Annotated in this window: 48 protein-coding genes and 4 tRNA genes; 19 read left to right on the plus strand and 33 right to left on the minus strand. The window is 37.8% G+C overall.

What is annotated here, in order from left to right; translation table 11 throughout:
- Positions 1 to 34: 34 nt before the first annotated feature.
- Positions 35 to 1,147: a trypsin-like peptidase domain-containing protein gene (locus tag B3P23_RS11470; RefSeq protein WP_248754860.1), complete on the minus strand. Its 1,113-nt coding sequence runs from the start codon at positions 1,145 to 1,147 to the stop codon at positions 35 to 37.
- 25 nt (positions 1,148 to 1,172) lie between these two features.
- Complete coding sequence (locus B3P23_RS11475; RefSeq protein WP_045756072.1) at positions 1,173 to 1,742, minus strand: RNA polymerase sigma factor; 570 nt, start codon at positions 1,740 to 1,742, stop codon at positions 1,173 to 1,175.
- Positions 1,743 to 2,115: 373 nt separating this feature from the next.
- On the opposite strand from B3P23_RS11475, the gene B3P23_RS11480 reads away from it, so the two are divergent.
- Positions 2,116 to 6,123, plus strand: a complete 4,008-nt coding sequence (locus B3P23_RS11480; RefSeq protein ID WP_293926075.1) for a glycoside hydrolase family 2 TIM barrel-domain containing protein — start codon at positions 2,116 to 2,118, stop codon at positions 6,121 to 6,123.
- A gap of 351 nt (positions 6,124 to 6,474) precedes the next feature.
- Here B3P23_RS11480 and B3P23_RS11485 read toward each other — a convergent pair.
- The 9 genes from B3P23_RS11485 to B3P23_RS11525 all read right to left on the minus strand — a co-directional run bounded on the left by B3P23_RS11485 (position 6,475) and on the right by B3P23_RS11525 (position 12,193).
- Positions 6,475 to 6,548 (minus strand) — tRNA-Asp (locus tag B3P23_RS11485).
- Between the two features lie 15 nt (positions 6,549 to 6,563).
- Positions 6,564 to 6,640: transfer RNA gene (locus B3P23_RS11490), tRNA-Asp, on the minus strand.
- A 26-nt stretch (positions 6,641 to 6,666) separates the two neighbouring features.
- Positions 6,667 to 6,743, minus strand: a tRNA-Asp gene (locus B3P23_RS11495).
- A 50-nt stretch (positions 6,744 to 6,793) separates the two neighbouring features.
- Positions 6,794 to 6,867: transfer RNA gene (locus tag B3P23_RS11500), tRNA-Asp, on the minus strand.
- A gap of 73 nt (positions 6,868 to 6,940) precedes the next feature.
- Entirely contained in the window at positions 6,941 to 8,014 is a 1,074-nt protein-coding gene (gene prfA / locus B3P23_RS11505; RefSeq protein WP_045755768.1) for a peptide chain release factor 1, read from the minus strand.
- 92 nt (positions 8,015 to 8,106) lie between these two features.
- Positions 8,107 to 8,436 (minus strand): DMT family transporter, encoded by a 330-nt coding sequence (locus B3P23_RS11510; protein ID WP_045755767.1) that lies wholly within the window; start codon positions 8,434 to 8,436, stop codon positions 8,107 to 8,109.
- A 63-nt stretch (positions 8,437 to 8,499) separates the two neighbouring features.
- Entirely contained in the window at positions 8,500 to 9,078 is a 579-nt protein-coding gene (locus B3P23_RS11515; protein WP_045755766.1) for a Crp/Fnr family transcriptional regulator, read from the minus strand.
- Positions 9,066 to 9,815, minus strand: coding sequence for a UDP-2,3-diacylglucosamine diphosphatase (locus B3P23_RS11520; RefSeq protein ID WP_293926080.1), 750 nt, complete (start codon positions 9,813 to 9,815; stop codon positions 9,066 to 9,068). The genes B3P23_RS11515 and B3P23_RS11520 overlap by 13 nt, the downstream gene beginning before the upstream one ends.
- A gap of 203 nt (positions 9,816 to 10,018) precedes the next feature.
- Entirely contained in the window at positions 10,019 to 12,193 is a 2,175-nt protein-coding gene (locus tag B3P23_RS11525) for a M1 family metallopeptidase (RefSeq protein ID WP_293926083.1), read from the minus strand.
- Positions 12,194 to 12,344: 151 nt separating this feature from the next.
- Between B3P23_RS11525 and B3P23_RS11530 the strand changes: the two genes are divergently transcribed.
- Together B3P23_RS11530 and B3P23_RS11535 are read left to right on the plus strand one after the other, a co-directional pair.
- The gene (locus B3P23_RS11530) at positions 12,345 to 14,462 is read left to right on the plus strand and encodes a prolyl oligopeptidase family serine peptidase (protein WP_293926086.1); all 2,118 of its coding nucleotides are present in this window, start codon (positions 12,345 to 12,347) and stop codon (positions 14,460 to 14,462) included.
- An 80-nt stretch (positions 14,463 to 14,542) separates the two neighbouring features.
- Positions 14,543 to 15,592, plus strand: coding sequence for an NAD(P)-dependent alcohol dehydrogenase (locus tag B3P23_RS11535; protein WP_045755763.1), 1,050 nt, complete (start codon positions 14,543 to 14,545; stop codon positions 15,590 to 15,592).
- Between the two features lie 81 nt (positions 15,593 to 15,673).
- Here B3P23_RS11535 and B3P23_RS11540 read toward each other — a convergent pair whose 3' ends face one another.
- The 18 genes from B3P23_RS11540 to B3P23_RS11625 all read right to left on the minus strand — a co-directional run bounded on the left by B3P23_RS11540 (position 15,674) and on the right by B3P23_RS11625 (position 33,418).
- Positions 15,674 to 16,903 (minus strand): thioredoxin family protein, encoded by a 1,230-nt coding sequence (locus B3P23_RS11540; protein ID WP_045755762.1) that lies wholly within the window; start codon positions 16,901 to 16,903, stop codon positions 15,674 to 15,676.
- Positions 16,904 to 17,032: 129 nt separating this feature from the next.
- Positions 17,033 to 18,220 carry an aminopeptidase C gene (locus tag B3P23_RS11545; RefSeq protein WP_045755761.1) on the minus strand — a complete coding sequence of 396 codons (1,188 nt, stop codon included), beginning with the start codon at positions 18,218 to 18,220 and terminating at the stop codon, positions 17,033 to 17,035.
- 130 nt (positions 18,221 to 18,350) lie between these two features.
- Positions 18,351 to 19,409 carry a TerC/Alx family metal homeostasis membrane protein gene (locus B3P23_RS11550; protein ID WP_045755760.1) on the minus strand — a complete coding sequence of 353 codons (1,059 nt, stop codon included), beginning with the start codon at positions 19,407 to 19,409 and terminating at the stop codon, positions 18,351 to 18,353.
- Positions 19,410 to 19,412: 3 nt separating this feature from the next.
- A complete protein-coding gene (locus B3P23_RS11555) occupies positions 19,413 to 20,384 on the minus strand; it encodes a polyprenyl synthetase family protein (protein ID WP_094771731.1) in 972 nt (323 codons plus the stop codon).
- A 58-nt stretch (positions 20,385 to 20,442) separates the two neighbouring features.
- Positions 20,443 to 21,006 (minus strand): DUF3109 family protein, encoded by a 564-nt coding sequence (locus tag B3P23_RS11560; protein ID WP_045755782.1) that lies wholly within the window; start codon positions 21,004 to 21,006, stop codon positions 20,443 to 20,445.
- A gap of 8 nt (positions 21,007 to 21,014) precedes the next feature.
- Positions 21,015 to 21,800: a DUF3108 domain-containing protein gene (locus B3P23_RS11565; RefSeq protein WP_045755781.1), complete on the minus strand. Its 786-nt coding sequence runs from the start codon at positions 21,798 to 21,800 to the stop codon at positions 21,015 to 21,017.
- Positions 21,801 to 21,841: 41 nt separating this feature from the next.
- Positions 21,842 to 22,354: a DUF2480 family protein gene (locus tag B3P23_RS11570; RefSeq protein WP_045755780.1), complete on the minus strand. Its 513-nt coding sequence runs from the start codon at positions 22,352 to 22,354 to the stop codon at positions 21,842 to 21,844.
- 61 nt (positions 22,355 to 22,415) lie between these two features.
- Complete coding sequence (locus B3P23_RS11575; protein ID WP_293926097.1) at positions 22,416 to 24,521, minus strand: SurA N-terminal domain-containing protein; 2,106 nt, start codon at positions 24,519 to 24,521, stop codon at positions 22,416 to 22,418.
- 161 nt (positions 24,522 to 24,682) lie between these two features.
- On the minus strand, positions 24,683 to 25,291 hold the full coding sequence (gene lptC / locus B3P23_RS11580; protein WP_045755887.1) for an LPS export ABC transporter periplasmic protein LptC: 609 nt from the start codon (positions 25,289 to 25,291) through the stop codon (positions 24,683 to 24,685).
- 13 nt (positions 25,292 to 25,304) lie between these two features.
- The gene (locus tag B3P23_RS11585; protein ID WP_293926100.1) at positions 25,305 to 26,630 is read right to left on the minus strand and encodes a hypothetical protein; all 1,326 of its coding nucleotides are present in this window, start codon (positions 26,628 to 26,630) and stop codon (positions 25,305 to 25,307) included.
- A 221-nt stretch (positions 26,631 to 26,851) separates the two neighbouring features.
- Complete coding sequence (locus B3P23_RS11590) at positions 26,852 to 27,835, minus strand: DUF6427 family protein (protein WP_045755777.1); 984 nt, start codon at positions 27,833 to 27,835, stop codon at positions 26,852 to 26,854.
- A 124-nt stretch (positions 27,836 to 27,959) separates the two neighbouring features.
- Positions 27,960 to 28,214: a CcmD family protein gene (locus B3P23_RS11595; RefSeq protein ID WP_293926103.1), complete on the minus strand. Its 255-nt coding sequence runs from the start codon at positions 28,212 to 28,214 to the stop codon at positions 27,960 to 27,962.
- A complete protein-coding gene (gene ccsA, locus B3P23_RS11600; RefSeq protein WP_045755776.1) occupies positions 28,201 to 28,866 on the minus strand; it encodes a cytochrome c biogenesis protein CcsA in 666 nt (221 codons plus the stop codon). The genes B3P23_RS11595 and ccsA overlap by 14 nt, the downstream gene beginning before the upstream one ends.
- Positions 28,867 to 28,899: 33 nt before the next feature.
- Positions 28,900 to 29,559, minus strand: a complete 660-nt coding sequence (locus B3P23_RS11605) for a heme exporter protein CcmB (RefSeq protein WP_045755775.1) — start codon at positions 29,557 to 29,559, stop codon at positions 28,900 to 28,902.
- Positions 29,560 to 29,631: 72 nt separating this feature from the next.
- Positions 29,632 to 30,039: a hypothetical protein gene (locus B3P23_RS11610; RefSeq protein ID WP_293926107.1), complete on the minus strand. Its 408-nt coding sequence runs from the start codon at positions 30,037 to 30,039 to the stop codon at positions 29,632 to 29,634.
- A gap of 105 nt (positions 30,040 to 30,144) precedes the next feature.
- Positions 30,145 to 31,977, minus strand: coding sequence for an ABC transporter ATP-binding protein (locus B3P23_RS11615; RefSeq protein WP_248754851.1), 1,833 nt, complete (start codon positions 31,975 to 31,977; stop codon positions 30,145 to 30,147).
- A 57-nt stretch (positions 31,978 to 32,034) separates the two neighbouring features.
- The gene (locus tag B3P23_RS11620) at positions 32,035 to 32,559 is read right to left on the minus strand and encodes a hypothetical protein (protein WP_293926112.1); all 525 of its coding nucleotides are present in this window, start codon (positions 32,557 to 32,559) and stop codon (positions 32,035 to 32,037) included.
- Between the two features lie 70 nt (positions 32,560 to 32,629).
- Positions 32,630 to 33,418, minus strand: coding sequence for an SAM hydrolase/SAM-dependent halogenase family protein (locus B3P23_RS11625; RefSeq protein ID WP_045755772.1), 789 nt, complete (start codon positions 33,416 to 33,418; stop codon positions 32,630 to 32,632).
- Between the two features lie 355 nt (positions 33,419 to 33,773).
- Here B3P23_RS11625 and B3P23_RS11630 point away from each other — a divergent pair, with 355 nt between their 5' ends.
- The 11 genes from B3P23_RS11630 (at position 33,774) to B3P23_RS11680 (ending at position 43,454) form a co-directional block, all read left to right on the plus strand.
- On the plus strand, positions 33,774 to 34,739 hold the full coding sequence (locus B3P23_RS11630) for a PhoH family protein (protein WP_045755884.1): 966 nt from the start codon (positions 33,774 to 33,776) through the stop codon (positions 34,737 to 34,739).
- A gap of 46 nt (positions 34,740 to 34,785) precedes the next feature.
- Positions 34,786 to 35,736: a phosphoribosylaminoimidazolesuccinocarboxamide synthase gene (locus B3P23_RS11635; protein ID WP_293926115.1), complete on the plus strand. Its 951-nt coding sequence runs from the start codon at positions 34,786 to 34,788 to the stop codon at positions 35,734 to 35,736.
- Positions 35,737 to 35,753: 17 nt separating this feature from the next.
- Positions 35,754 to 36,134 carry an STAS domain-containing protein gene (locus tag B3P23_RS11640; protein WP_045755770.1) on the plus strand — a complete coding sequence of 127 codons (381 nt, stop codon included), beginning with the start codon at positions 35,754 to 35,756 and terminating at the stop codon, positions 36,132 to 36,134.
- Position 36,135: 1 nt separating this feature from the next.
- The gene (locus B3P23_RS11645; RefSeq protein ID WP_248754850.1) at positions 36,136 to 37,047 is read left to right on the plus strand and encodes a ribonuclease Z; all 912 of its coding nucleotides are present in this window, start codon (positions 36,136 to 36,138) and stop codon (positions 37,045 to 37,047) included.
- 184 nt (positions 37,048 to 37,231) lie between these two features.
- Positions 37,232 to 38,290, plus strand: coding sequence for a histidinol-phosphate transaminase (hisC, locus tag B3P23_RS11650; RefSeq protein WP_248754849.1), 1,059 nt, complete (start codon positions 37,232 to 37,234; stop codon positions 38,288 to 38,290).
- A 4-nt stretch (positions 38,291 to 38,294) separates the two neighbouring features.
- On the plus strand, positions 38,295 to 39,434 hold the full coding sequence (gene hisB, locus B3P23_RS11655) for a bifunctional histidinol-phosphatase/imidazoleglycerol-phosphate dehydratase HisB (RefSeq protein WP_045752636.1): 1,140 nt from the start codon (positions 38,295 to 38,297) through the stop codon (positions 39,432 to 39,434).
- A 76-nt stretch (positions 39,435 to 39,510) separates the two neighbouring features.
- Positions 39,511 to 40,104: an imidazole glycerol phosphate synthase subunit HisH gene (gene hisH / locus B3P23_RS11660; RefSeq protein WP_045752637.1), complete on the plus strand. Its 594-nt coding sequence runs from the start codon at positions 39,511 to 39,513 to the stop codon at positions 40,102 to 40,104.
- Positions 40,105 to 40,123: 19 nt separating this feature from the next.
- Positions 40,124 to 40,876, plus strand: a complete 753-nt coding sequence (locus B3P23_RS11665) for a HisA/HisF-related TIM barrel protein (protein WP_045752638.1) — start codon at positions 40,124 to 40,126, stop codon at positions 40,874 to 40,876.
- A gap of 2 nt (positions 40,877 to 40,878) precedes the next feature.
- Complete coding sequence (gene hisF / locus B3P23_RS11670) at positions 40,879 to 41,631, plus strand: imidazole glycerol phosphate synthase subunit HisF (protein ID WP_045752639.1); 753 nt, start codon at positions 40,879 to 40,881, stop codon at positions 41,629 to 41,631.
- Between the two features lie 121 nt (positions 41,632 to 41,752).
- The gene (hisIE, locus tag B3P23_RS11675) at positions 41,753 to 42,337 is read left to right on the plus strand and encodes a bifunctional phosphoribosyl-AMP cyclohydrolase/phosphoribosyl-ATP diphosphatase HisIE (RefSeq protein WP_094771737.1); all 585 of its coding nucleotides are present in this window, start codon (positions 41,753 to 41,755) and stop codon (positions 42,335 to 42,337) included.
- Positions 42,338 to 42,539: 202 nt separating this feature from the next.
- Positions 42,540 to 43,454, plus strand: coding sequence for a hypothetical protein (locus B3P23_RS11680; RefSeq protein ID WP_094771738.1), 915 nt, complete (start codon positions 42,540 to 42,542; stop codon positions 43,452 to 43,454).
- 12 nt (positions 43,455 to 43,466) lie between these two features.
- On the opposite strand, the gene B3P23_RS11685 is transcribed toward B3P23_RS11680, so the two are convergent.
- From B3P23_RS11685 to dacB, 4 genes are all read right to left on the minus strand, one after another.
- Positions 43,467 to 43,937 carry a GAF domain-containing protein gene (locus tag B3P23_RS11685; RefSeq protein ID WP_045752641.1) on the minus strand — a complete coding sequence of 157 codons (471 nt, stop codon included), beginning with the start codon at positions 43,935 to 43,937 and terminating at the stop codon, positions 43,467 to 43,469.
- 78 nt (positions 43,938 to 44,015) lie between these two features.
- Positions 44,016 to 44,597, minus strand: coding sequence for a Holliday junction branch migration protein RuvA (gene ruvA / locus B3P23_RS11690; RefSeq protein ID WP_045752642.1), 582 nt, complete (start codon positions 44,595 to 44,597; stop codon positions 44,016 to 44,018).
- Positions 44,598 to 44,615: 18 nt separating this feature from the next.
- Positions 44,616 to 46,895, minus strand: a complete 2,280-nt coding sequence (locus B3P23_RS11695) for an NADP-dependent malic enzyme (RefSeq protein ID WP_248754845.1) — start codon at positions 46,893 to 46,895, stop codon at positions 44,616 to 44,618.
- A gap of 109 nt (positions 46,896 to 47,004) precedes the next feature.
- Positions 47,005 to 48,426: a D-alanyl-D-alanine carboxypeptidase/D-alanyl-D-alanine endopeptidase gene (gene dacB, locus B3P23_RS11700; RefSeq protein ID WP_293926130.1), complete on the minus strand. Its 1,422-nt coding sequence runs from the start codon at positions 48,424 to 48,426 to the stop codon at positions 47,005 to 47,007.
- A gap of 670 nt (positions 48,427 to 49,096) precedes the next feature.
- Here dacB and B3P23_RS11705 point away from each other — a divergent pair.
- The 5 genes from B3P23_RS11705 (at position 49,097) to B3P23_RS11725 (ending at position 57,642) form a co-directional block, all read left to right on the plus strand.
- Positions 49,097 to 50,671 (plus strand): DNA/RNA non-specific endonuclease, encoded by a 1,575-nt coding sequence (locus tag B3P23_RS11705; protein ID WP_293926133.1) that lies wholly within the window; start codon positions 49,097 to 49,099, stop codon positions 50,669 to 50,671.
- A 46-nt stretch (positions 50,672 to 50,717) separates the two neighbouring features.
- Positions 50,718 to 52,130, plus strand: coding sequence for a fimbrillin family protein (locus B3P23_RS11710; RefSeq protein WP_293926136.1), 1,413 nt, complete (start codon positions 50,718 to 50,720; stop codon positions 52,128 to 52,130).
- 151 nt (positions 52,131 to 52,281) lie between these two features.
- Positions 52,282 to 53,409 carry a clostripain-related cysteine peptidase gene (locus B3P23_RS11715; RefSeq protein WP_293926139.1) on the plus strand — a complete coding sequence of 376 codons (1,128 nt, stop codon included), beginning with the start codon at positions 52,282 to 52,284 and terminating at the stop codon, positions 53,407 to 53,409.
- A gap of 84 nt (positions 53,410 to 53,493) precedes the next feature.
- Entirely contained in the window at positions 53,494 to 55,269 is a 1,776-nt protein-coding gene (locus tag B3P23_RS11720) for an aminopeptidase P family protein (protein ID WP_293926142.1), read from the plus strand.
- Between the two features lie 129 nt (positions 55,270 to 55,398).
- Positions 55,399 to 57,642, plus strand: coding sequence for a family 20 glycosylhydrolase (locus B3P23_RS11725; RefSeq protein WP_293926145.1), 2,244 nt, complete (start codon positions 55,399 to 55,401; stop codon positions 57,640 to 57,642).
- The last annotated feature ends 29 nt before the right edge of the window (positions 57,643 to 57,671 follow it).

The following is a 57,671-nucleotide window of genomic DNA, read 5'->3' on the forward strand; positions in this document are numbered from 1 at the left end:
TTGATCCCTTCTGTTTTATATGCCTGATTGTTAATTAATACACCTTTACCATGTATATATAATCTTGTATTCGCTTGATCTGTTCTGTTCGTGAAAGTCCAGAAAGCATGTTTTTCTTATTCAATTTTACCTGACCCTGTAGGGAGTCTGCCGGAATTTCATCCAATGCTTTTAAGATTGATTTTGTTTTGATCGCAAAAGCAGCTCCGTCGATACCTCTCTGTTTACCAGAGATAATTCCGATAACATTACCTTTTGTATCCATCACTGGACCGCCACTATTTCCTGGATTCACCGGAATTGAGATTTGATACGCGATGGTATCTCCTGCATATCCTGTTGCAGAACTCAAATATCCTTGGCCATATACGGCTTCATCACGAGGGAAACCGATGGTGTAAATATCTTCACCTAAATCAGATGCTCCGGTTTTAAACGTATAAGGGAGTGCCTTGCCTTTTTTAAAGCTAGCATCTTCTATCAATAGGATCGCTAAATCATTGGCTGCATCTGAATGGATCACTTGTGCTTTATACGATTCTCCCTTATTATTTTGCAAATAAATAGAATCGGCACCGCTTACTACGTGGTAATTTGTCACCACATAACCGTTATTGGAAACCATAAAACCTGTGGCTCCAAATTGGCTAGCTGAGGCTTCATTTGCTTTTGTAGATTTATTGTTGATATTTTTAAGTGCAGCATTATGTTCATTGACATCTTTCTTCACATTGTTCATATCGCGTTTTAATGCACTATAATCTGTGTTGGCTTTATCAATGTTTTTATAGTAACCTGAAATCCATAAAGTAGAAAATACGGCTACTACAGCCACAGCTGCTGCCACGAGTGAACTTGCTTTCAATTTGGCCCATAAAGAAACAATTTTTGTTTGTTTCATCGGGATCACCTGAGCTTGATGGTGGGATTTGTGATATCCTTTAGCAACTTGTGCTAGTTGCTGTTTAAAATCTACACGAGCTTGAGTTGCTTTCAAATTATTAACAAATTCACGGTGCTGGGTTAATTGCGCCGAGAAAGAAGGATTTTCTGCACAGAAAGATTCAAAAGAAGAACGTTCTTCTTTTACCATTTCATCTCTGAGATAGCGATCTGCTAATTCAAAAAATTCTTGTTGACTCATCATACTCATTGTTTGTTATGCTATTTCGTTATTGCGTGAAAAATAGTTTTTTCAATCTTTGCAGGCATTTATACTTTTGAGTTTTGGCATTATCTGTATTGGTATATCCAAACTTCTCGCAGATATCCTGCATCGAGTGGTTTTGAATATAAAAATCATGAAGGATGGTTTTGCAAGGTTCTCCTAAAAGGGACATCGCATGTTCCATTTGATCAAACTTTTTATCAAGCTCCTGATGTTGCTCGATATCATCGTTATCCGGTAGTGAATCTTCGTAACCCCGGATATCTACTGAACCAAAGCCTGCACGATTTAACTGCTTAAGCCAAAGTCTTCTGCAAATCGAATAAAGATAAGTTTTAAGCTTACTGCTTAATTCAAAATTACCTTTTGAAATCTTATCATAAAGCACGATAACGGCCTCTTGAAAGATATCTTTTGCCTCATCTTCGCTTCCGTTATTTTGAGCAATCATATGGGCAATAGACGGGTAGTACAAGTCATATATTGCATCAAGTGCAATACGACTACCCGATTGAATACCGGCTATGATTTGCTCATCATTCTCGAGCTTATTTGATTTACTGATCTTACTCACCTATTAATACCTTAATATAACTAATAGTAACCCAACGAGTTTAATATTTATGATGTTTCGTAGAAAAAACTATTCTACTTCAGGCCAAACCTACTCTTTTTTTTTGATAAGCGTAAATTTTTTAAACGAAAAAAAGAGCGTTTTGGTATGCGTGAAGATTACATTGGATAGCAAGCTCTTTTACTTTGATCCGTATATTCTAGCTTTTTTTTTGAAGTAACTGAAACAGTTTCATTTATATATGGAAATATTACGCAATCGAATGATTAATTGTCGCGACTTGTATTTCATTATATTGCTTATATTTTTGTATACAACCTCTATTTAATAATTCAATATGATCAAATCATTATCTATGCGGATAAGCTGTCTCATGGCAGTTTTATTGGCATCGACCTTCCAATCGAACGCGCAAATCGGAGATCCCGTCGCGGGCTTTCGTTACGGGGCCGAAACTGTTCCCACAGGAAAAGAATGGGAATCACCACAAGATCTAGCGCTCAATAAAGAGCAGCCACATGCTTATTTTTTCTCCTTCCAAGATGCGCATAGTGCACGTCAGGTATTACCCGAAAATAGCTCATATTGGCAATCCCTTAACGGTACTTGGAAATTTAATTGGGTAAAGACTCCAGAAGAAAGACCTAAAAATTTTTCTGATCCTAACACTGACGTTTCTTCTTGGGATAATGTCGGAGTTCCGATGAGTTGGAACATTGCCGGTATTCAAAAGAATGGTACACTCAAATACGGTGTGCCTATTTATGTGAATCAACCTGTCATATTTCAGCATCAGGTCAAAGTAGATGATTGGCGCGGCGGGGTGATGCGTACCCCTCCACAGCATTGGACAACTTATATATATCGCAATGAAGTTGGATCATACAGACGCTCATTTACCGTACCTACAAATTGGGATGGCCGTGATATCTATATCAATTTTGATGGTGTGGATTCATTTTTCTACCTCTGGATCAATGGTAAATATGTGGGCTTTTCAAAAAACTCACGCAATGTAGCTTCTTTCAATATCACGGATTACTTGAATAAAAAAGGAGAAAATGTAGTTGCTGTTGAAGTATATCGTAATTCAGATGCTTCTTTTATAGAAGCACAGGATATGTTTCGCCTACCTGGAATATTTAGAACGGTGGCATTGACATCAAAACCGAAAGTTCAAATCCGTGATTTAGTTGCTATTCCTGATCTGGACGCCCATTATCAGGATGGAACGTTGACGATCAAGTCTGAAATTCTGAATAAAGGCAAAAAGATTGCGAAAGGATTGAAAATAACCTATAGCTTGTATGCAAATGAATTGTATAGCGACGTCAATAAGGCTGTTCAATCCAATCTGGTTTCGAGTAATGTTGTCGATGTCAATCCCAATAGCTCATCTCTTGTCCATGCTACTTTGCAGATTGCAAATCCAAACAAATGGTCAGCCGAGCGTCCATACCGTTACACTTTGGTGGCCGAATTGAAGGATAGTAAAAATAAAACACTAGAAACATCTTCAACATATGTTGGATTCCGTAAGGTAGAAATCAAAGATACAAAAGCGTCGGATGATGAGTTTGGTTTAGCTGGTCGCTATTTTTATGTAAACGGTAAGACTGTAAAACTTAAAGGTGTCAACCGCCATGAGTCTAATCCGGAGAAAGGAAAAGTCGTGACCCATGAACAGATGGAAAAAGAAATCATCTTGATGAAACAAGCGAATATTAATCATGTTCGTAATTCGCACTATCCAGATGATCCATATTGGTATTATCTCTGTGATAAGTATGGTATATACTTGGAAGATGAAGCTAATATTGAAAGCCATGAATACTATTATGGTGATGCTTCTCTATCACATCCCCCAGAATGGAAGAATGCTCACGTCGCGCGCAATCTGGAGATGGTCCACGCTAATGTAAATCATCCGTCCATTGTATTATGGTCATTAGGAAATGAGGCTGGTCCCGGAAAGAATTTTGTAGCGGCATATGATGCGATTAAAAAGTTTGATACTTCGCGTCCTGTTCAATATGAACGAAATAATAGCATTGTTGATATCGGTTCTAACCAATATCCTTCCATAGAATGGGTGCGTCAGGCTGTAAAGGGTCAATTCAAAATGAAATATCCATTCCACATTTCTGAATATGCCCATTCAATGGGAAATGCATCAGGTAATCTGATCGATTATTGGGAAGCTATAGAGTCCACTAATTTCTTTATGGGAGGAGCTACGTGGGATTGGATCGATCAAGCCATGTATTATTATGATAAGCAATCTGGGGAAAAATTCCTGGCTTATGGTGGTGATTTTGGAGATAAGCCAAATGATGGCACATTTGTCAATAACGGATTGGTTTTCGCTGATATGAAACCTAAGCCGCAATATTATGAAGTGAAGAAAGTCTATCAGAATGTAGGTGTACAAGCTCTTGATATAGCACAGGGTAAAATAGAAATCTTTAATAAGAACTATTTTACTTCTTTGGCTGATTATGATATCGTCTGGTCTTTATATGAAAATGGGGTAGAAGTACAAAAACCTGTCGCAGTAGCCATAGCTGGTGCAATCGCTGCACGTGAGAAAAGGGTGATTACCTTACCTTTTGATATTCAAAAATTCAACAAACAGTCTGAATACTTTGTTAAAGTACAGTTTTTATTAGCAAAAGATCAATTGTGGGCTGCTAAAGGATATGTACAAATGGAAGAGCAGTTGTTGGTAAAAACAGCAGCACAGAGATCATCTATTGCACAGGTTCAAACAAAAGCGCTATTGAAGATCGCTGACGAGCAAAACCTAAAAGTTGTTAAAGGCACTGATTTCGTTATCAAATTTGATACTGAAAATGGAAGTATATATAGTCTGACTTATGCCGGCAAACAAGTTATCCGTGATGGGGAGGGACCTAAATTAGACGCCTATCGTGCACCTGTGGACAATGACAATTGGGCTTATCAACAGTGGTTTCAAAAAGGATTACATGATCTAAAACATAAAGCGTTATCCAATTCGATCTACACAAGAGCAGATGGAGCGATCGTCCTATCATTTATGGTAGAATCGCAAGCTCCTCATGCGTCGACTATCAAGGGTGGTACTTCAGGTACATATACAGTAGAAGAGCATAAAGATAGACCATTTGGTGCCCATGACTTTAAGTTCATAACCAATCAGGTTTGGACGGTCTATCAAGATGGTTCCCTCGAATTAGCGGCAAATGTTACTTCTAATGATGAAACACTTGCATTGGCGCGATTAGGATATAGTATGCAGTTGCCGGAGCAGTATAGCAACTACACCTATTACGGCAGAGGTCCTATCAATAACTATGCAGATCGTAAAACTGCACAGAATATTGAACTGCACAAGAGCACTGTTAAAGATCAGTTTGTGCCATGGCCCAATCCACAAAGTATGAGCAATAATGAAGAGGTGCGCTGGACTGCTTTAACAGATGCAGCAGGAAGTGGTGTGGTCTTTATTGCTAAAGACCATATGACAACTTCGGCATTACCTTGGAGTGAGATGGAATTAACGTTAGCGAGTCACCCCCATAAATTACCCAAAAGCTCGGGCACACATTTGCATATCGATGCTGCAGTTACTGGTTTAGGTGGAAATAGTTGTGGACAAGGACCTCCATTAGAGCAAGATCGTGTCAAAGCCAAATCGACATCATTTGGATTTATCATTCGCCCTATTTCCAATCAAGATTATAGTCAAAAATCTCAAGTCGCTCCAGCTGGCGATATGCCCATCTCAGTTTCGAGAAGTCGTAATGGTGATTTACATATTGCAAGTGAGCAGGCATCGGCAGCATTATACTACACAATTGGTAAAGGAAAACCACAGCTATACAAAGCTCCTGTCAACTTGCGTGAGGGCGGTATCGTAACTGCTTGGGCTCAGGGATATGAAAAATTGAAAGCTTCTTTTGAATTTCCTAAGATTGAAAGTATCCCGATGCAGGTGATTTTTGCTTCTAGTCAAGAAACAGGAGAGGGCGAAGCGTCTCATTTATTAGATGGAGATCCGAGTACCATATGGCACTCGATGTATTCGGTTACAGTGGCGCAATATCCACATTGGGTAGATTTTGATGCGAATGCCATTAAAACCATCAAAGCGTTTACCTATACGCCGCGTCAAGGTGGTGGTAATGGTGCCATCAAAGGATATAAATTGCAGGTGAGCACCGATGGTAAAAATTGGAGTGATCCTGTAGCGGAAGGAAATTTTGAGAATAATGGAAAACCGAAGACGATAACTTTAGCAAAGCCAGTTAAGGGACGTTTTATTCGTTTTACAGCCTTGAGTTCTCAAAATGGACAAGACTTTGCTGCGGCAGCAGAATTCGCTGTGAGCGCAGAATAATAGCTTGAGATATAACAGTAGAGAAGCCTTGGTATATCGCGTATACCAGGGCTTCTCTTTTATAGACAAGTATAGATACGAAAGGATCGTGATTGCTTTGATCGAAATAGTAAGAATTTATCTGGATATGGGATCATGTTGGTATTCAGCTATTGAATAAACATAAGTGGAACTGGCGACATGTGATAGGTCTGACTACGATTGATTCGAAATAAAAAAATTGGTCAGGCTGTTATCATAAGTTGAGGTGCTGGCTGTAGATCGGGTAGGGGGCCATCAGCTTGTGCGGAAGTGTAACCTGGATATAAACAAAAAAAGCCTTCAATTTGCATTGAAAGCTTTTTTTTCCAGCGGTCCGGACGGGACTCGAACCCGCGACCCCATGCGTGACAGGCATGTATTCTAACCAGCTGAACTACCGGACCGTTTTTACTATTTTTTGGCGGTCTGGACGGGACTCGAACCCGCGACCCCATGCGTGACAGGCATGTATTCTAACCAGCTGAACTACCAGACCGAAAAATGTAAAGATTTATTTAAAATTGGCGGTCCGGACGGGACTCGAACCCGCGACCCCATGCGTGACAGGCATGTATTCTAACCAGCTGAACTACCGGACCAAATTTTAAATGTTGTTAAAGAACTATTCGAGATTACTCTCTATTTTTAGCGGTCTGGACGGGACTCGAACCCGCGACCCCATGCGTGACAGGCATGTATTCTAACCAGCTGAACTACCAGACCGTTTACCTTCTCTCTTGAAGGTGTGCAAATATAGCGTTTATTTCTTTATTTGCTAATATTATTTTAAAAAAAACTACTCTACGGCTCCGTCTTTCATCTTTTCGGCATTCTCAGCAAACTGTAATGCGTCGATAATTGGCTGAATATCACCGTCCAAAATAGCTGGCAAATTATATGTTGTCATACCAATACGATGCTCTGTAAATCTTCCTTGAGGGTAGTTATAAGTACGGATTTTTGCAGAACGATCACCTGTAGAGACCAAAGTTTTTCTTTTTGCAGCAATATCACCGTTCTTTTTGTTCAATTCGATCTCGTAAAGTTTAGTACGAAGCATTTCCATAGCCAACTCACGGTTTGCCAATTGTGAACGTTCTACCTGACAAACGACAACAATACCCGAAGGCTTATGTGTCAATTGTACTTTTGTTTCTACTTTATTTACGTTTTGTCCACCTGCACCACCAGAACGTGAAGTATGCATCTCGACATCACCTGGGTTAATGTCAACATCCACTTCTTCAGCCTCAGGAAGAACAGCAACAGATGCCGCGGAAGTGTGTACACGCCCTTGCGTTTCTGTATCAGGAACACGTTGTACACGGTGTACACCAGACTCATATTTCAACTGTCCGTAAGTATCTTCCCCAATAACTTTCAAGATCACCTCTTTGTAACCGCCTGAAGTTCCTTCAGTAACATCCATTACCTCAACTCTCCAGCCTTTTGTCTCAAAGAAACGGGTATACATACGGTACAAATCTCCAGCAAATAATGCGGCTTCATCACCACCTGTACCACCACGGATCTCGATAATCGCATTCTTATCATCCTCAGGATCCTTAGGAACAAGCATCATGCGGATTTCGTCTTCCTTCTCTTCTTTTGCACCTAATAATTCATCAAGCTCTTCTTTCGCCATATCGCGAAGCTCTTGATCTTTCTCATTGCTGATGATATCTTTGTTGGTTTCGATATTGCTCACCATATTTCGGTAAATATGGTATTGATCTACAATTTTGCCTAAATCTTTGTATTCTTTATTTAATTTGGCAAAACGCTTCATATCTTTGATGGTCTCTGGATTGCCTAATTCAGCCTCCACTTCTTCCCATCTTTCTTTTATCGCCTGTAATTTTTCTAACATAATTCACATTATTCAAACTCCGCGACATGCGCATGAGCTTTTAAGCTTACAAAAGTAAAGAAATTTTGTCGTTTTTATAATAGTTCTATTGCTTAATGTGAAGAAACTGCCTTCAAACCTACAATAGATGCAATAAGAGTGAAAATGAAGAATATGCGCCAGAAATCTGCAGGTTCTTTAAAGAAAAAAATACCGATCAAAACCGTACCTACGGCGCCAATTCCTGTCCATACCGCATAAGCGGTACCCAATGGCAAGGTTTGAGTTGCCTTGATCAATAAACCCATACTTAAAAATAAAGAAACGACAAATCCAAAGTACCACAAATACATGGCAGAGCCTTCACTTTGTTTCGCTTTTCCTAAGCAAGTCGTAAATCCAATTTCGAATAGTCCGCCCAATACTAATAATATCCAATTCATAACCTTATTTTTTTGCAAAGATGGCTACAATTCATGAAATTATTTTTTACCTATGTTAAAAAATTAGCGAATGCTGGCACGAATACGACTTAATGTAACTTGAGAAATCCCTAAATAGGAAGCGATATAACCTAATTTGATGCGGTTGATATAAGTCGGGTATTTGGATAGGAGATCCATATATCTACTTTGCGCAGTATTGAAAAGTTTGGACATCGCTCTCTGTTCGATTTTGATGAATTCATATTCGGCGATTTTTCTTCCCAGATTAGCGATTCGAATATTCTCTTCATACAACTTAAATAACGCTGTAGAATTTATTTTGAATAAAGTTGCATCTTCCACTATAGCGATATTCTCATAGCCGGGTTCATTCCTTGCGTAGGTATTGATGGACATTAGCATGCATCCAGCATCATTAAAATCTAATGTTATCTCTCTATTGGGTACTTCATAGTACACACGGGCTAATCCAGATGAGAGGATGTAGATATCATGTTGTAGTTTGTCTTGTTCGATGATAATCGTATTGCGTGGGATATTTACCTCGGTGGTGATTGCTTCAATAGCAAGGATATCCTCTTCCTCCAGTGGATAATAATTCAATAAACAATCGCGTAAACTTTTTTTTAATCCGTCCATTTTTCAAGTAGGAGTTCGTGACCATTCCAGATCGCATATGTATGCTCATTCATCCATTCGCCCAGATTTACAATACGGCTTCCTTCAGAAAGTTTCCGGTCATAAGATAAATGACGGTGACCAAAGATATAAAAATCATGATGTTCTTTAGCTTCCAGTTCCTTCGCGTAACCAATCAACCATTCCTTATCTTCACCTAAAAATTGTTCATCTTCGTGATTAGCGAGTCGGCTGTGCTTTGACCAACGGGAAGCGATACCAATACCTAAATTGGGATGTAAACGGGCAAAAAGCCATTGACAGATGCTGCTGCGGAAAAATTTTTTTAAGATTTTATACTTATAGTCACCTGCTCCTAGACCGTCGCCATGATGAATATAGAATGATTTATGATCTCGTGTTATCAGGAGTTCGTCATCAATGATGGTCGCTTGTAGCTCTTCCTTAAAATAATCGAACATCCACATATCATGATTACCTTTAAAAATGGTCAATTTGACTCCTAGATCAACCAATTCGGCCAGTTTGCCAAGAAAACGTACATACCCTTTTGGAACGACGGTCTTGTATTCAAACCAAAAATCAAAAATATCGCCCACCAGATAAAGTTCTGATGCATCTGCTTTAATATGGTCGAGCCAGGATATGATCAGACGTTCTCTTTCTTTGGATTTACTTTGAGGATAAGAACCCAAATGAAAATCCGAAGCGAAATAGATATTTTTTGCTGTTGACATGTGGTCAAAACTACCTAAATCACTTCGGATTTCAAACTTAGATCTGTCTGTTTATTTACAATTGACGTGACAGGGTCTGTGAAAACACGTGCATTCGTTTTAGTTTTTTTACTCGATACCTCACAAGGCTATAGGTGCGATCCATCTATCCTGACTATGCAGATGTCGTTTGTTGTGGAAGTACCGAATTGAAACTCTTCTTTTTACGAGTTGTTTTTAAGTTTTTTAATCAAGGTAGCTAAATATGTTTTTGCTTCAGAATCGAGAGCAGCAATGGAACGGTCTAATTTTGAGGGTGCTAATCTTTTAATCGCATACAAGGAAGCACTGATGACGGCATAAGACTGTTCTTTTAACCCCTTCTCAATTATAGGTAGATTTTTTTGATCACCACTATTTCCTAAAGCAAATATTGCTGAGGCACGAACTTTTGTTTTAACATCTTGCTGAGCCATGGCTATAATTTTTGATTCCACCATTTTCTTGATGCTAGGGTCAGATAAATCCAATCCTTGAATAGCAATTGCTCGAAGCTCCTCCTCTTGATCATCTAATGCAGCCACTAAAAGTTGAGTCGTTTCCTTGTTTTTATTGTACAGGGCATAACTAACAGCTTGATTGCGGTTAGAGTAGCTAGGTGCATATTTATATTGATAGCTATAATCAGTTTGTGTTTTATTGTCCCGAACTTCTCCTACTAAGATCTTTGCAGGGTCAAAATCTATAAAATTTGGTTTCTGAGCAAAGGGAAAGCTAAATTCCTGACTACGTTGATTAATCACTATAGCCTTTGTCTCTTTACCATTTGCGGTATAAAAATCAATATTTAAAGGTAAACTGAAGGTTTGTACCGTACTATCCTGTACCTGTTTAATTACTATTTTTTGCATTCCTTGTTCATAGGTATATTGAATATCAAGGATGGGGTGCCCACCTTGATAATACCACTGATTGAAATAGGGGCTCCAATCTTTTCCTGTGATTTCCTCCATAGCTAGCCTGAGCTGATGGGTTTCTCCGGTTTTATGTGCATTGTCTGTCAGATATTTTTGTAACGATTGGTAAAAAGCAGCATCACCCATTTGATTTTTTAATGCATATAAAATTACAGAACCCTTGGAATAGGATACATTATCAAACATATCTTCTTTATCATGATAATAAAAACGCGCCAGTGTTTGACTTTTACCATTTTTAGTAGATCTTAAATAGCTTTGCAGTTTTTCAAAACGAGATTTATCTTCTTTATCCTGTCCGCCATCATGACCATGCCAGATGACTTCACCAAAGGTTGCAAAGGATTCATTCATCGTTAAATTGGACCAGGACTCAGCTGTCACAAGATCACCAAACCATTGATGAAAGAGTTCATGTGCAATGGTTCCTTCCTCATTATCATCCAATAGTTCGCGGGAAGTCTTTTGCACAGGTTCACCATGCAATGTTGCGGTTGTATTTTCCATCGCTCCAGATACATAGTCCCGAGCGACTACTTGTGCATATTTATTCCATGGGTATTCTACACCTAAAACTTGACTGTAGTAGGCCATCATCGCTGGTGTTTTTCCAAATATTTCTTTAGCATATGGAGCATACGTTGGCTCCAAATAATAGTCTACAGGAATCGATTTGTAATGATCGTGCGTGATTTTAAAATCACCAACAGCCATCATAAACAAGTATGGAGCATGAGCTTGTGTCATTTTCCACGTATCTGTTCGTGTTCCATCCGCATGCTTCTGTTGGTTTGTTAATGCACCATTGGATAATGTGGTATATTGATCTTGGACAGTAATCGAAATATCCGATGTCGTTTTTTGAGCCGGCTTATCTATTGTAGGAAACCATGCGGATGAAGCTTCTGTTTCTCCTTGTGTCCATATCTGGATCGGTTTATTTGGATCTTTTCCATCTGGATTGATAAAGTAAAGACCTTTGGCATCACTAATGGCGGCACTTCCTTTTGCTTTTAGTTCATCCGGTTTAGCTACATATGATATGTAGATCGTGTATTGATCTGTGGATTGAAATGTTTTTCCCAGATTGATCAGCATCGACTCACCATCATAGTTATATTTTAAGGCTGTTTTTTGCTGATCATGCAGTAAAGAAACTTCTTTAATATCCATTCCTTTTGCATCCAAGCGGAGAGAGTCTGTGGGATAAAAGTGAGGTTTTAGTGTTACCCATTCTTGTCCATAGAGGTAACGCTTGGCATAGTCAAACTTTACATCCAGTTTGGTGTGAATCAGATCATTTATTTTTGTTTCTGTCACTCGGTACTGCTGGATGGGTAACGCTGCATGACTTTGTGCATATGTTGTCGTGACTTGGATACTAGCCCATACGCTCAGCGTAAAAAATAATTTATGTATCATTCGGTATTTCGTTTTTGCTTCCGTAAAATCGGGTATTTTTTGCAATAAACGAATTTAGATTGTAAAAATCTTGAACAATCTAATTCTTTTTTAATCAGGCTAAACATCTGATTAATTTATTAAATTTGTTTATAACCTCATTTCAAAAAATATGAATAAAAAACTGAGTTTAATTTTAACAGTAATCGCTATGTCGTCCGCACATGTAGGAAATGCCCAAGAATTGAAATATCCAGAAACAAAGAAGGGTCAAGTAGTGGATCAGTATTTTGGAGAATCAGTTCCTGATCCCTACCGTTGGTTAGAAGATGATTTAGCGAGTGACACCAAATCTTGGGTTGTTGCACAGAATAAATTGACCTATGATTATTTAGCTCAGATTCCGTATCGTGATCAGTTGAAAAAACAATTGACAGATATCTGGAATTACGAAAAAGTGGGAACACCATTTGTAGAGGGGGATTATACCTATTTCTATAAAAATGATGGTTTACAGCAGCATGCTGTCTTATATAGAAAATCGAATAAAGGTGGACAAGAAGAAGTGTTCTTAAATCCGAATACATTTTCTAAAGATGGGTCAACATCTTTATCAGATGTGAGCTTTTCAAAAGATGGAAGCTTGATGGCCTATTCGATCTCGGAAGGTGGTTCGGATTGGAGAAAAGTCATCATCTTGAATACCGCAGATAAAAAACAGATCGGGGAGACTTTGATCGATATTAAATTTTCAGGTATCGCTTGGAAAGGAAATACCGGTTTCTATTATTCTAGTTACGATAAACCGAAAGGCTCAGAATTATCTGAAAAAACAGATCAGCATAAGGTTTACTTCCATCAACTGGGAACGGCACAGTCTACTGACAAAATGATTTTTGGAGGTACTGCAGTTCCTCGCCGTTATATTGGCGCTTATCTCACGGACGACGAGAAATTTTTGATTATTTCTGCTGCCAATACGACTACAGGCAATGAGCTGTATGTACAGGATCTGTCTAAGCCAGGTAGTAAAATTGTGAATATTTTAAGTGGTTTTGCGAGCAGTACCAATATCATCGATAATGATGGTGACACCTTTTATGTACAGACAAATTTAAATGCACCTAACAATAAATTGGTGAAAATGAATATTCGTCAACCTGAATCTAAAAATTGGGTTGATGTGATTCCGGAGACGGAGCATGTATTGAATGTGTCGACCGGAGGTGGATATTTATTTGCCAATTACCTGAAAGATGCCATTTCTGTTATTGAACAATATGACTATACAGGTAAAAAGATTCGTGAGATTCAATTACCTGGTGTTGGTAGTGCCGGAGGATTTTCAGGAAAGAAAAAAGAGAAAACGATTTATTACGGTTTTTCTAACTATATCACCCCAACTACAAGCTTCAAATTTAATGTCGACAATGGACAATCTGAGGTTTACATTAAGCCAAAAGTAAAGTTTAATTCAGATGAATTTGAATCGAAACAAGTGTTCTATACGTCAAAAGATGGCACGAAGATACCGATGATCATCACTTATAAAAAAGGTCTGAAACTGGATGGTAAAAATCCAACTATCGTCTATGGTTACGGCGGGTTTAATATCAGTTTGAGTCCTGCGTTCAGTGTGTCTACAGCCAACTGGATTCAAAATGGTGGTGTCTATGCTGTTGCTAATTTACGTGGTGGTGGTGAATATGGACAAAAATGGCATGATGGTGGCCGCCAGTTCAACAAGTTAAATGTATTCAATGATTTCATTGCAGCAGCTCAATATCTGCAAAGTAATGGTTATACATCACCAGATTATACCGCTTTATCTGGCGGATCAAATGGCGGATTGCTTGTCGGTGCTACGATAACACTCAATTCTACGATTGCAAAAGTAGCCTTACCGGCAGTAGGGGTATTGGATATGCTTCGTTACCATACTTTTACTGCAGGTGCAGGATGGGGATATGATTACGGGACTGCTCAGGATAGTAAAGAGATGTTTGATTACTTAAAAGGTTATTCGCCTGTCCACAATGTGAGAGATGGGGTTTGTTATCCTGCTACAATGGTTACTACGGGAGACCATGATGACCGTGTAGTACCTGCTCATTCTTATAAATTTGTCTCCGAACTACAGGCAAAACAAAAATGTGACCGTCCTGTGTTGATCCGGATTGAAACCAAGGCTGGACATGGTGCAGGACGTTCCACAGAGGTGGTGATTAATGAAACTGCCGATAAATATGCATTTACCCTGTGGAATATGGGTATCAAAACACTAAAATAAATATCATATCAAAGTAAATCCACTCCCAACAAGAGTGGATTTTTTATGAAAAGCTTTATTTTTACTTAAAATAGAAGAGCATGAGTACAAAAGCATATGCAGCCTTTTCAGAGGCTGAAGATTTAAAACCACATCAAATCCAACGTCGCGATCTGCAGGATAAAGATGTTTTTATTGATATTGAATATTGTGGTGTTTGCCATAGTGATATTCACACAGCAAGGGCAGAATGGGGACAACCACATTACCCAGTGGTTCCAGGACACGAGATCATAGGTCGTGTATTGGAGGTTGGTCCAAAGGTAACCAAGTATAAGGTCGGCGATCTTGTTGGTGTTGGCTGTATGGTCGAGTCTTGTAAGCATTGTCATCCATGTGATGAAGGATTGGAGCAATACTGCGAAAGTGGTATGATCGGTACCTATAATAGCTCTAAATCCAAATATGGTGGTATTACTTATGGTGGATATTCGGAGAACATTGTGGTGGAAGAAGATTTCGTCTTGCGTATTCCGACAAATATTGATGTACAAGCAGCTGCACCTCTCTTATGTGCAGGTATAACAACATGGTCACCTTTACGCCATTGGAATGTGAAAAAAGGAGATAAAGTTGGGGTTATTGGTCTTGGAGGATTGGGACACATGGGCGTTAAATTTGCTAAAGCGATAGGAGCTCATGTTGTGATGATCACGACATCACCTGAAAAAGGAGAAGATGCAAAAAAACTAGGCGCTGATGAGGTTTTGATTTCTAAAGATGCAGAACAGCTAAAAGCACATACCAATAGCTTTGACTTCTTATTAAATACCATTCCGGTTGGACATGATGTCAATCCTTATTTGAATTTATTGAAATTGGATAAAACGATGTGTATTGTCGGAGCGGTTGAACCTCTTCCTGCTGTACATGGTGGTTTATTGATCGGCAAGCGTAGAAACTTAGCGGGATCATTGATCGGTGGTATTCAAGAGACACAAGAGATGTTAGACTTCTGCGGTGAACACGGAATTGTTTCGGATGTAGAAGTGATTAATATCCAAGATATCAATACAGCATACGAACGTATGATCAAGTCTGATGTGAAATATCGATTCGTAATCGATATGAAATCTTTAAAAAATAGTTAGCCCTTATCGGCTAGTCATAAAAAAGGGTTGAAAACGCATCGTTTTCAACCCTTTTTTATGATTATTGACCATTCTCTACTATTATAATTCCCAAGTAGGAAGATCACTCTTCATTTTCGATAGCGTATCCGAGTAATTCTCTTGTTCGTCATCATTAGCAAGTGATAATGCTTGTTCTTGCCACTTGATCGCATTCGTTTTATCGCCTTTTTTATATAATAAATTGGCATAAGTATCTAAATAGGCACTTCTGGCATCTTGCTCAACAGCTTTTTTACTCCATTTTAGAGCTGCATCCAGACATGCTGCATCATTACTATTTTCAAATACCTCCCAAGCAAAGCTGTTTAATTGATTAGAGCTTAAATCTTCAGATGTCAAGTAGCTGTCGATGATATCTCTTAGCGATGTCCAATTGCGGGACTGTACATAATACTGCGCTTTCATCAGTTTGAAAATAGGTTCAAAATTGATGTTGCTATATTTTTCATTGATCTCGCTTTTTAAGGCTTCCCAATTAGGCTCGTTGTTAAAATCGATTTTAGTTCCTAAAACTTCATTGATCGCAACCGAGGCAACAACACGGTTTGCTTCACCATATTTGCCCAATAGCGAATCTATTTTTTCAGGGTTATTTCGGAGTAATTCAAAAGCTTTAGATTGTGTTGTACGTGTATTAGCGATTAAATAAGATGCACACTCTTTAGTTAGATCTTGGGATTTTGTTTGCGAAATGATCACATCCTCTGCTTTTATGGCAGTGCTTTCATCGTAAGCTGTATTTGCAGCTTTAATCATGCGATGTGCTAAAGATAGATCAGTTGGATTATTTTCAAAATCTTTTAATAAGGCATAATATTGAGTTTCTGGATGTAGAGCGTCTTTAGTACGTTCAATAAATTCATCAGCTTCTCCGCCACCGACCATACGGTGGACAAGTTCTCCCTGTGGATTGAAAATCAGAAAAGTGGGATACGCCGCTATTTTATAATCTTTAGCAAAGCGCTCAGCTTCTTCATACCAGCTTTTGACCTCTTCGTTGTCCGTATCAGTTTTATCCATTTGAATTTTAGTGCTGACGAATTTTGTATTGAAAAAATCGCCAACTTTTTTTTGAGGGAATACAGTCGATGACATGTACTTGCAAGGTCCACACCAAGTGGTAAATATATCAACGAAAATATACTTATTCTCTTTCTTTGCCTTTTCTTTAATTTGGTTCCAATTCAGTCCCCGCTCGAATGTTATCCCTTTCTCTTGCCCGATCGCGATGAAAGGTAAAATTAGGAGGAATAATAATATCTTTTTCATAACCAATTCGTAGATAGTGTTATTAATTAATTTGTAATTCTACTAAAGTTATGTAATAAAATTGTAAAAAAAATGGGTTATAGAAATTTATTTCTGTAACCCATTTTTATAATCCTTGTTTATGTAGGATTAGATCTTCATTTTAGACTTTAAATCTTTTTGAATACCGTCTTTATGAACTAAAAGTGATGTTGTTTTGTAACGAACAAATTCTTTTGTTACATATAAATAACCTTTGTAGTCATTTGTAACACCCCAAGAGTTTTTGACGATGTAGTATTCTTTACCTGTTTGATCTTTAGCCAATCCAACGATGTGCATACCATGATCATCTGTTGTTTGGTAGTTGTCAAAAGCTTTTTGTCTTTCTTCTGCTGTAATTTTTGCTTCAGGTTTAGGACCAACAAACATTTCTTGTTGTTCCTGTGGTGTCATTTGCTCGAATGGTTTTGCAGGTACGTATGCTACTCCATTTTTCCAGCTGAAGCTTTTCTCAGAAACATCCGTTGCCCAAGCTACTGTATATCCATTATTCAAGGCATTGTCAATGATATCAGTCAAATCATTGATCTGAACATTGTAAAAACTATCAAAAGACCAGTTATCTGGAATCAATAATACAAATTTGCTGTAGTAAGGTTGATCAGTAACAGATGCAATACCCACATATTCATCAGGTTTAATTCCGATCACTTGATCAGCAAATGTACGAGGGGTGTAGCTTTTACCTTTGTATTGGAAGCTTTTAGGTACCTCACCTAAATATGAATCCATTGCAGCAGTATATGCTTTTTCCCAGTTTGGCGTTAATGTTTTGCTCTTTACAAAAGTAGCTAACATCGCATCCAACATGTTGGTCATCTCGCCAAAATTATTTTTATCAGATCCATAGTGTAAACCTGTGTACTCCGTTTGTGGCAAAGCACCGTAGTGGCGGAATGCATTTAAAACATCATGAAATTGACCACCTTCACCTAAAGACAATCCACCGTGTAAGCGAACGTAATTTTTGGCTTTGCCTAAGTAGGTATTACGAGCAGAGAAAATTTGTGAAATCTCAACGGGTTCTTTTCCCATTCTGATCATTTCTGACTCTAAAAATGAGTTACCAGAGTAAGACCAACATGTACCAGAAGAACCTTGATTTTTAACAGAAGTATTTTTTAAATTAATGACCTCAGTAAAAGTAAATCCAGCTTTACTGTTATCATTTTGATTTGTTTTTAGGGCATTAATTAAATTGTCCTGAGCCTGTACTACTTGTAAAGAAGCTGCAAATAAGGATGCCGCTAATACGAGTGATTTATTCCAATTCATTTTTAAAAAGTTAATGATTTTATAATGCTAAATTAAAAATAAATTCAGTTATCAGTGTGCCAATCGTTGAAAATGATTGTAATAAAATTGTGTTGAACGAACAACGGGGCTTTTAAAGCCCCGTTGTTTTTTAGTTTTCTATTTTGAGATCTTGTTTCTTCGGAAACATTAAGGATGCAACGACGCTAATCACTAGAATGCTGACGATGATAATCAACGAATGGGACGTTGAAAATCCAATTTGTACCAGCCAGTGGTGAAGCAACATTTTTAAACCGATAAATATTAATAAAAATGCTAATCCCACCTTTAAGTAATGGAACTTGTGGATGATATTGACCAATAAGAAGAACATGGAGCGTAAACCTAATACCGCAAAGATATTAGAGAAAAACACGACATAGGCATCTTTTGTCACGGAGAAGATGGCAGGAATTGAATCTACCGCGAAGATTAAATCTGTAAATTCGATCACCAGTAAAACCAAGAATAAAGGAGTCATGTATTTGACGCCGTTTTCAACATGGAAGAAGTGTCCTCCGTCAAGTTTTGGTGTTACTTTAAAATATTTAGAGGCAAATTTTACGACAGGGTGGTTTTGTGGATCTACTTCATCTTCTTGATTTCTATTTAAGAACATTTTAACACCCGTTATCAATAAAAATCCACCGAATATATAAAGAATCCATCCAAATTTTGTAATCAAGGCAGCTCCAAGGAAAATGAAGATAAAGCGCATGAGCACAGCTCCAATAACTCCCCATACCAATACTTTATGGTAGTAACGCTCTGGAATACCGAAAGAAGAAAATAGGAGTACCATCACGAAGATATTATCAACAGAAAGGGCATATTCGACCACATAGCCTGTGATAAATTCTAAGGCAAGGTTATTATTATATAATGCGATGCTCCCCTCTAGATCGCCAGGAATGATTTTAACATCATGCAGATGGGCTTTGATGACTTGTTGTAGGTGATCTAGATCATGGATATTGTGCAATTCGTGGCCATAGTGCCGTAATACCCAGTAAAAGCCTAATGCTAAAAGTACCCATATGATACTCATGATGGCAGCACTTTTTAGGGATACAGTTTTGTCTCCTTTTGAAAACACACCTAAATCGATAGCTAACATTAAAATAATGAAGATTAAAAATCCTCCAAAAAACATGATCTCGTGACTCATTTTCTATTTTTTTCTTTCAGTTGTAAATTTGACAAGCTCTAGCAATCCTGTTTTATATTCATTATCAGGAAATTCATCTAATATTTTAAAAGCATCTTTTTGGTAAGCTAACATTTTTTCAGTTGCATACTCCAACCCGCCACTTTGTCTAACGAATGCAATGACTTCTGCTACTTTTTTGTTGTCTTCACTATGGTTTTTAACCAAATTGATGATTCTTCTTTTCTCCGACTTATCGGATTGGCTTAATGCATATATCAAAGGCAAGGTCATTTTCTTTTCTTTGATATCATTACCAAGTGGTTTGCCGACATCATCTATTCCAAAATCAAACAAATCATCTTTTATCTGAAAGGCGATGCCGATTTTTTCACCAAAAGCATGCAGTTTTTTCACTGTTAGCTCGTTGGCACCGGATGAAGAGGCGCCACATGCACAGCAAGAGGCAATCAATGAGGCGGTCTTTTTACGGATCACTTCAAAATAAATCGACTCTTCAATGTCTAGTTTGCGCGCTTTTTCAATCTGTAATAACTCGCCTTCACTCATTTGTTCCACAGCTTCAGAAACAATTTTCAGTAAATCATATTCCTGGTGTTTCACTGAAAGCAGCAATCCTTTGGAAAGTAAAAAATCACCAACCAAAACAGAGACTTTATTTTTCCAAAGTGCGTTTACCGAAAAGAAGCCCCTACGCTCATTGGCATTGTCCACGACATCATCGTGTACCAAAGAAGCTGTATGTAGCAATTCGACTAACGAAGCACCACGATAGGTTGAGTCTTTTATACCATTACATAGACCCGCCGAAAAGAAAACAAACATGGGACGCATCTGTTTTCCTTTGGTTTTAACAATATATCCTGTGATACGATCTAACAGAGGAATGGAACTTTTCATTGAAGCTTTAAATTCAGTTTCAAAAGTTGCCAATTCCTTGAGGATGGGACGTTGTATTTCTTTTAATTTCAGCATGAAAGATGGTTAAAAACCACTATTATCTCCTTAAATGTCTATAAATATAAGCAATAGATTATAATGAATCTACGGCATTCTCTAATTTTTGGTACCATTCGTCACCATACTCTCGGATCAAGGGATCTTTAAGGAACTTGTACACAGGGACCTGTAGCTCTTTGCCAAATGTACAAGCATCTTTGCAAATATGCCATCGGTCATAGTGAAGCACATCAAATTCTGGGTAGTTTGTCGTACGGATAGGGTAGAGGTGACATGAAATTGGTTTTTTCCAATTGATATCTCCTAGCTCATAGGCTTTTTCGATCGCACATTTTGTGATTCCGTTTTCCCAGGTTACATACGCACACTCTTTATTGCCATCTACACAGGGCGTCGTTAGATCACCATCCATATCGACTACATGTGTCCCTTGCTCTTCTATTGCTTCTATGCCTTTAGCTGTCATGTAAGGTTTTACTTTTGGATAGATCTCCTCTAGTATAGCCAGCTCATTTTGTTTCAATGGAGCGCCGGAATCCCCTTCTATACAGCAAATGCCTTTGCATTTGGAAAGATTGCATACGAAATCATTGTTAATCAAATCTTCGTGCACTAATACATTTCCTACTTCTATCATGATATTATTTATTTTGAATAACTCGCCCTTTGGCCAAGTTTATGTTTCAAGCCATCGGCTTGTATAAGTTCTAATGTTACAGAACCGATCAAAATGTCTACATTAGCTTTCACCGGAATACGGTTGCCATCATTGGTTACCCAAAGATAGAGCTTACTGTTTTTCTTGAAAATTCTGCCTGGCTTTATCTCCGGACTGAATTTAAGACATTCTAAAGATCCTAAATCTGTTTTTATGGTTTCTACACCAATATAAGTAATCCCTAACGTCGCAATCTCGTCATTTAGGAAATAGGTTAATTTAAACGACTCTCCAGGTTTGACTGATGAAAGATCTAAGTTTCTTGCAAAATAGTACGCTGATAATAAATCAAAAGTTTGTGAAACTGTACTTTTAAAATTGCCCTTATTTCCGCTTACTGATCTGCTTTTTTGATCAAATGTTACCTTATCATTACGCCTGTAGCCACCTTCTCTGATATTTTCGGTATAGTAATAAGGAAGGTAAGATTTACCATCAATATATGAATTGTATTCGTTTTTTACAGTATAGAGAGCAAAAGCCCCAGCAGTTTTTCCCGTCGCATACAATCTGAATGCAGAGGCACCGTTTCCATTTTTAGTATCGGTGACCGTTAATAAACCTGTGGCTGCAGATAAAAATCCGTATTTCAACTTATATTGCAATTTTTCACCGCCTTTAAATGCAGATTCTTTTAAATGAGGGAGTTCTTGAGCAAATATCTGACCGCAGAAACTGAGTATTAAGAGTGTTAACGAGACTAGCTTTTTCATATACGTAAGAATACAAAAATATTTTGAAATTACGAATACCGCTATTTACGTTTAAACACGGGAACGGTAGAACATGGTTCCCCATACATGATACTTTTAGCTACTTTGGCCAAGCTCGTCGAGAATTGTACAAAGGCAGATTCAGGAATTTTGATATCGCCGCAACCTTTCACGACCACCCGCTGGTCTGTATATGCTGCCATATCAATTTCAGCAATAGCTTTGGCATAGAGAATGCGTTCTAGCTCTGCAAGATCTCCAAATACAACAGTTGCTGCAAATGGCTCTAATTTGGTTGCCAATAGCATATAGGCCCAAGTTTGAACGATCGCATCAGAAGAACATGTAATCGCCACATGTTTGCCTGTATAGGCTGACCAGTCATGGTTTTTGATAAAGTCTCTAAAGTCCTTCTCTTTTAAGATCAAGCCATGAAAAAGATTATCCTTGATATCGTACTCCACAAGTTCACCTGTCGGTTTGAATTTAGCCAGATCTACAGTGATGATACCACTTTGAGCAACTTTATTTACAATGTCAGTTTGAATATCCATATCAAATAATAAAAAAGCCGGACGATATACTCGTCCGGCTACAAAGTTAATTAAAAATATTCTAAAAGAATTTCACGCGATTGTCAGTGATTTCTGATTTATCTTGAAGCGCTTTGAAAATAGAAGCCCATGAACGTTGAATTTTTGAAGCTAATATTTGTTTTTTCTGTGCATTTAAGTCAGGAATAGCTGCAGGATTAACAAAACCATTTACTTGAACAGCATACACACCTTGTGCTCCTTCAATTGCTTTAGAAGGTTTATTCGGCTGTAAACCAAATACGGTACCCACTACTTTATTTTCCAAAGATACACCAGGGATTACAGGATTTGCCAAAACGATATTCTCAACTGCTACTGGAGTTTTACCTAATTTTTGACCTACTTGATCAAGCGAAGCGGCACCACTTAATGCAGCATTCATTTTCTCTGTCAATAATTTTGCTTTAACAGCATTCTTAACAGCAGGCTCAATATCTTTTTTCACAGCTGTCAACGGTAAAACACCTTTAGGTTGAACATCCACAAGATGTGCTAAGATATAAGATTGTTCTGTTTCGAAAACGCGATCCGAGATCTCTCCTTTTTTAGCGTCGAAAGCCCATTTGATCAATTCTCTAGGAGCTTCATTGCCATCCAATGTATTATCCATAGCTAATACACGAGAAGCTGTTGCTGCTTTTAAACCTAATTTTTGAGCTTCTTGAGCGAAGTTTTGTGCTGTAGCAACGGTTAAGAAGGCATTCGCTTTGCTATGTGCATTGCTTAATGTCTCTTTACCACTAATGATTGCTTTATCTACGATGGCAGCTTTAACATATTTTGCAGAACCAATTTGATTTTCGATTTTGATGATATGCACACCATATTGTGATTCCACTACTTTGATATCACCCGTTTTTCCATTGAAAACTGCATTATCAAAAACAGGAACCATACGACCACGTGCAAAAGTTCCTAATTCTCCACCATTAATTTTACTACCCTCGTCAGTACTAAATTGAACAGCTAGTGAAGCGAAGCTCTCCCCTTTAGCCAACAAACCTTTGATCGAGTCAGCTTTTGCTAATGCTTTCTGAACACCACCTTCTGCAGTTGCATTTAATAGGATGTGGCTCGCTTTTACTGAATCAGGACCTACGGTTGTTTGAGTTACTTTTGCAATTTCAAATAAACCATTAGACTCATAAGGACCTACTATTGTTCCAGCAGGAACATTGAAAAGCACAGAGTCTAAAGCAGGACTTAATTGACCTTTCTTAACAAAAGTATATGGGTATTTATTGTCGGAGTTGATAGAAGCAAATAAGGAATCGTTAGTAGAAGTCGCTAATTCTGTTTTTAGCTTGTTGATTGTCTCTTTTGCAAAGTTGATGTCTTTAGCTGTTGGACGAGCATCTACAACAACGTATTCTACAGTGCGCGTTTCTTCTTGATTTTTAAATGAGTTTTTATGCTCATCGTAATACGCTTGGTAATCGGCATCTGTGATTTTGATTTCACTATCTTTAACCGATGCATAATCCAATAATACGTATTTGAAATTTGCTAATTTGTTACGTTGTTGGTATTCATCGTTAGCCTCTAATGAAGTAACATACACACTATTATTTAATAAACTTGTGTATTTGTTGTTCAAACGTTCTTCTTTAACAGCAGCTAATAACATTTCCCATTGTTGAGCAGCTTGAGCATTGCCTGAGCTGTTCACTTGTGAGATGAATGTGACAAGCTGGTTACGATTAAATTGACCTGTTTGTGGATCTGTAAAAGCTTGAATGATTTGATTCGAAGGATTTTGACCTGTTACCAAATCATTTAATTCATTTTTACCAACCTCTAAACCGATTTTTTCGATTTCACCTTTTAGGATTTCTTTTTGCAACAATTGATTCCATACCTGTTGTACAGCGTATGATTTCATTTGAGGAGTCAAGTTTCCACCCATTTGTTGTTTAAACATTTCTGCTGTTTGATCAACTTGTTGGTTGAATTCTTGTACATCGATTTTCTCTCCGTTTATTTCTCCTACGCGATTTTGGTTTTTAGCCCAAAACGGAGTTCCAGATTTGACAACATCTCCTAATAAAAATGCTAGAATTGCCACAGCCATAGCTCCTGTTAATATGAAACCAGCTCGGTTGCGCAAAAAGCTCATTAATCCCATAGTCTGTTTATTGTGTTTATTATTGTTTAAATACTTGTTAATACCATTATTTAGGAAATAGTATGCCTAAATGCGGTGCAAGATACAATTTTTATAAAAAAAAGAGTAATAATTTCTGATTAAGCGAAACTTATTTCATTCAAATTTGTTTTGAACGGTTTCTACTGACCAAATGAGGGAAACATACTATTGTCTTTTACGATCATCACTCCGGTCGAATTTTGAATATTTATTTTCTTAAAATCCTTATCTGAAGTGAATGAAGAGCCTTGTAGATTTCCTCTATTGTCTTTGAAATAGGCTGTTATAGGCATATGATTATAAAAGGATTCATGAGCTTCGTCGTATACGATTTCATCCGTTTTGATAATTGATCCATCAGCCATGGTTACCACAACATTCTTTTTAAAAGTTGTGGTCTTTGCAGCTTCGTGCTGAATGGCATAATCCGAGGTGATCCGTTGCGTCTCGCGTACATCCTTATCGTAGAATATGATTTTTATTCCCTGCGGGAACTCATAGACCTGTGTACTATCGTGTTTGATCCGCATTTCGGGGGCACTCATTTCTGCTTTTACGACAGAAGAATCGCTGTAGATCACATTGACATGACGAGAAATATCCACGGCCTCTTCTTTTTTAAGATTGGCAATGCGGTCCACTTCCTTAAGATCGGGTTCACATGCCGTAAAGAATATTGCCCCTACTGCAAGAAGGAGCAGTAGAGGCAATGTATCATGCTTTTTTGAGGCAATTGTATGCGTTGCCATAACGATATCTTGATTAATCAATTGAATTCTTTCTAAACCAACGGTCATTCAAGGTAAAACCAACATTTAAGTTTACGTATCTTTCTCTGATCAAGCTGTTGTTGATAGTACCCATCTGTCCCAATTCTGCCGAGATATTAATTTTAGAAAAAGCCCCTGAATATGGGTTTCTTGCTAAAGGAAGGCCGACACCAAAGGTGATCGCCATATCATTGATATCCTGTTTATTGATATAATATTGTGTTTTATTATAACGGAAACCGATACGGTAATCCATCAAGTTGGTATATTTAAATGAAGTTGGATCGGGTGTGATCTGTCCACCAATAGCAAAACCATAGTTTGTTTTTAGGTTTGCTTCATCTTTTCTGACTTGAAACTTAGACCAATCCGCATATTTAAATTCAGCACCAACTAACCAACGGTTCGTTTTTGCAAATGTAATCCCGACGTTGTGTTTCAAAGGAAGGTTTAGATCCCTTCTGACACGATCTGTCTTATAAATAGTATCTAGTGCAATATTGGAGTCTTCGCTATTTGCCGAAGGAGCTATACGAGTGGTATAAGATGTCGTACGGTCATGGATAGCATTGTTAAGTGATCCGGAGTAACCGATCGTTAATGAGTACTCTTTTTTAATGGTTGCATAATACTGTGCACCATAGTCAAAACTCATACCTTGAATCTCACGTTTATCTTGCTGCTGTACATTTAGCGCACCATAATTGTACGGGAATTCTGTTCGCCTAAAATCATTTAATGTTCCGAATAAATAAGAAATATTGGCACCCACGCTCAAGTTTTTCGTCACATTAACACCATATCCGAAATATGCTTTTGTAAGACCACCTTCTCCTGTGAATACTTTTCTATAATTGATGGAGTCTAATTTTTGTACGCTGTTCGAGTTGTATCCCAGATCAGAATAAGGTAAAAGACCCATACTAATACCACCCGCTTTTTTCATTGGAAAAGTCATGGTGATATGACTGAAAGCAAAATCTGCGGTATTGTCAGTCTTGTTACTACTGCTCAATTGCGTAAAGTTGCCATATAATCCGGCATCGAAAGTACTGAACTGAGCTGCAGAATAAGAAGCTGGATTGCTTGGATTGGTATTGTAAACTGATCCAAAATAACGAATAGCAGTTGATAAACCACCCATAGCACGTTGCTGTGGAAGTAGATCTTCACGCATTTGGCCAAAGCCAAACTGTGAATAGGGAGATGCAGACGTCGACTTCTGCGCAAATGCTGCTGACGAGCTGTATAATAAGCCTAAAGTCAATAACACTTGAGGTACTTTATTTGTAATGGAGCTTAAAAAGCGTTTCTGCATGATTATAGATTAAAGTTGCGAAACTTATATTTTATTTAAATGATATTAATTTTTTGTGTTCAAAGATTCTAAATATATGCGAAAAGACCGTAATAATGGGTCAAAAATCGAATCCAATTTATAATTTATGATGATCTTCTCAGCATACAAAACTATTTAATTTTTGCGACCTTGTAGAGTTGATTTTGTTAAAAAAGGTTAAACTACTGATTCCTAAAATTTTAGAAAAACTGAAAATACAAGATTGTTAAAATAATGATCGCATATACACTCTCAAAAACCCACTTCTTCTTCGCATGTGTGAAATAGTAAGCCATATAAATCGCTAAAGGTGGAGCACATAATAGAAAATGCGTTTCTGTTATTTGCTTGTTCCAATAGAATGAACCTAAGGCTAGTATTAACATAAAAAATAAGAGCTGAAATGATTTACGAATATGGACAACACTCTTGAAAAAATTATCTTTTAGAATGAATAGAAAAAGAATCAGGTTAAATAGAATGGGAATCAACACAAAATAATCATGGATTTCCATTTGAACGGTTGTCGGAAATGTCTTGGTCAAGGGGAGCCAGATGCTATAAAAGTCCTGTATTCTTCCTAGCCAAAGATAAATCACCGCAAGAATAAAATAAATGGTAGCAAAACCTAATAAAGGTGAGACCCACTCTCGCCAATTGAACGGTCTGAATATGATCAGACTGATCCACAGCAAGAGAAACATAATAATGAATGGGAAATAAATTAAGCTTCCGATTGCTACGATCATACCCAGATCAAACATGAGCGCCTTGATATCTTGTTGGCGGTATAAGCTCAATAATTTGCTTAGCATCCACACGGAAATGAAATTACAGATTAGCGTAGGGGATATGACCAGGAAAGGTAAAAATAAACTGGCCAGAGTCAAGTACATAAGAGCCACCAAAAAACTAGGTTTACCCAACAAGTTGAAATGGCCGATGATACGATTGAGTATGGTCGCCTGAATAATTGTCAAACCTAATGTGACCAGCACATTCATTTGAGGAGATAGGGTATTGATCCCATCTTTCCCTAATAAATTGCCCAAAGCGGGTTCAAATAGAATAGGAGTAAGTTTTTCCGGTAGGTGAATGAATACGCCAAAGCATAAGAAAAACCCGATAAGGATAAGAAGAACAATATTAATGGGTGTGTATTTCCTAAATTGACTGATAATCATGTATACCCTTTTTCATTTATTACCTACAATATTACTATTTTAATTTCGAATTGGTATTGTAATAACCGACAATGCCATCATATTTTTCCTATGATAGCATTGCTTAAAAGATCTTAAATGGCAATTATTTCTGATCTTGTTTTTTCTCCAATTTTGTTATTTTTCTATCCAAGATAAACAAATAACTAGCCACTCCTAAAAATAGAACGAGCATAACCAAAACAACCACATATATTTTACCTGAACTTCTTAGCCCAGTAGCCATATCAATATCGCTTTGCGCAAATATATTCAATGTTGACATTAAAACTAAAGCGATTGACAGTGATAACTTTTTCATATCCAGTGTAATAAATTTTAAAAAACTAATTAATTTCATTTTGTTTGCTCTCGATTAGGCGCATGCGGTAACGTAAGGAAAGCATCCATGCGCCGATCAAAATCCAACCAATAACAGCTGTGTAAAATATCGGGCGCAACTGGTTGTTCATATCCAAAGTCCCAAAAGTTGAATTACCACCACTTCCCGGATGTAAAGAATCTGTTAATTTGGGTAAGATATAGAGCAAAACGATCATAATCGGGAAAGAGAAAATATTATAAACAGCAGATATTTTTGCTCTTTTTTGTTCCTCTTCAAGGGCATTTCTTAATACCAAATAGGCCAAATACATCAAGGTGGCAATAGCAGATCCGTTGAGTTTCGGATCATTGGGCCATGGATCTCCCCATGTTATATTAGCCCAGAGCATACCGGTAGCCAAACCCATAAAACAAAAGGTAATACCCGTATTGACGGCTTCTACAGCCATGAAATCATACTCTTGCTTACCCGTATTCAGGTATTTGATGCTGTAGATGACGGAGATGAAATATAGGACAAGCATAGCAGTCCACATCGGGACGTGGAAAAATACATTTCGGATGCTTTCATGAAGAATAGGTAAGACAGGTACAGGAGCAAGTAGACCTGCGATTATGACTAATGAAATTAAGACTACTGCCAAAATTTTCCACCAACTTTTTCTCATTATAATGAATATTTAAAAACTGTAATTGAGCAATTAATCCCGCCAAAGGTAAGGAAATAACAATAAAGAAACAGTTATTGTGATGATATTAATTGCAATTAAAACGACGATTTCATTTATACTTTGTGCCCGATCTAGTCCTTGCATGGCATTTTGCGACAGCTTAATCAATACAATTAATAAAGGGATGATCACGGGAAAACTTAAGATGGCCATCAGGGTACTATTGTTGCCCGCTTTTGACGTTATGCCAGATACCATCGTGAATACCGAAGCAAAACTAATGCTGCCGAGGATAACCGTAAAAAAATACAAGGAAGGATCTCCTAAAGGATTTCGGAAAATAATGGAATACGTTACAAATGCTATTATAGCTAAAAACGCCATTAAGCACATGTTGTAGAAAATCTTAGAAAGAATGATTGCTCTGGGGTTTACGATGGAATAATAATAGAGCTGGCGTTGTTGGCTTTCTTGGATAAAGCTTTTATTTATTGCATTGACAGATGCAAATAACATGATGATCCAAAAGAGTGCATTCCATATGGTAGCATCTACAGATTTGAATGCTTGGTAGCAAACAAATACTGTAGATATTACATATAGTAAAATGCTATTGATGGCGTATTTAGACCGCCATTCTAGAATAGCATCTTTATAGACTAAAGTTTTTACCTGTTGTAGTAAATTCATACAGCACAAAGATACAAATGAATTGTAATATGCTGAGTGAATAGTGCAACGGGGAAGTAAATTTAAAAAGTATTATGCTTTATCAACTTTGCTTTTTGCTGCATCAACAGCAGCATCAACGTGATCAGCTAATTTATGCGCCGCTCCATTGGTATTGTTCAACGCTTCTTTGCCTGCTTCTTTAGCTTTATATTTTAAAGCATCAAATTCATCAGAAGCTTTATCTTTTAATGATCCCAAACCTTCTGTAGCTTTGTTTTTTAAAGCATGTAATTCTTCAGAAGCCTGATTTGCTAATTTACGTGCTCTCTTTGCTTCTCTCTTTGATACGTCTTTTAAAGAACGAGTTAGATCTTTAATACCGTCATTAGCACGACTTAATTGTTTTTTACCGTCATCAGTACCTAATAAATACCATGCTGCAGCACCTGCTGCTAAACCTACTAACGCAAATGCTACTAATCCATTTTTATTTTTCATATCGCTCATATTTTATATTCTCTAATGTAGTTCATTCAACTATGATACCAAATAAACAGCTGAGTAAGAGAAAAGTTTTGAGAGTGATACTTAATTAACAAATTTTTACATTTGAACCTTTTGTTTTGACTGCAAGGAGTATAGATGATGGTAGAGCCCACTGCCTTTGCTCATCAGTTCGATATGATTACCCGATTCAGAGACGGTACCATTCTCGATCACCATAATTTGATCAGAGTCTACAATTGTAGACAGTCGATGTGCGATTATAATTGAAGTTCTGCCTTTCATCAGTTCTTCCAATGCCATCTGAACTTGTCTCTCAGATTCAGAATCCAGTGATGAAGTTGCTTCATCTAAGATTAATATGGCTGGATCTTTTAATAAAGCACGGGCAATAGCGATACGTTGGCGTTGACCACCAGATAATTTGACGCCTCTTTCACCAACGAGTGTATCATAACCCTCGGGAAAGTTCATGATGAACTCGTGGGCATTAGCTCGTTTTGAAGCAGTAATAATATGATCTGCTTCGGCATCCAATCGGCCATAAGCAATATTTTCACGAATGGTGCCTCCAAAAAGAAGAACGTCTTGAGGTACAATAGCGACTTGATTGCGGATGTCGGTCAGTAAATATTCTTCACTACTCATGCCATCATAAAGTATTTCGCCGCCATCGGGCTTATAAAACTGCAACACCAAAGAAGCTATGGTCGACTTTCCGATACCACTTGGACCGACGATAGCAATCTTTTGTCCCGCTTTAGCATGAAAAGTGATATTTTTTAAAATTTTAATATCTGGTCTACTTGGATAAGAAAAGGATACATTATTGAATGTCAGGTCACCATGAAAGTGTTTTCTGATTTCCTTAGAAGTTTCATCAATCGTGATGGGCTCTTGTTCCTCACTTAAGATTTCCAAAACGCGTTCACTGGAGCCCAAAGCTTTTTGAATATTGGCGTATAGCTCTGGAAAACTTCCCATCGAACCGGCAACAAACATCGAATATAAGATATAAGTGGTCAGATCTCCAACAGACATTTCTCCCAGAAACACGAGCGTCGAACCATACCAAATGACGGCAATGACAGCTCCAAATATGCAGAAGATAATAAAAGAAGCAAATGCGCCACGGTAAGTCGCCCCTCGCACTGCTAATTTGACAACTGCGTCGAGCTTATTTGAATAACGCTTGGTCTCATAATATTCATTTACAAAAGCTTTAACATTGCTAATACCCTGTAAGGTCTCTTGAACGATGGTATTTGATTCTGCTAATTTATCTTGAGCTTGACGGGAGAGATTACGGATAAATTTACCAAAAACGATGGCTGTAACAACGAGTATCGGCAGTATACAAAGATTCATTAAAGCCAATTTTGGCGACACAAAAACCAATAAAGCTACGCCAAATGATAAACTGATGCATTGTCTCAAGATTTCAGCTAATGTAGTGGTCATGGTATCCTGTATCTGTGCTAAATCTGCAGACAGTCTACTGTTTAGTTCTCCAACGCGCCTATTTGCAAAAAACTCCATCGGAAGAGACATTAATTTTTGGTAAGAATCTCTACGTATACAAGCAAGAGATTTTTCTGCTATTTCAACAAAAATGCGAATTCTAAAAAAGGATACGATTGAAGTAAAGGTGAGGATAGCGAAAGCGATAGAGCCGATTTCGAATACGTTTGCAGGGAGCCATTTATAGGTTTGTCTTCCTTCCGCGGCGTCGATCATAGCACCCAAAAGTGCTGGGAACGTCAGCATAGCTAAACTAGAAAGAGCTAAAAAAAGCATACCTAACAAAAACTTCGTTCTAAAAGGTTTTAGATATGAAAGAATTTGTGCCGCTTTTTTAAATAATTCCTTATTAAGTTTCGGTTTTGGTAGTTCTTCTTCTTGTTTATTTCCGCTGTTAAATCCTCTTGCCATAGACCATCAATTTAATATTGAGACCTGCAAAAATAAGCACTCTAGGTCAATCACTTATCATCCTTTAGTAATTTTTTGGTTTTGATACAGCAAATAACCCAGTACAGCTATGATACCTAGGGCGATATATAGAAAAATATTTGTGCTTTTATCGCTGGAATCTGTGTTGTCACGTTCTTTTTTGAGCTTTTCGTTCTCTTTTTGCAGTTTATTGATGGTCGCCATATAGGCTGAAACCTGCTTATCATATTCCGAAGCTAAGTTTTGAAATTTTTGTTTTTCATCATCTTTGATGCTGATAAGTCTGCGTGTTTCAAGAAAGATATTATTGTCGGTGATGACGATATTTTTTAAAATATCGATGGTCTTCTGCATATCATCTTTTGATTTAAACAGTCCAAATATTCCTGTTTTCTTCTCCAAACTCATATCATATTCTCCAAATTTTACCTTTCGGTCTTCAATGAGCTTATTGACACGCATTCGTTGTGCTTCAAAGGAAGTGGAGTCTGCGTTTTGAGCAGAGGCAGATAAGCTTATTAAAAAGAGAAAAAGAACAGAAAGTCGCTTTAATGACTGCATATTAAGATATTTTTAAAACCTTCGTGTAAGACAGATGAATCGTGAAAAAGTTTAATAATCCATGGAGCAACTAATTGTGAAATTCGATCCGGATGATATGTGACTCATCGTCAAACAAGCCCAATAGTTGACTTGCATTGGCTTTATTCATGGCGATTTCCAAAAAATTGCTAATTCCAAACAAGCATAGCTTTTCTCCTTCGGTTACTTCATTATAATTCCAAGAAAGATTGGTGATGGTTTCACTTCTTTTAAAATATAAGGTGAAACTTCTTCCTTTTTGAACCCGATTGAAAAGTTCTTTAGAGATATTTGTGATTGCGTTTCCAAATGCATCTACATAAACGACATTGCCACGAATCGTGTCGTTGTCGAATATCGGTTGTAAGGTCACTTTTTCTACTGTTTGGTCAATGCTATTGCCAATGTCAGTCAATTTACCTCCTTTTGCGATATGGCAGGCCGATTTGGTCAATATATCCGCCAGCGGGAAATGCAGGTATCGAAGATCCTGAATCAGGTTTATTTCGACAAGCTCCTGAGGTTGTTCTCCATTTAAAAGCAAGCTGAATATCCCATTATCAGCTCCGACAAAGAAATGATCGTTATAGCGCATTGCTACGTAGCGCGAGCCTTCGTGAAATAATGTGTTTATCCCAATAATGTGAACCGTTTTTTTTGGGAAATAATGATAGGCGTTAGCCAATACAAATGCCGCTCTCGGAATATTGAAGGCAGGTATTTCATGCGTAATATCAACAATTCGGACATCGGGGAGTTCCGATATCAAACTGCCTTTTAATGCTGCCTGATAGAAATCTTTATGTCCTAAATCTGTTGTTAATGTAATAACTCCCATTCTTGTTTATTTCCCTTTATGATATACCCTGTATTTCTTTTTGTTATGGATTTAATCTATCAACCAAAACCTCAAAATTAATGTAAAATTAACTCAAAAAAAAGAAAAGGTACACAAAAGTACGTAATGTCTTCTGATAAAAATAAATACAATCATCATATTCCATACGCTCCGATTAAGAACTGACTTTTTAATCTTGATAGCCACCAATATAAAAATAAATAATGAACTCTTTTTTTTATTTTTATTGTATATTCTGCTGTCAGAATTCATATTAATACTGTATTTTTGAATATTGGTTGATGGTTGTTAGTATGTTACCATTACGGAAATAATTCACCTTAAATTGAATGATTTGAACGAATTGCAAATTACATTGGATGATGTCAATCTAGCGATACTTTGGGGTGCTCAAAATGAGCACTTTGACTATATAAAAAAGCAATATCCCAAATTGAGAATTGTCGCTAGAGGCAATGAAATGAAAGTGCTGGGTGATGAAAAACAACTCGAATCTTTTAAAAATTCCTTTGACGATGTTATCAGCCATTTGGAAAAGTACAACAAACTTTCTTTGATGGATTTGGAAAATCTGATGCAGGCAGCCTCTGGGTCTGCAGAACAAGAGGAAAAGTTGTTAGCAGAAAAAGCGGCCTCGATCGGTGCGGAACCTATCGTATATGGTCCAAATGGGATTATCGTCCGTGCCCGTACACCAAATCAAAGAAAGATGGTGGATAGCATTTCTAAAAGTGATATCCTATTTGCAATTGGTCCTGCAGGTACAGGCAAGACTTATACAGCTGTTGCCTTAGCTGTCCGTGCGTTGCGCAACAAAGAAATCAAACGTATCATCCTAACACGACCGGCAGTAGAAGCTGGTGAAAATTTAGGATTTCTACCTGGAGATTTGAAGGAAAAAGTGGATCCCTATCTTCGTCCATTGTATGACGCACTCGACGATATGATTCCTCCTGAAAAATTGAAAGGATATTTGGAAAATAGAACAATTGAAGTTGCCCCATTGGCATTTATGCGTGGGCGTACTTTGGACAACTGTTTTGTGATCCTGGATGAGGCTCAAAATGCGACAGATATGCAATTGAAAATGTTTTTGACCCGAATGGGGCCAACTGCAAAATTTATTGTCACTGGCGATGTAACGCAAATTGATTTACCGAGAAAAAACCAATCTGGACTAGCAACAGCTGTCAGGTTGCTGGATAATATTGAAGGAATCGATATTGTTCATTTAAGTGGAGCAGATGTCGTACGTCATAAATTGGTAAAACGTATTTTAGAAGCATACGGAGATATTTAATAGTCAATAATAAAATGGAGATAGTGAAAGACTATCCACTCATAATATGAACGCAATACAAGAAACAAATTTTAATTTCGAAAATCAAACCGCTTTTTATAGAGGTAAAGTACGTGATGTGTACACCATTGCACATGAATATTTGGCGATGGTTGCTTCCGACCGTATATCGGCATTTGATGTCGTGTTGCCAAGGCCTATTCCTTACAAGGGTCAGGTATTGAACCAGATCGCAGCTAAATTTTTGAAAGCAACTGAAGATATTATTCCAAACTGGGTAGTTTCTGTTCCAGATCCAAGTGTGACTATTGGTCGCATGTGTGAGCCGTTTAAAGTAGAGATGGTGATTCGCGGCTATTTATCGGGTCATGCGTGGCGTGAGTACAGTGCGGGTAAGCGTTCCGTATGTGGTGAATCATTGCTAGAAGGGCTGAAAGAAAATGATAAATTACCTGAACCTATTATCACTCCGACTACCAAAGCTGCTGTAGGTCACGATGAGGATATTTCAAGAGACGCTATTTTAGCTCAAGGAATCGTTAGCGAAGCGGACTATATCCAGTTGGAAAAATATACAAAAGCGTTATTTCAACGTGGTACAGAAATCGCAGCGGAAAGAGGATTGATCTTGGTCGATACGAAATATGAATTTGGAAAAAAAGATGGCGAAATCATCTTGATTGACGAAATTCATACACCAGACTCTTCACGTTATTTTTATGCAGAAGGTTATGCCGAACGTCAAGAAAGTGGTGAACCGCAAAAACAGTTGTCCAAAGAATTTGTTCGTAAATGGTTAATTGAAAATGGATTTCAAGGTAAAGATGGACAACAAGTGCCGGAGATGACAGATGAAATAATAAAATCAATTTCTGAACGATATATCGAACTTTATGAGCATATTGTAGGCGAAAAGTTTGTCTATCCAAATGAGGAAGACGTTTTAAACCGTGTTGAACGTCATGTTGCACAGGCTTTAAAACAATTAAAGTATTAATTGAAAGAATCTAAATTATGAAATATACGATTGATAAGCATGACCGTTATATTGTGATAGAACCGCTTTGTGATAACCTTGATGCAGAAAAAGCCGTAAAACTGAAAGGTGAATTTCTGCTGAGAAATACGGTTGGTCAGCGTAATATTATTTTAGATCTATCCAATGTGCGAAAAATAGATGAAAGCAGTATTCGTCTAGCGCTATTGGCGAATCGCCTTTGTGATTCAAGTGGTGGACTTTTTATTCTTGCAAATTTAGACTCTGAAGTTCTCGATGTATTGGAAATGACACATTTGCAAACCCGATTTATCATTGTTAATTCGGTTAAGGATGCCGAAGATCGTGTTTTTGCACATGAGTTAGAACTGGATTATAGAGGCGAGAAAGAAAAGTAATATGCGATTTGAAGTTTTGATTTTAGGTAATAGCTCCGCTACGCCTATGTACGATAGGCATCCAACAAGTCAAGTCATAAACTTCAATGAACAATTGTTTTTAGTTGATTGTGGAGAAGGTACTCAGATGCAATTGACGCGCTATGGAATTAAAAGCAATAAGATTAATCATATTTTTATCAGTCACTTGCATGGGGATCACTATCTCGGTTTAGTCGGGCTATTGTCCTCCATGCACCTGATAGGACGCAAGAGTGATCTTCATTTATATGGGCCAAAGGGTCTAGATGAGATTCTTGCAGTCCAATTCAAATACTCGGAGACTATACTTCGCTACGATCTGATCTTTCATGAAACTTCGGCTGAAGAACCGCAGGTAATTTTTGAAAATCGATCCATTAAAGTAAGCACTTTTCCGTTGACACACCGTATTGCATGTACGGGATTTCGTTTTGATGAAGGACCGCGTTCGCGGCACCTTCTCGTAGAGGAGATCGAAAAAGCAAAAATACCGGTAGCCTATTATCAATTGTTAAAGAATGGAGTAGACTATGTCCGTGAAGATGGACAGGTATTCAAAGCTGATGCTTTTACTTTACCAGCACCATTATCCAGAAGTTATGTATATTGTTCTGACACCGTTCGTACAGCGAACTACCTGCCTTATATTCAGGATGCGACATTGATTTATCACGAATCTACCTTTCTCCATGAAATGGTTGATCGCGCAAAGGAAACATTTCACACCACGGCTTTAGAGGCAGGAGAAATTGCAAAAGAAGTACATGCCAGCAAATTGTTACTCGGGCATTATTCTGCACGATATAAAGATTTACAACCCTTATTAGTAGAAGCGCAATCCATATTCCCGGATACCATGTTATCTCAAGAAGGAAAATGGTTTAGCGTATAATGATATCGGTCGATTTTCTTTTTATTAAAAAAACTCAAAAACCTAGGGAAAACTGGTCGTCACAGCACCTATTAGAAGATACATTAAAGAGCTATGCTACCGAATAATTTTGCTTACATCCGCAAATATGATTGTGTATCTAAGCAAATTTATCTAAGTTTACGATTTAAAATTTAATAAATTAATGGACACTCCATTCAACTTAACGAAACTATTACGGGAAAATATTAAAAATCTCGTACCTTATTCTTCTGCTAGAGATGAATTCAAGGGGGAAGCATCAATATTAATTGATGCCAATGAAAACGCTTTTGGTTCTCCTTTAGCGCATAACTACAACCGTTATCCAGATCCTCTTCAACATCAAGTAAAGCATAAGTTGTCACAGATCAAAGGTGTTCCTGCAGCGAATATGTTTTTAGGTAATGGAAGTGATGAAGCCATCGATATCCTGTTTCGTGCATTCTGTAATCCGGGGATCGATAATGTGATTTTAGTGCCACCTACATATGGTATGTATGAGGTCTCAGCTAACATCAACGATGTTGCTTTTCGCAAGGTCAATTTGACACCTGATTATCAATTAGATCTTCCAGCGATAGCAGATGCAATTGATGAACATACCAAATTGATTTTTATTTGTTCACCAAATAATCCTACAGGAAATAGTATCAACCGTCATGATATCGAAACGGTCTTGAATAATTTTGATGGTTTGGTTGTAGTGGATGAGGCATATATCAATTTCTCTCCAATAAAATCATTCACTCAAGAACTTGCTGAATATCAAAATTTGGTCGTTTTGCAAACTCTTTCGAAAGCTTGGGGACTAGCTGCTTTACGTTTGGGAATGGCTTTTGCCAGTTCCGAAATTATAGCGGTATTCAATAAAATAAAGCCACCTTATAACATTAATCAAGCGACACAAGACATCGTACTAGAAGCGTTGGAACATGTCGATCAAGTCAATGGCTGGATCAAGCAAACCGTTGAAGAGCGCGAGAAATTGGTGCAAGCTTTGCAGCAACTTGAAATGGTGCAGCATATCACCCCTTCAGATGCAAATTTTATTTTAGTAAAAATGAACGATCCAAGAGGTGTTTACACGCATTTGGTGGAGCACGGTATTATTGTTCGTGACCGTTCGAAGGTAGAACTGTGTGCAGGGTGTCTGCGCATTACCATTGGCACACCAGAAGAAAACCAAATATTATTAGAAAAATTAACCACATTCAATATTTAAAATAATGCCTAATCAGCTCAAACGTGTATTGTTTATCGACCGTGATGGTACTTTAATTTTGGAACCAGAGGATCAACAAATTGATTCTTTTGCTAAACTTAAGTTTTACCCTGGTGCATTGCAATACCTTCCACGCATCGCGAAAGAATTAGATTTCGAATTAGTATTAGTATCCAATCAAGATGGTCTAGGTACTGAAGTGCATACAGAGGAAAATTTTTGGCCTGTCCATCAATTTATTATAGACACATTTGCAGCAGAAGGAGTTGTTTTTTCGAAAGAACATATCGATCGCACATTTCCTCATGAAAATGCGGCAACGCGTAAACCTGGTATTGGCATGCTCTTGGATTATTTTGATCCTTCAAAGTACAATTTAGCGCAGTCTTTTGTTATTGGTGATCGTGTAAATGATGTGAAATTGGCTCAAAATTTAGGTGCCAAAGCCATTTGGTTACGCAATAATGATGATCTTGGTGTTTTGGAGAATGTACTGATCGACAGTGAAACAATAGGTTTGGAAACAACCGATTGGAAGTCTATCTATGAATATTTGAAGTTGGGTACACGTACCGGTGAACATCATCGTAAGACGAATGAAACCGATATTTATATCAAATTGAATTTAGATGGTTCGGGTAAAGCAGATATAGAAACAGGATTACCTTTTTTTGATCACATGTTAGATCAAATAGCGCGTCACGGTGCGATCGATTTGACTGTCAAAGCAAAAGGAGATCTACATATTGATGAGCATCATACCATAGAAGATACAGGTATAGCGTTAGGAGAAATATTTTTGAAGGTATTGGGTGATAAACGCGGTATCGAGCGCTATTCTTACACTTTACCAATGGATGATTGTCTTGCACAAGTCGCACTGGATTTTGGTGGACGTAACTGGATTGTATGGGAAGCTGAATTTAAGCGTGAGAAAATTGGAGATATGCCAACAGAAATGTTTTTCCATTTTTTCAAATCATTCTCCGATGCTTCAAAGTCCAATTTGAATATTAAAGCTGAAGGCGACAATGAGCATCATAAAATAGAAGCGATCTTTAAGGCATTTGCCAAATCAATAAAGAAAGCGGTACGACGTGATGCTGATTATATGGAGCTGCCGAGTACTAAAGGAGTTTTGTAGAAATAGAGGAGAGGGGAATAGTATAGCTATTGTCTCTTATTGGCGGTCTGGTATTTCAGATCTAAAAACAATAAAAATGATAGGAATTATAAATTACGGAGCTGGTAATATTTTTTCATTGACAGCAGCTTTAGAGCGCGTGGGCCTTACCTATGGTATGGTCAATCAGGAAGAGGAGTTAGATCAGTACGACCGCATCATCATTCCTGGAGTAGGACATGCGGGGGCAGCAATGCAAAAACTTCGTGCTTCTGGATTGGCAGAATGTATTCATACGATTAAAAAACCAGTATTGGGTATTTGTGTGGGAATGCAGTTGCTGACCGATTTTTCTGAAGAAGGAAATGCAGACCTACTCTCCATCATTCCTTTAAAGACATTGCACTTTGATCAAAAAATCAAAGAGAAAGTTCCCCATATGGGATGGAATAGCGTATCCATTAGAAATGACAATCCATTATTCAGCAATATAGAAGATAATGCTTATTTTTACTTTGTACATTCCTATTTCATTGAATATGATACAGCATACACTGCTGCGATGTGTGCATATGGACTACCATTTTCGGCCGCTATAGCGAAGGACAATTTCTACGGTGTACAATTTCACCCCGAAAAATCCGGAAAAGTAGGGGAGCAGTTATTATTGAATTTTTCAAAATTAAGTTAGCAAATAAAAAAAGTTTACAATGTATATTATACCCGCTATTGACGTATTAGATAAGAAAGTTGTTCGTTTGAGAGAAGGAAACTATAATGACGTCACTACTTATGAGATCAGTTTAGAAGAGCAGATTGAGAAATATCATGCAAATGGTACAGAATTGGTACATATCATTGATCTTAACGGTGCAAAAGGTGATTTTAGTAACCAAGAATATTTATTTGACATCATTCAAAAAACAGAAATGAAAATTCAGTACGGTGGCGGTGTTCGCAGTATTGATAAAGTTAAGGAATTAGTGGATGCTGGTATCTACCGTGTTATTGTAGGTACGCAAGCAATTACTAATCCATCATTTTTGGAAGAGTTGAGTACCTTGAACGAAGGCAAAGTAAAATATGCTGATCATATCGTGATCGCTATTGATGTATTGGACGAGGTGATTAAGTATTCCGGTTGGTTAGAGTCATCTCCGATCAAATTAATTGAGTATATCGATAAATGTCTTGCATTAGGTTTTTATAGATTCTTATGTACTGATATCAGTAAAGATGGTAAATTAGGTGGTGCAGGAGTTGAGTTGTATAAGAAATTATTAGATCACTCCCCAATTATCAAATTAATAGGATCTGGAGGTATTAGTTCTATGGAAGATATTAGCAATTTAAACGCATTGGGAACGATGGAATCTGTTGTGGTTGGTAAAGCAATCTATGAGAATAGGATTACCATTGAAGAAATCAAAGATTGGAATCTGAAATCGTTAATTAACTTCTAAGGATGTTAGCAAAGCGTATAATTCCGTGTCTTGATGTTAAAGATGGTCGAACAGTAAAGGGAGTCAATTTTGTTGACTTACGTGATGCAGGTGACCCTGTTGAATTGGCTTGGCAATATTCCCAACAAGGAGCAGACGAATTGGTCTTTCTAGATATTGCGGCCACACATGAAGGCCGTAAAACAACGATCGATTTGGTGAAAGCAGTGGCTCGTCAAGTTAATATTCCATTTACAATCGGGGGTGGAATTAACGAAATGAAGGATGCTGAGATACTGTTAAATTCGGGTGCGGATAAGATTTCGATCAATTCGGCAGCAGTGCGTAATCCCCAGTTAATTAATGATCTCGCTGCAGCTTTTGGAGCGCAATTTGTTGTTGTCGCAATTGATACGCGGTACCTAGAAGGACAAAATTTTGTTCATTTAAGTGGGGGGCGTATCAAAACAGAACTAAAGACTGAAGATTGGGTTCGCGAAGCGCAAGAGCGGGGTGCAGGTGAAATTTTACTGACATCTATGGACCATGATGGTACAAAAAACGGATTTGATAATGGATTATTGAAAAAAATCAATGATTCGATTACGATTCCTTTAATTGCATCTGGTGGAGCGGGAAATCAACAGCATTTTGTGGATGTATTTCAACAAGCCAATGTTGATGCCGCTTTAGCAGCTTCGGTATTTCATTATGGGGAAATACTGATCCCAGCATTAAAAGATACGCTAAGGAGCAATGGGATTGTGGTAAGATAAAGTGAGCAGGTTAGAGGGGGAGAAGGTTAGATAGTTAGGGAAGTTAGATCGTTAGTAGGTTTAGAGCGTGAGTGCTATGAAGTTAACCTACTCAAGACTTCCATACAATATAAAAATAGAAATGTTAGATTTTTCAAAAAGTGACGGACTTGTCCCAGTGATTGTACAAGACGCCCAAACATTGGAAGTGTTGATGCTCGGCTATATGAATGAAGAAGCATGGCAAAAAACACAAGCCGAAAAGCGCGTTACTTTTTTTTCGAGAAGTAAAAATCGATTGTGGACTAAGGGTGAAGAAAGTGGAAACTTTCTAGAAGTGGTAGGATTGCATATTGATTGTGATCAAGATACGGTATTAATTAAAGCAAGACCAGCAGGCCCGACTTGTCATACCGGTAGTCGCAGCTGTTTTAATACAGAATTTAATCAAAATTTCGTATTGGAGCTCGAACGTATTATTAAGCATCGTTATGAATTTCCTTCTGACGAGTCTTATGTCAATCGTTTACGTTCAAAAGGAATTAACAAGATCGCGCAAAAAGTAGGTGAAGAGGCTGTTGAAACTGTTATCGCAGCATTGACAGAGACTGAGCATGATTTTATCAATGAAACTTCAGATTTATTATTCCATCTGTTGGTTCTACTACGTGAGAAAGGTATTTCTTTGGAGACCATTGCTAAAAATTTAGAAAGCAGACATCAATAATACGCTAATTTTAAAATACAGCATAAAATTAGGGTCACATGAATTATATTCCATGCGATTTTACTCCAAGAATTGGTGGAAGCTGAAGATAATAAAGATGCACTGAGGTTGCTTTCAGAAAATAGCAGATAAATTTACTTTTATAGCATAATCATGATATAAAAGTAAATTTATCTAAGTTTGTATACGGCAATTTTTTATTATGGATAAATTCGAAATAGAGCTAGCAGCAACATTAACAGGACATCAAAATCCCATCTTCGCTTTAGAAAAAGGATATTTTGCGCATACATTTTTTTCTGGGGGCAATGATAAAGGTGTGGTTGAATGGGATTCTCAAAACAGAACATTCAAACGCATTTTATGTGCAGTTAGTTCTTCGATTTATGCATTGCATTTAATACCCAATACATCTTATCTTGCCATCGCACTTCGTGAGGGGAAGGTCATGATTGTTGATGTGGAAAATCAGACATTAATAGCCAATCTGATGGTCTCCAATAAAGCTATTTTTGCGCTTCAGAGTATTCCTGCTAAAAATGAATTGGTAGCCGTAGGAGAGGATGGTGTCGCGAGTGTATGGTGCCTGAAGGATTATAAAAAAATATATGAATTTGCCATTTCATCAAATACCATTCGGACCATTGCCTTATCGCATGATCAAAAGAAAATTGCATTTGGAGATAAGAACGGTGATATATTTTTATTTTCTGCAGAAGACTATCATTTCTTGCTTGCCAATCAAAAGCACAGCATGCCCATTACAAGTCTTATCTTTTCGCGTAATAACCTTAAGCTCATTAGTGGGGCAAGAGATGCTGCTATTAAAATATCTGATGTTGCGAGTTTAAAAGAGCAATACAGTTTTGTGCCCCATATGTTTACCGTATATGGCATCTATCCGCACCCCAATTATCCTGTTTTTGCAACAGTAAGCCGTGACAAATCATTCAAAATTTGGGATGAGGAAACATTTTCTTTGCTTAAAGTGATCAACCGTGATAAATTTTATGACTCCCATACGCTATCCATCAATACAGGACTTTGGATTGATGGAGGTCAATATTTCTTGACAGCAGGAGATGATAAATTGATCAAGGTTTGGGCATTAAAATGATGTCAAACCTGTCTATGACAGTAAAGAAACGATTTCAGTTAAATATTGAGCATCAATTTCATCGAAAGCGTTTAGCTCATCGCTATCGACATCCAATATGCCAATGATGCTATTGTCTTGATATATCGGAATGACGATTTCTGATTTTGATAGGGAACTACAAGCAATATGTCCAGGGAATTCCTCCACATTAGGTACGATTATGGTTTTGTTTTCTTTCCAGGAAGTGCCGCACACTCCACGACCATATTGAATACGTGTACAGGCTACAGGTCCTTGAAATGGACCGAGCACCAGCTGTTCACCCTCGATTAAGTAAAAACCCACCCAAAAGAAATTGAACTGTTCTTTCAGTGCCGCAGCAATATTTGCAAGATTAGCTATTTGATTGGTCTCACCTGTAACCAAACCTCTGATTTGAGGAACTAAGCCTATGTATTGATCTTTCTTCGTTCCTTTGTTTATTGTTAAATCTTCTGCCATAAAAAAAGCGCTATTATGCTGCTCAAAGTTAACAGAATAATAGCGCTTGTAAAATATAAAAATTCTTTCCTTAACAGATTACAATTTTTTTAAGGCCAATTTGATCATACCCTCTACTGTCAGATTTGGATCTGTTTGAATCACAGCATTCAATACTTTCTCAGAAGTGGCTTTGTTGAAACCTAACATGACCAAAGCAGATAGTGCTTCGTCTGGTAGAGACTGTGCCATCGGAATCGTTGAAAGGGATTCTACACCTTGTTTTTTCAATTTATCTTGCAATTCTAAAATCAAGCGTTGTGCTGTTTTAGGACCAATACCTTTTATTTTCTGAATGAGCGTAACCTGACCATTGACAATGGCAGATTGAATTTCTTCTGGAGTATTGGATGAAAGAATCATACGTCCTGTATTTGGACCGATGCCAGATACCGAAATCAGATTTTCAAATAACTTCTTTTCTCCTTCAGTTGCAAATCCGTAGAGCGTATGTGCATCTTCCCTTACCTGAAAAGAGATGAATAGCTTACACTGCTCCTGGTCTTTTATTAAGGAAAATGTATTTAAGGAAATGTGGATATAATAGCCAATTCCACCCACATCGAGAACGACGTGAGTGGGGGCTTTATGTGCTAATTTCCCGTTAAAATATGCATACATAGCGATACGGAAAAAGAATTAATTACCTTGTTTTTCATGTGACTGTACATCGACTACAGCAATAGTAACCATATTCACGATTTCGCGAACTGAACTATCTAATTGTAATACGTGAACAGGTTTGTTCATACCCAGTAAGATTGGTCCCACAGCTTCTGCATTGCCCACTTCTTGTAACAATTTGTAGGCAATATTACCTGATTCTAAATTCGGGAATACCAATGTATTTGCTGGCTGTCCTTTCAATGTACTGAACGGGAAATTTGCTTCTAACAAATCACTATTCAGAGCAAAGTTTGCTTGTAAATCGCCGTCAGCAACAATTTCTGGATGATCTTTGTGAACGATTTTAATGGCTTCACGTACTTTAGTTGGTGTATTTCCTTCGTTAGAACCAAAGTTAGAATAAGAAAGTAAAGCAATACGAGGGCTTACATTCATTTTTCTAACAGCTTTGTCCAATAATACGGTAATATCTGCCAACTCTTTTGCAGAAGGCTCTTTATTGACCGTAGTATCACCTAAGAAGATCGGACCTTTTTTGGTCAACATCATATACATACCAGCGATACGGCTACCTTCTTTAGCGCCGATAACATGGATCGCAGGTTTGATGGTATTGGCATAGTTCTTTGTTAATCCTGAGATCAATGTATCAGCATCTCCAAATTGAACCATACTTGCTCCAAAGTAATTGCGATCAATTAGAAGTTTTTTAGCATCTAATTTAGAAAGACCACGACGTTGCCTTTTTACAAATAAATGTTCAACATATTCATTGACACGTTCTGACTCCATTTCTTCCAATGGATCAATGATTTGTACATCAGCCAATTCAAAACCGAATTCGTTAATTAACGCATTGATTTTTCCTTTTTTACCCAATAAAATAGGAACTGCAATACCTTCTTCTTTTACGATTTGTGCCGCACGAAGTGTTTTGTAATTATCTGCTTCAGCAAATACAACACGTTTCGGATTCCGTTTTGCTGCCATGGTCAGATTGCGCATGATCGCATCATCCTGACCTAATCTCTTGCGAAGTGTTTCTCTGTATTTATCCCAGTCTTCGATGATATGTTTTGCAACACCCGATGCAATTGCCGCTTTCGCTACAGCCACAGAAACCTCAGTGATCAAACGTGGATCATTAGGTTTTGGAATAATATAATCCGCAGAGAATTTTAGGTTGTTGGTGTTATAAGCTAGATTAACTTCTTCAGGAACGGGTTGTTTAGCTAGATCAGCGATCGCTTTTGTCGCAGCCACTTTCATTTCTTCATTGATAGCAGTAGCACGTACGTCTAAAGCACCACGGAAGATATAAGGGAAGCCTAATACGTTGTTTACCTGGTTTGGGTAATCTGAACGTCCTGTACCCATAATCACATCGTTACGCGTGGCAACTGCTAAATCGTAAGCGATCTCTGGGTTAGGATTAGCCATAGCTAATACAATCGGCTGATCAGCCATGGTCAATAACATTTCTGCTGTCAATACGTCTGCAGCTGAAAGTCCGATAAATACATCAGCACCATTTACAGCATCAGCAAGGGTATGGATATCACGATCAGTGGCATAAGTTGCTTTCATCGCATCCAATGTTTCACGATCACGACGGATCACACCTTTACTGTCTAACATGACAATATTTTCTTTTCTAGCACCAGCAGATACGTACATTCCAGTACAGGAAATAGCAGCAGCACCCGCACCATTTACAACGATTTTTACATCTTCAATTTTTTTATTGATTAGTTCACAAGCGTTGATCAGAGCAGCACAAGAGATAATAGCTGTACCATGTTGATCATCGTGCATCACTGGGATATTCATTTCAGCTTTCAAGCGTCTTTCAATTTCAAAACACTCTGGAGCTTTAATATCTTCTAAATTAATACCACCAAATGTAGGTTCCATTGCTTTCACAATGTTGACAAACTCATCTACATTTTTAGTGTCAAGTTCAATGTCAAAAACATCAATATCAGCGAAGATTTTAAATAATAAACCTTTACCTTCCATAACTGGTTTACCAGCTACAGCACCGATATCACCAAGACCTAATACGGCTGTACCATTACTAATTACCGCAACTAAATTACCTTTTGCGGTATATTTGTAAGCGTCTTCATTATTTGCAGCGATAGCTAAACAAGGCTCAGCAACACCTGGTGAATAAGCTAGCGATAAATCTCTTTGAGAATTTGTTGGCTTTGTTGGCACAACAGCTATTTTACCAGGTCTACCCATGGAATGGTAGTCTAATGCCGCTTGTTTACGATTTACATTACTCATTTTAATTCTTTTATATAGTGCTAGTTTGTTAAACTAAGGTTACAAATGTATCATTCTTTTTTTGAGAAAGAAATGATAAATAGTCAAAAATTTATTCTGAAGGGTCAATTTATTTTAATACATCAAGAAGGGTGAACATTCGTTTGCGCATGGCGGTGGCTGATCCGGAATAATTGTTGACTAAAAGAGTAAAGGTATATTTCTCTCCTGAACTGTTATTTTGGATGCCAGTATAGCCCAATGCACCTCCGATGGTGCCACTTTTCATCTTCATATTATTATATTCTGGTAAACTTTTATAGAATTCGGGGAACCAGGATTGCGATTGAGCGTACTGCATGATTTTGGTCATTGCTGCTGTCGTAACTCTATTTTGAGGAGAAAGACCTGATCCATCTTGATTGTTAAGTTCGCTATTGTTAATCTTTAATTTAGTTTCCCAATATTTCTGTATCAAAGATGCACCTTCGCTTGTTTCTGTCTTTTGTGCAGTTTGATAAGCAATTGCCTTTAAGAGTGCTTCGCCATAAAGATTGATGCTCTTTTGATTGAACCAATAAACAATGGCAGCAAGATCAGGTGACTCATGCGTGTCTAAGTGATGTTTTACGATCGTTGTTCCGGCAAGAACTTGACCGTTACTTGCTGATGTTGCTGTTTTGATCCCGACATGATCCAGTGCTTTTTCTAATTGAAAGACTACATCATATGCGGGATCGGGAACGGAAATCTCAATAGTCTTTTTAAGGTCTAAGCCATAAGTTCCGCGGATGTAGATGGTAGAAGCATAGGGCCCCGAATAGGCATATACCTGATCACCAGATCCGTTTTTACCTGTTGTCACCTCATTTATAATTTTGAGATAAGAAAGATCTGCGGTCAAATTTTTAATAGGAGCGGGCTTGCCGATCGCATCATTGGGAGAGAAGACCACACCTACTGCATTCTCTCTCCAGTTAAGTGAAGAGACACCGGCACCATAATAATTTCCAATATCAGACCAGATCCAACCTCCAGGCACTTTGTACCCTTGATAACGTGTGTCGTCACCTATGATACGGCCTTTTATTTCTTTAATACCTGCATTTTGAATGACGTATATCCATTTGTTGATGATCTGTTCTTCCGTTGACTCGGGATAGCGGCTACTTCCTAAAGTAGGATCTCCAGATCCTTCAATAATAATATCACCTTCTAGTACACCATCTGCCTGAATAGTTCCTGTGTACGTTAAAAGTGTTTTGAATTTATAATCTTTTCCCAAAATGTCAAATGCGGTAGCTGAAGTAATGACTTTCATCGTTGACGCAGTAGCCAAGCCCACATCTTGATTGTGTTCAAAAATTGGTGCTCCCGTACTTGCATCTAATACGGTCAAAGAAGCTGTTGCATTTTTTAATGAGGGATCATTTTCAAATTGTCGATAGGCTGCTTCAATTTTGGATTTTGATGCGGATTGTGAGAATGCGGATGTATGGAGTAACGGGAATAAGCAAATACTAACAAGGGTTAAGGTTGTACTGGTTTTCATTAATGATAATCTTTTCTGTTTTCATAAAGATACTATTGTTTGCTCAGAAATGTTTAATATGAAAGTCAAAAAGTAATACTTTAATACCCCTCTCTATGCCTGTCTGTAAACCTAACTAGGATCTATGCCTATTTTCATAAAAATGGAAGTGCTCCTTGATTTAGAATTGTTAATGAATATGATCCGACATGCTCAAAAACGGCTTATCGGTCGTGTCCTTATGTTTTTAAAAGCAATATGACATATTGGAGTGTTTACCCAAGCGGATAATATTTCGTTGTAAATCATGGATTTAAATTAATAATAAGTTAAGTTTTGGCTGTTGTTGTAATGCTTTTCTTTTTCTTGCTAGCTAAATGAAAAAATCCATAATCTTCCGCTGTGTGCTCAACGCTATTATCAATATGTTTCATCTAAAAAATGGCTATAAGTTATGTTTGTATCATTAATTGTGATGAATGATAGATTCTAATAAGTTGATTACTAATGATTGATCTCGTATTTAGGTGGTAGTTATATATGTTATGTGCTTGATTTTATTAAATCTTTTGATAAAAAACTTAATAAAATATTAAAAATGCATTAACCTTATGTTATTTTTGGAACGTTAATTTTGAGTGTTGATTCAGCGTAATCGACCTCCTATTGGGTATTATATTAATTTAAGTAGATGAGAAAGAACTGGCTTTATGTGCTAGGGTGCGTGGCTTTAATGTTTTCTTCATGCCGTAAGGAAACTGACCTAATTTCGAAGTATACCTCCAATCAGGTATATTTTTCAAGTAAAATTGCGGGTCTTCCGCAAACAAGAGTTCAAGGAACTCAATGGAGTGCCCATGATGCCATTGGAATTTTTATGTTCCAACATGGTATGGCTTTAGACGAAGCGTCTATTGTAAACAATGGCTTTAACCAACCATACACAACTCCTGGTAATGGTAATTTTTCACCTCAAAATGCACAGGCTTCGCTAGAATTTCCACGAGGAAGTAAAGTGAGTTTTGTTGCATATTATCCTTATCAAGAGCATGGTACATTAACACCTTCACTAGACATCACGAATCAGGAAAATCAAGCTCAACTTGATTTCATGGTAGCACGAAATACAACAGGATTGACTTCGGGGCAAGGTCCGGTAGCCTTATCGTTTGACAGACAAATGAGTAAACTGGAACTTAAAATTAAGGGAGCGGATCTACAGGGTTTAAAAGCTGATTTTATAGCCCTGCCATCGAGAGCGAGTTTCAATCTTTCTTCGGGACAATGGATAAAAGGTAATACAAACACAGATATTGCTGCTCGGGTGTCACAGAATTCGACGAATGAAATGATCGTCGAATGGACAATTTACCCAGGTACACTTACGGCAGAAAATAAAATCGTATTTACAAAGGCCGATGGGAAATCTTACACTTGGAGCATAGGTGAAGGTAAAAGCTATGAAAAGGGTTACCGATATCAGTATGACATCACACTGGGGAAGGACGGAACTGTTACTCCGCAACCTACAGCAGCCTATATGGAGCTGCCGGTAATATCAGAAAGTGCCACGGTCAAGTACAATCTCAAAATGTCGTCTTCTACAAAGAGAAATTACTCCATGTTGTATGATACCGAATATAAGGTGGCTTATTGGGTAGCTTATCCATTAAGCAAGGATTATCTCGGAAGTCAGAAACGGACAGATGTGTGGGCCTACGATCCCGCATTTTCATCAAATTTTCAAGCAAATCTCGAAAAGGGATATCCCAATAATGCGACGTTATTGCTCGACCGTGGTCATCAGCTACCGAGCGGAGACCGGACATACGATTTCGCTGAAAATGCATCCACGTTCTATTATACAAATATGACGCCGCAGAATAGATCCTTAAATCAAGGTTTATGGGCTGATCTTGAAAATAAAGTCCGTACCTGGACTACCCAGTCGGGAGTAGATACCATGTATGTAGTGACTGGTGCGATGGTCACGACCGCAACAGACAAGGTCGTCGATTATGTGAAGGATAATTCTGGGAAAGATGTCGCAAAACCCAAATATTATTACAAAGTATTGGCTATGAAAAAAGGTTCCGATTATTATACTATAGGATTTCGTATGAACAATGTGACGCCGACTAATACAGATTACATGAGCTATACGGTGACGGTTGAATCTCTGGAGAAAGAAACTGGATTTACATTTTTCCCTGCATTAGATCGGGAAACTAAATCGACTATCAATACACAGATATGGCGTAAATAGCGATATGATCATACATTATTAAATCAATTATTCAGATATAAAAAACATGAAAAAGAACCAATTTCTAGGTGCTGCACTGGCACTGATTGTTGTAGGACATTCTTGTAAGAACGATGACTATCGCGATTTGGGAACAAATGATAACGCACAGGTGCAATTTACTTCTTCGATTGCGGGTAGCGTAGCTACACGTGTCACAGGTAATGCTTGGGATGCTGACGATGCTGTAGGTGTATTTATGAAACAAGGTGATGGATTGTCTAATCCATTAGCCGCCAATAAAAAATATAGTACTGGCGGTAATGGTAATTTCTCTGGACAAGGAGCAGATATCATCAACTATCCACAGACAGGATCAGTAGATTTTATTGCATACTATCCATATACAACAAATCTTGAAGGAGCGATATTGCCTGTCACCGTCGCAGATCAGAGTGCTCCAGCTGCTATTGATGTGCTCTACTCCAACAATGCAACAGGCTTGACAAAAGCTAGTGGAGCTGCTAATCTTACTTTTAATCATAAACTGACTAAAGTCGCATTAGCTGTTAAACCAGGAAATGGTTTGACAGATGTAAATGGACTACAGGTGGTCTACCGTAATGTCAATACTACAGCAGCATTAGATCTAGCGACCGGTATATTGACCGGAGCTGCTGCTGTGCAGAATGTTACAGCAAAAACTACAGCACAAACGGATGCACAGTTGGTGGAAGCAATCCTGCTTCCTGGTGATTTTTCTGCTAAAGAGTTGGTTTTTACATTAGCATCAGGCACCTTTAAATGGACTTTGCCAGCTAATACGACCTTTGAAGCAGGTAAGAAATATACTTACGATATTGTTTTGTTGAAAAATGATGGAGTTAACCAAGTCGCAGTAACCGGCAATGGTACTATTACAGACTGGACAACTGTACCTGGGGGATCTGTAAATGTAGACATCGATGGCAGTCAGACTCCTACTGATCCAGGAAAAGAAGAGACAATTTTCTTGGAAACTTTTGGTGATCCTGATCCTAAAGCATCAAAAAAGGATAGAATTGGTACCTATGCAGGTTATACTGCAACAGGCGTGACATATTCGGATCTCTACACAGCTACATATGCAGATGTGCGTGCTACTTCAACAATAAATGGACATGTGTGGCTACCAGCAAACAAAGATACCGGGTTTAAAATCGAAGGAATTAATGCTGCCGGCGTTACCAATCTGAAGTTATCTTATAAATTAGCTGGTAACGCAGTGAGCTTGCCAATGACAGGGGTAAAAGTTCGTGTTAATGGTGTAGAACTCGCTGTCCCTACAGGAGTACTGGGTGCTGAAGCAAATACATTTTCAACTATTGATATCTCAGGCATTGCAAATAGTAACAGCATCACACTCGAATTCTATAGTAAAGAAACAGACAATACAAATGGTTACCGTATTGATGACATCAAACTTGTCGGTACAAAATAATAGGGTTGATTAATACATGAAGTTGTAAACAAGAAGAGGATCCCTTTCTCTTCTTGTTTATTTTTTATCCGTAATTTAGGTATTCTCAATATTTTTCCTACCTCGGTCTATTTTTTTAAGATTTATATTAGATTTTATTTTAACGTTACACATGCGTAGTTTAATTTATTTATATAGTTGTTTTGCTTTACTTTATGTCACGAGCTGCGCAAAGAGAGAGGATGATACCATTGCTCCGATAGCTTCTCGTACGGTGATGGTCTATATGGCTGCAAACAATAGCTTATCATCTGAAGCATATCAAAATCTCAATCAGATGGAAGAAGGATTTGTGGGTATCGACGGTAAATTGTTGGTCTATGCCAGATTATTTGGTCAGCAGCCCAAAATATATGAAATTCAGTACGATACTAGTCCAGAGATTAAAAGTAAGGTTCTTAAAACATATAGTGATCATGATTCTTCCGATCCAGAGATGATGAAAATCATATTTGCGGATATGAAGGGTCTCTCTCCGTCGCATTCGTATGGAGCTATTTTATGGTCTCATGCAACCAACTGGGTTCCTGCGAATCTTGGTAAATTGGGTACTAGGTCTTTTGGCGATGATCATTTTAGCCGTATGGATGTACAGCAGCTTCAATCAGCTTTACCTCAAGGGTTGGATTTTCTTATTTTTGATGCTTGTTCTATGGCATCTGTAGAAGTGTTATATGAACTTCGTGAGGCTGCACCCTATATCCTCGCATCGCCAACTGAAGTATTGAGTGTCGGCATGCCATACCATCAGATCAACTCCTTATTATTTGATCGTGATGTTAAACATGGATTGACCGCAATCGCAAAAGCATATGTCGGGTATTATCAACAAAAAATAGGTTTGGAGCAGTCTGCTACCTTTTCGCTGGTAGATACTAAGCAATTGCCCTGGCTGGCACACAAGACCGCGCAATTGTTGTCGCAAAATCCACAGTTCTTGTCGGGGATAAACAGAAATAATGTACAGCGCTTAGATCTAGATCCTAATACTCCCGTCAAAGCATATGATTTTTTAGACTTGTTCGAGAAGCATCTTCCATCGGACCACTTATTGTCTTTTAAGTCTGCGATCGACAAGGTCATTATATTTAAAGCGAATACCCCCACTTTCTTAGGTAAACCCATCACTAATTTTTCAGGGCTGTCAAGCTATATACCTGCCCCCGAAGAAAGTTATCTTTTTCCCTTTTACAGGACGCTAGCTTGGTACGGTGATGCGGGATATAATAGCTTATTTTGACAAAATAACCATAAACGTAAAAATATCGATTAGTGGTTTACTTCTTCAAATTTTCCTAACTTGCATGATCAAATTAGAGAAACAATGACGCATTCAGAAAAACTAGCGGCAATAAGAAGTCTGATGAAAGATCAAGGTGTTGATGGTTACATTATCCCTTCTTCTGATCCGCATATAAGTGAATATTTACCAGATCGTTATAAATGTATTGCGTGGACTTCGGGTTTTACGGGTTCAGCAGGAACATTAGTGATCACACAAGATTTTGCAGGTTTATGGACGGATGCCCGTTATTTTGTTCAAGCAAATGAACAATTGGCTGGGACTGGATTTGAATTGGTAAAATTAAAAGTTCAGGGCAATGCCGAATATGCAGAATGGTTGGGCGAAAAATTAGCGAAAGGAGCAAAGGTTGCATTTGATGGAAATTTAGCTTCTTTATTAGTCGCACAATCGGTAAAAGATATATTAAAACCTATTGATATTATTGTTGACGGTCACGTTGATTTATTATCATCGCTTTGGGAGGGAAGACCTTCTTTACCTACTGCAAAAGCATATTTATTGGCTGATACAACAACAGGACAATCAACAGCATCTAAATTAGCTGCAGTACGTGCTGTCATGGTCAAGAATAGAGCGCAGGCGCATCTTATATCTTCTCTAGATGATCTCGCTTGGCTTCTCAATATCCGTGGTCGTGATGTTCCTTGTAATCCAGTTGTTTTAGGTTTTGTTTATGTAACAGCTGATGAAGCTATCTTATACATTGAGCCTGTTAAATTGGATGAGGCTACAAGAATAAGTTTACAATCTTCGGGGGTGCAGGTGAAACCTTATGAAGACGTATATACTCAGGTTAGCCATTTAGCGGTCGATTCCATATTGATCGATCCGAAGAGAACCTGTTTTGCGATCTACGACGCTATACCTGCTGCGGTTAATATTATTGAAAAAATCAATCCTTCGACGTCTTTAAAAGCAGTGAAGAATGAAGTGGAAATTGCACATACTCGTGAAACCATGATCAATGATGGCGTTGCGCTGACCAAATTTTTTAAATGGTTGGAAACGGCGGTGCCAAAGGGTGATCAATCTGAAATATCTATTGCAGCACGATTGCAGGAATTTAGAGAGGAGCAACCTGGCTTCAACGATATTAGTTTCAATACCATCGCAGGTTATTTAGATCACGGCGCATTGCCACATTATTCTGCAACTGTTGATAGCAACTATGCGCTAAAATCAAAAGGATTATTGCTGGTTGACTCAGGAGGCCAATATCAAACGGGTACTACTGATATCACGCGTGTTGTTTCTTTGGGTGAAATCACGCAGGAAGAAAAAGAAGATTATACCATTGTATTAAAAGGTACTATTGAAGGAAGTCAAGCTATTTTTCCGCAAGGATCTAAAGGGTATCAGATTGATGCGATTACTCGTCGTCCGATTTGGGCTACATTACGCAATTATGGACATGGAACTGGACATGGTGTAGGTTTTTTCTTGAATGTGCACGAAGGACCGCAAACTTTCAACTCTGCAAATATTGATGTTGCTATAGAATCGGGGATGATCAGCTCTATTGAACCTGGTTTATACCGCGAAGGAAAGCATGGTATCCGTATCGAAAATTTGGTTTTATCGCGAAATGCGGAGTCTTCTATATTTGGTGATTTTATGGATTTTGAGACGCTGACTATCTGTTATATCGCTACAGATCTAGTTGATAAAACCTTATTAGACCAACAGCATATCAACTGGTTGAACCAGTATAATCAATGGGTTTTCGATAAACTGAAGAGTCGATTAAATGAGGAAGAGCAAGCATGGTTAAAAGATAAAACGGCAGCGATTTAATAGGTCGGCATAACTACTAGCATAAAAAAGGAGATTATATGATCTCCTTTTTTGTTATAAAATAGATGTGCTATAACGTTTTAATTGTTTGAAAATAATCCTATTTTTGTTGAAAGACCAAATCATATCATGCGTAAAATCCTATTTTTAAGTTTTATCTTCTTCTGTTCTTTATCTTCATTCGGACAGCAATATATCATTCCGATGCCGCAACATGTGGAAGTACTACAACAGCCTTCATTTTCTTTGCAAGGTAATCTTGTGATCGGAACGGGCTCATTTGAAATACAGGCTAAATATTTAGCTAATCAACTGGAAGGTGTATTGCGATCAAAAGTTAATCTTAAAAAATCGGGAACGATACGTTTTCAGAAAATAAATCATCAGGTGATAGGTCAGCACGATTATTATGAATTAAAAATCGATGCTAAAGGTATTGTCATTTCTGCATCTACAGAAGATGCAGCTTTTTATGCTGTGCAGTCCTTACTACAGCTTGTAGAGGAGCATCGGGCAAAAGGTAGTATACCGGCATTTGAAATCAAGGATTATGCTAAATTTACATATAGAGGGGTTCATCTTGATGTGAGCAGACACTTCTTTACTGCCAATGAGGTCAAATCATTCTTGGATTATTTATCGCGCTATAAAATGAATAAATTTCATTGGCACCTAACCGATGATCAGGGATGGCGTATCGAAATTAAAAGTCATCCAAAGCTAACAGAAATTGGTGCTTTTCGAGCGGTAACACAAGATGTGAAAGATTCCAAATTGACAAAAGATGGTCGCTATGGCGGATTTTATACACAGGAACAGGTAAAAGATGTGGTGGCCTATGCAAAAAAGCTGCATATCGAAGTCATTCCTGAAATCGAGATGCCAGGTCATGCGCTAGCAGCTTTGGCGGCCTATCCTGAACTTTCTTGTACCGGTGGACCGTTTAAAGTAGGAACATCTTGGGGTGTCATGGATGATATCTACTGTCCAAAGGAAGAAACCTTTTCCTTATTGGAAGATGTAATCGATGAAGTCGTTACTTTGTTCCCGAGTCATTACATCCATATCGGTGGTGATGAGGCTCCGAAAACACGATGGAAGGCCTGTGCACACTGTCAAGATCTCATTAAGAAGGAGGGATTGAAAGATGAATTTGAATTGCAATCGTACTTCATCAAACGGATGGAGAAATATATCAATGCAAAAGGTAAAAGTATCATCGGTTGGGATGAAATTTTAGAAGGCGGCTTGGCTCCCAATGCTACGGTGATGAGTTGGACAGGTATCGAAGGTGGTATTCATGCTGCTAAGACGGGACATGATGCGATAATGACTCCTGTAAGTCATATGTATTTGGACTATTATCAAGGAAATCCACAATCTGAACCGTTAGCTTTTAATGCAGAACTGCGTTTGGATAAAGTATATTCTTTTAATCCAGTTCCTAAAGAATTGAGTGCGCAAGAAGCGAAACATATTTTGGGGCCACAGGCGAATATGTGGACCGAATATATTACAAATTTTAAGCACGTCGAGTACATGCTTTTTCCTCGATTGCTAGCTTTATCCGAAGTGGCTTGGGGTACATCCAATCCTGACCAATATAAGTCTTTTGAGAAAAGAGTCATCCATGAGTTTAATTATCTTGATCGTAAGAGCATCAATTATAGTAAGGCTATTTTTGAACTAAATGGCAGCATTGTTTCTAAGGAGGGAAAGATGTACTACGAATTGTCGACAATAAAGAACGATGGAACGATACGTTATACAACAGATGGAACTGAGCCGAATATCCAAAGTCCAATTTACATAAGTCCAATTTTAGTCGATAAAACAGTAACCATCAATGCGGCAAACTTTGCTGTTGATCGGATGATTGGATCGGTATTGAAACAGGATTTTGTTATCAGTAAATCGACTGGAAAATCGATCCAATTGCTGCATGAACCAAGTGAAGCGTATTATGGAAGCGGTGGTGCGACCTTGGTCGATGGTGTTTATGGCAACAAGCAATATTTCAAAAAAAATTGGCTAGGTTTTAATGCCAAAGATTTAGTAGCAACGATTGATCTTGGTACAGCAACGACATTTTCAAATGTTGAACTGAATGTCGTAGATCAAAATGCGAGCTGGATTTATTATCCGCAGTCGGTAAAAGTTTATGTATCCAACGACAATCAAAATTTTACGCTTGTAAAAGAGGTGGGAAAAGAGTTGATTTCCGAATCGAAAGGAACCATCAAATTACAGTTTGATCAGCAGACGGCAAAATATGTAAAGATTGAAGTTCAGCATTTGAATCAAATCCCATCAGGATCAACAGGTGCGGGATCTGCAGCTTGGTTATTTGTTGATGAATTGTCGGTTTATTAATGTACGTTTTGTGCGCATCAGTTGGTACT

The sequence above is a fragment of the Sphingobacterium sp. UBA6320 genome (genome assembly GCF_002440335.1).
GTDB lineage: Bacteria > Bacteroidota > Bacteroidia > Sphingobacteriales > Sphingobacteriaceae > Sphingobacterium.

Coding starts and splice junctions, on each gene's coding strand:
- B3P23_RS11540 (WP_045755762.1), bottom strand. CDS start 16,903: ATGAAAAAGATATTATTATTCCTCCTAATTTTACCTTTCATCGCGATC.
- B3P23_RS11550 (WP_045755760.1), bottom strand. CDS start 19,409: ATGAGTCACGAGATCATGTTTTTTGGAGGATTTTTAATCTTCATTATT.
- B3P23_RS11645 (WP_248754850.1), top strand. CDS start 36,136: ATGCGATTTGAAGTTTTGATTTTAGGTAATAGCTCCGCTACGCCTATG.
- B3P23_RS11715 (WP_293926139.1), top strand. CDS start 52,282: ATGCGTAGTTTAATTTATTTATATAGTTGTTTTGCTTTACTTTATGTC.
- B3P23_RS11480 (WP_293926075.1), top strand. CDS start 2,116: ATGGCAGTTTTATTGGCATCGACCTTCCAATCGAACGCGCAAATCGGA.
- B3P23_RS11640 (WP_045755770.1), top strand. CDS start 35,754: ATGAAATATACGATTGATAAGCATGACCGTTATATTGTGATAGAACCG.
- B3P23_RS11620 (WP_293926112.1), bottom strand. CDS start 32,559: ATGCAGTCATTAAAGCGACTTTCTGTTCTTTTTCTCTTTTTAATAAGC.
- B3P23_RS11625 (WP_045755772.1), bottom strand. CDS start 33,418: ATGGGAGTTATTACATTAACAACAGATTTAGGACATAAAGATTTCTAT.
- B3P23_RS11635 (WP_293926115.1), top strand. CDS start 34,786: ATGAACGCAATACAAGAAACAAATTTTAATTTCGAAAATCAAACCGCT.
- B3P23_RS11590 (WP_045755777.1), bottom strand. CDS start 27,835: ATGATTATCAGTCAATTTAGGAAATACACACCCATTAATATTGTTCTT.
- B3P23_RS11575 (WP_293926097.1), bottom strand. CDS start 24,521: ATGGGATTAATGAGCTTTTTGCGCAACCGAGCTGGTTTCATATTAACA.
- B3P23_RS11695 (WP_248754845.1), bottom strand. CDS start 46,895: ATGAGTAATGTAAATCGTAAACAAGCGGCATTAGACTACCATTCCATG.
- B3P23_RS11470 (WP_248754860.1), bottom strand. CDS start 1,147: ATGATGAGTCAACAAGAATTTTTTGAATTAGCAGATCGCTATCTCAGA.
- B3P23_RS11560 (WP_045755782.1), bottom strand. CDS start 21,006: ATGATAGAAGTAGGAAATGTATTAGTGCACGAAGATTTGATTAACAAT.
- B3P23_RS11565 (WP_045755781.1), bottom strand. CDS start 21,800: ATGAAAAAGCTAGTCTCGTTAACACTCTTAATACTCAGTTTCTGCGGT.
- B3P23_RS11610 (WP_293926107.1), bottom strand. CDS start 30,039: ATGAAAAATAAAAATGGATTAGTAGCATTTGCGTTAGTAGGTTTAGCA.
- B3P23_RS11720 (WP_293926142.1), top strand. CDS start 53,494: ATGACGCATTCAGAAAAACTAGCGGCAATAAGAAGTCTGATGAAAGAT.
- B3P23_RS11685 (WP_045752641.1), bottom strand. CDS start 43,937: ATGGCAGAAGATTTAACAATAAACAAAGGAACGAAGAAAGATCAATAC.
- B3P23_RS11545 (WP_045755761.1), bottom strand. CDS start 18,220: ATGAATTGGAATAAATCACTCGTATTAGCGGCATCCTTATTTGCAGCT.
- lptC (WP_045755887.1), bottom strand. CDS start 25,291: ATGGCAACGCATACAATTGCCTCAAAAAAGCATGATACATTGCCTCTA.
- B3P23_RS11680 (WP_094771738.1), top strand. CDS start 42,540: ATGGATAAATTCGAAATAGAGCTAGCAGCAACATTAACAGGACATCAA.
- B3P23_RS11710 (WP_293926136.1), top strand. CDS start 50,718: ATGAAAAAGAACCAATTTCTAGGTGCTGCACTGGCACTGATTGTTGTA.
- B3P23_RS11665 (WP_045752638.1), top strand. CDS start 40,124: ATGTATATTATACCCGCTATTGACGTATTAGATAAGAAAGTTGTTCGT.
- B3P23_RS11510 (WP_045755767.1), bottom strand. CDS start 8,436: ATGAATTGGATATTATTAGTATTGGGCGGACTATTCGAAATTGGATTT.
- B3P23_RS11615 (WP_248754851.1), bottom strand. CDS start 31,977: ATGGCAAGAGGATTTAACAGCGGAAATAAACAAGAAGAAGAACTACCA.
- B3P23_RS11520 (WP_293926080.1), bottom strand. CDS start 9,815: ATGTCAACAGCAAAAAATATCTATTTCGCTTCGGATTTTCATTTGGGT.
- hisB (WP_045752636.1), top strand. CDS start 38,295: ATGCCTAATCAGCTCAAACGTGTATTGTTTATCGACCGTGATGGTACT.
- B3P23_RS11515 (WP_045755766.1), bottom strand. CDS start 9,078: ATGGACGGATTAAAAAAAAGTTTACGCGATTGTTTATTGAATTATTAT.
- B3P23_RS11605 (WP_045755775.1), bottom strand. CDS start 29,559: ATGAATTTACTACAACAGGTAAAAACTTTAGTCTATAAAGATGCTATT.
- B3P23_RS11535 (WP_045755763.1), top strand. CDS start 14,543: ATGAGTACAAAAGCATATGCAGCCTTTTCAGAGGCTGAAGATTTAAAA.
- B3P23_RS11525 (WP_293926083.1), bottom strand. CDS start 12,193: ATGATACATAAATTATTTTTTACGCTGAGCGTATGGGCTAGTATCCAA.
- hisF (WP_045752639.1), top strand. CDS start 40,879: ATGTTAGCAAAGCGTATAATTCCGTGTCTTGATGTTAAAGATGGTCGA.
- B3P23_RS11705 (WP_293926133.1), top strand. CDS start 49,097: ATGAGAAAGAACTGGCTTTATGTGCTAGGGTGCGTGGCTTTAATGTTT.
- B3P23_RS11595 (WP_293926103.1), bottom strand. CDS start 28,214: ATGAAATTAATTAGTTTTTTAAAATTTATTACACTGGATATGAAAAAG.
- hisH (WP_045752637.1), top strand. CDS start 39,511: ATGATAGGAATTATAAATTACGGAGCTGGTAATATTTTTTCATTGACA.
- B3P23_RS11570 (WP_045755780.1), bottom strand. CDS start 22,354: ATGGATATTCAAACTGACATTGTAAATAAAGTTGCTCAAAGTGGTATC.
- B3P23_RS11725 (WP_293926145.1), top strand. CDS start 55,399: ATGCGTAAAATCCTATTTTTAAGTTTTATCTTCTTCTGTTCTTTATCT.
- ccsA (WP_045755776.1), bottom strand. CDS start 28,866: ATGAGAAAAAGTTGGTGGAAAATTTTGGCAGTAGTCTTAATTTCATTA.
- dacB (WP_293926130.1), bottom strand. CDS start 48,426: ATGAAAACCAGTACAACCTTAACCCTTGTTAGTATTTGCTTATTCCCG.
- B3P23_RS11555 (WP_094771731.1), bottom strand. CDS start 20,384: ATGCTGAAATTAAAAGAAATACAACGTCCCATCCTCAAGGAATTGGCA.
- B3P23_RS11585 (WP_293926100.1), bottom strand. CDS start 26,630: ATGCAGAAACGCTTTTTAAGCTCCATTACAAATAAAGTACCTCAAGTG.
- hisC (WP_248754849.1), top strand. CDS start 37,232: ATGGACACTCCATTCAACTTAACGAAACTATTACGGGAAAATATTAAA.
- ruvA (WP_045752642.1), bottom strand. CDS start 44,597: ATGTATGCATATTTTAACGGGAAATTAGCACATAAAGCCCCCACTCAC.
- prfA (WP_045755768.1), bottom strand. CDS start 8,014: ATGTTAGAAAAATTACAGGCGATAAAAGAAAGATGGGAAGAAGTGGAG.
- hisIE (WP_094771737.1), top strand. CDS start 41,753: ATGTTAGATTTTTCAAAAAGTGACGGACTTGTCCCAGTGATTGTACAA.
- B3P23_RS11530 (WP_293926086.1), top strand. CDS start 12,345: ATGAATAAAAAACTGAGTTTAATTTTAACAGTAATCGCTATGTCGTCC.